25 protein-coding genes (2 of these 25 running past the window's edge) are annotated in these 57,671 nt (G+C 71.1%); 10 read left to right on the forward strand and 15 right to left on the reverse strand.

The genetic code is table 11. The features are described 5' to 3' along the window. The 4 genes from GNT64_RS06140 to GNT64_RS06155 form a co-directional block, all read right to left on the reverse strand. Positions 1-920, reverse strand: partial view of a peptide ABC transporter substrate-binding protein gene (locus GNT64_RS06140; protein ID WP_231639321.1) — the 5' portion only. It extends 748 nt beyond the left edge of the window; the window shows 920 of its 1,668 coding nt (coding positions 1-920); it begins with the start codon at positions 918-920; the stop codon falls past the left edge of the window. Between the two features lie 385 nt (positions 921-1,305). After that, the gene (locus GNT64_RS06145) at positions 1,306-2,679 is read right to left on the reverse strand and encodes a class II 3-deoxy-7-phosphoheptulonate synthase (protein ID WP_156678703.1); all 1,374 of its coding nucleotides are present in this window, start codon (positions 2,677-2,679) and stop codon (positions 1,306-1,308) included. Then, positions 2,679-3,866 carry a non-hydrolyzing UDP-N-acetylglucosamine 2-epimerase gene (gene wecB, locus GNT64_RS06150; RefSeq protein ID WP_156678704.1) on the reverse strand — a complete coding sequence of 396 codons (1,188 nt, stop codon included), beginning with the start codon at positions 3,864-3,866 and terminating at the stop codon, positions 2,679-2,681. The genes GNT64_RS06145 and wecB overlap by 1 nt, the downstream gene beginning before the upstream one ends. A 9-nt stretch (positions 3,867-3,875) precedes the next feature. Then, positions 3,876-4,799, reverse strand: a complete 924-nt coding sequence (locus GNT64_RS06155; protein WP_231639323.1) for a tetratricopeptide repeat protein — start codon at positions 4,797-4,799, stop codon at positions 3,876-3,878. 206 nt (positions 4,800-5,005) lie between these two features. Here GNT64_RS06155 and GNT64_RS06160 point away from each other — a divergent pair, with 206 nt between their 5' ends. The 9 genes from GNT64_RS06160 to GNT64_RS06200 all read left to right on the forward strand — a co-directional run bounded on the left by GNT64_RS06160 (position 5,006) and on the right by GNT64_RS06200 (position 15,772). After that, on the forward strand, positions 5,006-5,929 hold the full coding sequence (locus GNT64_RS06160; RefSeq protein WP_231639324.1) for a CPBP family intramembrane glutamic endopeptidase: 924 nt from the start codon (positions 5,006-5,008) through the stop codon (positions 5,927-5,929). Then, the gene (locus GNT64_RS06165; protein ID WP_156678706.1) at positions 5,926-7,125 is read left to right on the forward strand and encodes a toll/interleukin-1 receptor domain-containing protein; all 1,200 of its coding nucleotides are present in this window, start codon (positions 5,926-5,928) and stop codon (positions 7,123-7,125) included. Before GNT64_RS06160 ends, GNT64_RS06165 begins: the two co-directional genes overlap by 4 nt. 164 nt (positions 7,126-7,289) lie before the next feature. Continuing rightward, positions 7,290-7,958: an OmpA family protein gene (locus GNT64_RS06170; RefSeq protein ID WP_156678707.1), complete on the forward strand. Its 669-nt coding sequence runs from the start codon at positions 7,290-7,292 to the stop codon at positions 7,956-7,958. Positions 7,959-8,254: 296 nt separating this feature from the next. Further along, positions 8,255-10,774, forward strand: coding sequence for a cyclic nucleotide-binding domain-containing protein (locus tag GNT64_RS06175; protein ID WP_156678708.1), 2,520 nt, complete (start codon positions 8,255-8,257; stop codon positions 10,772-10,774). 1 nt (position 10,775) lies between these two features. Continuing rightward, complete coding sequence (locus GNT64_RS06180; protein ID WP_156678709.1) at positions 10,776-11,651, forward strand: hypothetical protein; 876 nt, start codon at positions 10,776-10,778, stop codon at positions 11,649-11,651. Between the two features lie 7 nt (positions 11,652-11,658). Beyond that, a complete protein-coding gene (locus GNT64_RS06185) occupies positions 11,659-13,482 on the forward strand; it encodes a cytochrome c3 family protein (RefSeq protein ID WP_156678710.1) in 1,824 nt (607 codons plus the stop codon). A 163-nt stretch (positions 13,483-13,645) separates the two neighbouring features. Continuing rightward, positions 13,646-14,500: a phosphodiesterase gene (locus GNT64_RS06190; protein ID WP_156678711.1), complete on the forward strand. Its 855-nt coding sequence runs from the start codon at positions 13,646-13,648 to the stop codon at positions 14,498-14,500. 45 nt (positions 14,501-14,545) lie between these two features. After that, a complete protein-coding gene (locus GNT64_RS06195; RefSeq protein WP_156678712.1) occupies positions 14,546-15,292 on the forward strand; it encodes an isoprenoid biosynthesis enzyme family protein in 747 nt (248 codons plus the stop codon). A 15-nt stretch (positions 15,293-15,307) separates the two neighbouring features. Next, a complete protein-coding gene (locus GNT64_RS06200; protein WP_156678713.1) occupies positions 15,308-15,772 on the forward strand; it encodes an EF-hand domain-containing protein in 465 nt (154 codons plus the stop codon). A gap of 341 nt (positions 15,773-16,113) precedes the next feature. On the opposite strand, the gene GNT64_RS06205 is transcribed toward GNT64_RS06200, so the two are convergent. The 4 genes from GNT64_RS06205 to GNT64_RS06220 all read right to left on the reverse strand — a co-directional run bounded on the left by GNT64_RS06205 (position 16,114) and on the right by GNT64_RS06220 (position 25,990). Further along, positions 16,114-20,448: a multiheme c-type cytochrome gene (locus tag GNT64_RS06205; RefSeq protein WP_422396623.1), complete on the reverse strand. Its 4,335-nt coding sequence runs from the start codon at positions 20,446-20,448 to the stop codon at positions 16,114-16,116. Then, on the reverse strand, positions 20,448-22,355 hold the full coding sequence (locus GNT64_RS06210; RefSeq protein ID WP_422396632.1) for a hypothetical protein: 1,908 nt from the start codon (positions 22,353-22,355) through the stop codon (positions 20,448-20,450). The genes GNT64_RS06205 and GNT64_RS06210 overlap by 1 nt, the downstream gene beginning before the upstream one ends. Before the next feature lie 243 nt (positions 22,356-22,598). After that, entirely contained in the window at positions 22,599-24,578 is a 1,980-nt protein-coding gene (locus GNT64_RS06215; RefSeq protein ID WP_156678714.1) for a heme-binding protein, read from the reverse strand. Continuing rightward, the gene (locus tag GNT64_RS06220) at positions 24,578-25,990 is read right to left on the reverse strand and encodes a multiheme c-type cytochrome (protein WP_156678715.1); all 1,413 of its coding nucleotides are present in this window, start codon (positions 25,988-25,990) and stop codon (positions 24,578-24,580) included. Before GNT64_RS06220 ends, GNT64_RS06215 begins: the two co-directional genes overlap by 1 nt. 204 nt (positions 25,991-26,194) lie before the next feature. Here GNT64_RS06220 and GNT64_RS06225 point away from each other — a divergent pair, with 204 nt between their 5' ends. Continuing rightward, positions 26,195-27,931, forward strand: a complete 1,737-nt coding sequence (locus GNT64_RS06225; RefSeq protein WP_156678716.1) for an adenylate/guanylate cyclase domain-containing protein — start codon at positions 26,195-26,197, stop codon at positions 27,929-27,931. A gap of 138 nt (positions 27,932-28,069) precedes the next feature. Here GNT64_RS06225 and GNT64_RS06230 read toward each other — a convergent pair whose 3' ends face one another. The 7 genes from GNT64_RS06230 to GNT64_RS06260 all read right to left on the reverse strand — a co-directional run. Further along, positions 28,070-29,530 carry an aldehyde dehydrogenase family protein gene (locus tag GNT64_RS06230; RefSeq protein WP_156678717.1) on the reverse strand — a complete coding sequence of 487 codons (1,461 nt, stop codon included), beginning with the start codon at positions 29,528-29,530 and terminating at the stop codon, positions 28,070-28,072. 158 nt (positions 29,531-29,688) lie between these two features. Continuing rightward, on the reverse strand, positions 29,689-31,338 hold the full coding sequence (locus GNT64_RS06235; RefSeq protein WP_156678718.1) for an acetolactate synthase large subunit: 1,650 nt from the start codon (positions 31,336-31,338) through the stop codon (positions 29,689-29,691). A 174-nt stretch (positions 31,339-31,512) separates the two neighbouring features. Then, positions 31,513-33,072 (reverse strand): cysteine--tRNA ligase, encoded by a 1,560-nt coding sequence (cysS, locus tag GNT64_RS06240; RefSeq protein WP_156678719.1) that lies wholly within the window; start codon positions 33,070-33,072, stop codon positions 31,513-31,515. A 133-nt stretch (positions 33,073-33,205) separates the two neighbouring features. Further along, complete coding sequence (locus GNT64_RS06245; protein ID WP_156678720.1) at positions 33,206-54,007, reverse strand: nidogen-like domain-containing protein; 20,802 nt, start codon at positions 54,005-54,007, stop codon at positions 33,206-33,208. 70 nt (positions 54,008-54,077) lie between these two features. Next, the gene (locus GNT64_RS06250; protein WP_231639328.1) at positions 54,078-55,910 is read right to left on the reverse strand and encodes a ShlB/FhaC/HecB family hemolysin secretion/activation protein; all 1,833 of its coding nucleotides are present in this window, start codon (positions 55,908-55,910) and stop codon (positions 54,078-54,080) included. A 284-nt stretch (positions 55,911-56,194) separates the two neighbouring features. Beyond that, positions 56,195-56,911: a hypothetical protein gene (locus GNT64_RS06255; RefSeq protein WP_156678721.1), complete on the reverse strand. Its 717-nt coding sequence runs from the start codon at positions 56,909-56,911 to the stop codon at positions 56,195-56,197. A 25-nt stretch (positions 56,912-56,936) separates the two neighbouring features. After that, positions 56,937-57,671: the end of a CHASE2 domain-containing protein gene (locus tag GNT64_RS06260; protein ID WP_156678722.1), read on the reverse strand. It continues 1,329 nt past the right edge of the window; only the last 735 of its 2,064 coding nucleotides appear in the window; the start codon falls outside the window, past its right edge; it ends in the stop codon at positions 56,937-56,939.

Here is a 57,671-nt window from a genome sequence, read left to right on the forward strand (position 1 = left end):
GCGAGGTGCGCCGCCCCCGGCCGATGCGCGCGCAGCCACGGCAGGCGGGTGGCGGGCAGGTCGCTCGTCACGTCGGCGGCGCCGGCGGCGAACTGGCGCAGCATCGTCAGCCTGTCCTCCACCGGCCGCCACTCGACCGCTGCGATCTTCGCCTCGGCCGGGCGGCGCGGGTTCCGCTCCAGCCGGATGCTGTCGTGCAGCGCCCAGCGGACGAGGCGGTAGGGGCCGGAAGCGACGATCGGCCGGTCGCGCGTCCAGCCGCCGCCGCCGACGGCGGCGATGCGGTGCAGCGGCAGCGCGGCGATGGCCGGGTGGGCGAGCAGTTCCGGCAGGGCCGGGAAGGGGTGGCGCAGGGTGACGCGCACTGCCTCACCCTCCGCCGCCATCTCCGCCACCGGCGCGAACAGCGGCGCGTGCGGCGAGGCGGTGGCGGGATCGCGCAGCCGGCGGAAGGTGCCGGCGAAGGTGGCTGGCGTGATCGGCACACCGTCCGAGAAAGCGAGGCCGGGCCGGAGCGGAAAGCGCCAGACGAGGCCGTCCGCCGACACGCTCCAGCCGGTCGCCAGGCCGGGTTCGGCGGTGCCCTGCGCGGTGAAGCGGGTGAGGCCCTCGAACTGGTCGGCGGCGACGCGGATGGAGGCGAGATCGGAGACGGTCTGCGGATCGAGGCCCTTCGCCTCGTCGTCCGTGAGGCGTACGAGGGTGGCGCCGTCCCGCGCCCGCTCCGCCTGCGGCGAGCAGGCGACGGCGAGCAGGGGCGCGAGGACGAGGAGGATTCGCCCGAGGGAGGAGCCGGGACCGTGAAGCCGCGTGCCGGCGGGCCTGCGGAACGGGACGCCCCCCACGCCGGCGACACCCTGACGAAGCGGGAGTCTCGAACCGAGTTCGCTGATATCCCATTCAAGCATGTCGTCCGTCATCCTGAACTCGTTTCAGGATCCATGCACGCGGCCAGTTGCTCGCGAGGCTGCACGATGCCGCCATGTCTCGCCTGGACTCTGAAGCACGTTCAGGTTGATGGCTCGGCTGGATCGACATTGAACGGATCAGGTCGATTCTACTCGCGCTTTATGCAAACCGTTCATCCTGAGGAGCCATTGAGCGTGTCGAAATGGCGTCTCGAAGGACATAAGAGGTCCTTCGGGACGGGTCTTCGCCTCCGCTCAGCCCCTCCTCAGGATGAGCGGACATGCCGAGAGCTGAACCTCGATCCGGCCGAGTGGTGCCGCCAGCGCCCGCTTGCCCGGCAGGCGTGGAACGGAGATGGCGGCGGAGGCGGGGAGGCCGGTCCGCCGTGCCACCCGGTCAGGCCGCCGCCTTCTCGCGCTCGCGCATCTCCTGATTAAGCATCTCGGCCAGGAGGAAGGCGAGTTCGATCGACTGGCCGGCGTTGAGGCGCGGATCGCAGTGGGTGTGATAGCGATCGGCCAGCCCCTGCTCGGTGATGTCGATCGCGCCGCCGGTGCATTCGGTGACGTTCTGGCCGGTCATCTCGGCGTGGATGCCGCCGCCGTGCGTGCCTTCGGCGCGGTGGACGGCGAAGAAGCCGCGCACCTCGGCCAGGATACGCTCGAACGGGCGCGTCTTGTAGCCGTTGGCGGCCTTCACCACGTTGCCGTGCATCGGATCGCACGACCAGACGACCGGCCGCCCCTCCCGCTTTACCGCGCGGACGAGGGCGGGCAGGTGCTTCTCGATCTTGTCGTGGCCGTAGCGGGTGATCAGCGTGATGCGGCCCGGCTGACGCGCCGGATCCAGCGTGTCGAGCATGCGCAGCAGCGCGTCCGGCTCAAGGCTGGGGCCGCACTTCAGGCCGATCGGGTTGCCGATGCCGCGCAGATACTCGACATGCGCCGATCCTTCGAAGCGGGTGCGATCGCCGATCCAGAGGAAGTGGGCGGACGTATCGTACCAGCCGCCGGTCAGCGAATCCTGGCGGGTCAGCGCCTGCTCGTAGGGCAGCAGCAGCGCCTCGTGGCTGGTGTAGAAGTGGGTGGCGTTCAGCTGCGGCACGGTTTCCGGGTTGATGCCGCAGGCGGCCATGAAATCCAGCGCGTCGCCGATCCGATCGGCGACGGCCTGATATTGCGCGGCCCACGGGCTGCGGCCCATGAAGTCGAGCGTCCACGCGTGGACCTGATGGAGGTTGGCATAGCCGCCTTGCGCGAAGGCGCGCAGCAGGTTCAGCGTGGCGGCGGACTGGTTGTAGGCGCGGATCATGCGCTGCGGATCGGGCACGCGGCCGGCGGCGGCGAAATCGATGTCGTTGATGATGTCGCCGCGGTAGCTGGGCAGGCTGACGCCATCTATCTCCTCGGTGTTGGCCGAGCGCGGCTTGGCGAACTGGCCGGCCATGCGCCCCACCTTCACGATCGGCAGCTTGGAGGCGTAGGTGAGCACCACCGCCATCTGCAGGATGACGCGGAAGGTGTCGCGGATGGTGTTGGGGTGGAACTCGGCGAAGCTCTCCGCGCAGTCGCCGCCCTGGAGGAGGAACGCCTTGCCGGCCGAGACCTGCGCCAGTTCCGCCCGCAGCGCCCGCGCCTCGCCGGCGAAGACCAGCGGCGGATAGTGGGCGAGTTCGGCGGTGGCGCGGTCCAGCGCCGCGCGATCGGCATAGTCGGGCAGCTGCCGGGCCTCATGTGCCATCCAGCTGTCGGGCGTCCAGTTGCTTGCCATCACTCTTGTCCTTTCGCCGCGCTCCCTTGGGCGAGGGGGCGGGCGATGGCAAGGGTTGAGGCGGGGGTGGCGACGGCGAGCGCTCCTGCCGACCGTGCGGCATGCCAGTCCTCGATCGCGTCGAGGATGCGCTCGGCGGCGTCGCCGCGACCATAGGGAAAGGCGGGCCGGGCCATGGCGGCATGGGCGGCGGGATCGTCCAGGATCGCCTCGGCCGCCGCCAGGATGCGCGCGGGATCTGTGCCGACGAGCCGCGCATTGCCGCTCTCCAGCACCTCCGGCCGCTCGCTATTCTCGCGCAGCACGAGCAGCGGCACGCCCAGCGCCGGCGCCTCCTCCTGCACGCCGCCCGAGTCGGACAGGATCAGGTGGGCGCGCGCCATCAGCCGCACCATCGCCGGATAATCGAGCGCGGGCGGCAAATCGATCCGCGCGCAGCCGGACAGGGCGGCCAGGATCTGCGCCTGCACCGCCGGGTTCGGGTGGACCGGCAGCACGATATCGACATCCGGCCGGCGCGCGAGCGCGCGAAGGGCGGCGCAGATGCCGGCGATGCCTGCGCCGATATTCTCGCGGCGGTGGGTCGTCGCCAGGATCAGGCGGCGCGCGCCGGGGCGGATGGCGGGCGCGGGCGGGCGGGCGTGGATCGCCAGCAGCGCATCGATGCCGGTGTTGCCGGTGACGGCGACCTCACCGGCGATGCCGGGCTCCCCCGCCAGGTTCGCCGCCGCGCCATGGGTCGGCGCGAACAGAAGGGTCGCGAGCGCATCGATCTCGACGCGGTTGCGCTCCTCCGGCCAGGGCGATGCCATGTCGCCGGAGCGCAGGCCCGCCTCGATATGGCCGACCGGCACGCCGAGCGCGTAAGCGGCGCGGGCGGCCGCCCACGCGCTGGTGGTGTCGCCCTGCACCAGCAGCACGTGCGGGCGCACATCGGCAATGGCCCGCGCGACGCCTTCGCCGACCAGCGCGGCCAGCGCCTCGATCGACTGGCCCTGCACCAGCAGCCGCATGTCCGCATCGGCCGCGACGTGAAACGCGGCCAGCGCATCGTGGAACAGCGCGCCGTGCTGGCCGGTCGCGACGAGCCGGTGATCGATCCCCGGCCGGGCGGCGGCGGCGAGCGCCAAGGGCGCGAGCTTGATCGCTTCCGGCCGGGTGCCGGCGATCGTCAGCAGGCGCAGCATCGCGGGCGGTCAGGCCCCCGGTACGCCGAGCGCGCGTGCGCCTTCGGCAAGCTTCGCCTGTGCCGCCTTGTCGGCGGGGAAGGCGGCGGTGCCGTCACGCAGCGCCTGGGTGGCGGCGGCGCGATCGCCCAGCACCATGCGGGCGCGCATCAGCCGCAGCCAGCCGTCCGCGTCCGCCGGGTTCGCCTTCAGCTTGGCCGCGAGCGAGTCGACCATGCCGCGCACCATCGCATCCTGCTGGCCGGGCGGCAGCGCGGAGGCGGCGGACATCTGCTCCCGCGTGGGGCCTGGGATCGCGTCGGTCGCGGCGTTCGGCCCGGCCGCCGGCGGGGCCGCGGCGCCGGCCGGCATGCGGCCGGCGATGTCGATAGCGTTTTTGGCGGCGACCTGGGTGATCGTCTGGCGGACATTCTCCTCCCACGGGGCGCCGGGCGGCGTATCCTTGAGCAGCGCCAGCCAATCGTCCACGGCGCCCTTGTGATCGCCGGAGAGATCCTTCCTCACGGCGAGGAAGTAGCGCGCCCGCGGATCGGCCGGATCGATCGCCAGCGCCTTGCGGAACGCGCCCTCCGCCTCCGCCGGCACATCGCCCTTGCCGGCAAGCGAGATCGCCTCGCCGAGCGCGGACCAGCCCTCCGCGTTCTTCGGATCGGCCAGGGTGGCGCGGCGATACGCGTTCACCGCGTCGGCAAACCGTTCCGTGCGGTAGTAGGACCAGCCGAGCATCCGCCAGCCGGCGGCATCGCCGGGATTGGCCTTCATCTTCGCTTCCAGCTGGGCGATCATCGTGGTGACGTCGGCCTGCGGCGAGGCGGCCGGCGGCATCTGGGCGGCGACCGGCGGATCGCTGCGGGTGCCGCGCCACACCGCCACCGCCACGGCCACAAGCGCGATCAGCGCCGCGAGCAGCAGGGCGATGCGCGCGACCGGCAACCCCGATCCGCCCAACCCGGATCGATGACGCGAGACCGTTTCAACGCGATTGTCCGCACCCGTCATAGAATATCAACCCCCCGGCCGGCAGTAACAAGCAGTCTAGCGGCGCCTGCGCAAGATGATAGAGTGCGCGAAAAGGGGTCGCACCTGGACGATATTGCCCGCGGTAGCGCGCATGTTCGCGCGTCTATCGTGGCAGGGGGGTGAGACTGGTGCCAGACGTCCATCGCGAGCCGGCGGCCTATCGCCCGGAGCTGGTCGTGCCGCGCGGCGGACGATCGGATCTGCGCGCGCTGATCGTGCTGGTCTACGTCGTCGCCGGCGCCTCGCTGATCGTGACCTCGGTGGAGCCGATGACGCTCACCCTGATCGGCCTGATCGTGGGGCCGGAACCCTCCGACCTGGCCTTCGAGATCGTGGCGCGGCTGGGCGTGGGCCTTTCCGTGATCGGGCTGGCGCTGATCGGCCTGCTCGTCTCGGGCGAGGTGCCGCCGCTGCGCACCGGGCCGGCCGCCATCACCGGCAGCGCCTTTCCGGCCGGTGCCGGCGCACTGGCGCTGGTGCTGGCGAGCGCGTGGATCGGCGGCGTGGCGGTGGGCCGGCCGCACCCCGCCGCCGAGGACGCGGCGCTGTTCGCGATCGGCAGCCTGCTCACCTTCCTGGGCGTGTTCGGCGAGGAACTGCTGGTGCGCGGCCTGCTGCAGCCGGCGCTGGTGCGCGCATGGGGGCCGACGGCGGGCATCCTGGTCGCCTCGCTCGCCTTCATGGTGATTCACATGGTGGGCGGCTGGGGGCATCCGGTAAGCCTGCTGAACATCCTGCTGGCGGGCATCTGGTTCGGCCTGCTGGCGTGGCGCACGGGCGGGCTGATCGCACCGATGCTCGCCCATTTCGGCTATAACTGGGCGGAGGAGATGGTGTTTGGCGCGTCGCCGAATCCGGGTATCGGCGCATTCGGCTCGATCATGGACGTCGATCTCGTCGGGCCGACGATCTGGGGGGGATCCGTGGAAGGACTGAATGCGAGCCTCGCCGTCAGCATCGTGCTGGTGGCGCTCATCATCCCGCTGGCGCTAGGTGGCGGGCGGCGGACACAATCTGGCGGCAAGGCACCGACGAACCTATGAGCGACATCTTCGTATCTCACGCGCAGGCGGACGGCGCGCGCGCCGGCGCCATCGTCGCGGCGCTGCGCGGCGCCGGCTACGACGTGACGGCCGGCGGGCGCGAGCCGGCCGACGCCCTCGCGGCACCGGCGAAGCTCTCGCTGATCCTGTGGTCCAGGGCCTCGGTGGAGGCGGCCGACGGTGGCGCGGTGCTTGATCAGGCCGAGGCGGCGAACGGGCGCGGCGGCTATCTGGGCGTGCTGCTGGACGAGGTGGCGCTGCCGTTCGGCTTCGGCGGATCGAGCCCGGTCGACGTCGCGCCGTTCCGCGAGGGCAATGACGCGCAGACCCGCCAGATCGTCGATGCCGCGCGCAACTTCATGGCGACCGGGCAGGCACCCGTGGCTGCGCTGCCGCCGCCGCCGCCGCCGCCGGTGGACCGCAGCGGCGCGAAGAAGCTCGCCGCGCTGGCGGCGGTGGCGATCGCCATCGTCGGCGCGATCGTCTGGTTCGTCGTCCGCAGCAGCGCGCCGACGACCGGCGAACTCATCGAGGCGCAGCTTGGCAAGACGCCGTGCGCGTGGCTCCGCGTCGATCCGGTGCAGGACGGCAGCAACGGCAGGCTGGGGCTGACCGGCGTGGCCGGCAACCCGGCGCAGGCCGGCGCGGCCGTGCTGGCGATCGCGCAGGCCGGCAAGATGGCGGTGACGCAGGTCTCCACCGACAAGGTGGCGCAGATCGACCCGCGCGAGTGCGCCGCAATCGACGAGCCGCGCCGCCTGCGGCGGAGCCCCGGCGGGCGCCTGCTGGTGACGGGCGAGCCGTTCGTGCTGGATTATGCGATCAAGCCGAAGCCGCAGGCGCTGGCGCGCGTGCAGATCGCGCTGGAGAAGGCGGATTCGTCGATGGCGCTGTTCGGCGTGGAGCCGAACGGCCAGGTGACGTGGATCCTACCTGACAAGGCCGCGCTGGACGCCCTGAAAGATGCCGACGTGGGGCTGACCAGCGCCGCGCCCGGCAAATACGAATTCTCCGTCTACCCCGATCACCTCGGCTGGACCGGCCTGTTCCTGGTGGTCGGCGAGCAGCCGCTGGCCGCGACCAAGCCGCAGGGCACGGTGCAGTCCGCCGGCGAATTCGCGCCGACGCTGCGGCAGGCGACCGGGCAGGGCAAGTGGGACGCGGACATGGTGTGGTTCCGCATCGATCCGAAATGAGCGCCGCGCCTAGAGAAAAAATCGCGAAACAATGTGGCAGTGATACGCGTCACTGGGCGAATCACGCTATAGGCATAGAGAGGATGCAGGCGCCGAGGTGATGCCGGTGGCGCCGCTGGGTTCATCGTGGGTTCGATCCCACAGGCTGTTGGAAGGATAGTGCCATGAAGCTGCATGTCGGCTTGAGTGTTCGGGGCCTGGCCCTCCTGGGATGTGCGATGGCGATGGCGGCGCCGGCCTGGGCCGCGCCCGATGCCGAGGAGGCGCAGTTCACCTGCGACCTGACCGGCGACTGCGACACGGCGGCCGAGCCGGCGGCGGCAGCGCCCGGCGGCGCGCCCGCCACTGCCACGCCGGGCAAGCCGGCGCCGCGCGGATCGGCGACGCGGGGCTTCAGCTTCCGCCGCGGCCAGGCGGACGGAGCGCCGACGCAGACGGCATCGGTCGCAGCGCCGGCGCCCGCCGCCGCCCCGCCCAAGCCGGTAAAGCCGATGCGCGTCGGCAGCGCCGACCTGGGCCTCACCTTCGAGCCGGCGTCCGCCGTGCTGACCGAGGCATCGAAGGCGCGGCTGGCGAAATACGCCAACGCTCTGGCCACGCCGAAGCTGGCCACTCGCCGCCTGCGGATCGAGGGGCATACCGATGCCAGCGGATCGCCGGTGGTGAACCGCAACCTCTCCCAGCGCCGCGCGCAGGCGGTGGCGGACTATCTGGTGCAGGCCGGGGTGGATCGCCAGCGGCTGGACGTGGCGGGCTTCGGCTCCAGCCGGCCGCTGCCGGGCGTGGCGCCGCAGGCCGCCGCCAACCGGCGCGTGATGGCGGTGCTGCTCTGAGCAGCGCCGGGACGATCGGGCAGGGAGAGGGTCGCCGCGGCGGCCCTTTCTCTTGGCCGCTCTCCTGCGATTTCCTGCGAATGCTTCGCAATTAGTCTGGACCAGCGGCCGGGAGCTTGGCGACGGCGCGATTTTTTGTTCCGGGCACGGATTTCGACGAACAACGTGTCTGGCGGATGCTGCACAAGCTGATAGAGTGAGAGCGGGGTCGCACCTGACGATGAAGGCTCGCTGAACGGGCCGCGCACAAGTGAAGTCCGCCGGGGGCGGGCTGTTCGGGTGATTGAGGGGGACCAGTGGCAGACGCCTTTCGCATCGCCATCGTCGGCTCCGGGCCGGCCGGGTTGAGTGCAGCCGGACGCGCGGCGCAGCTCGGGCTGTCGCACGTGCTGATCGAGAAGACGGATCATCTCTCCGATACGATCTTCAAATATCAGAAGGGCAAGCACGTGATGGCCACGCCGAGCCAGCTGGTGCTGCGCTCGGACATGGATTTCGAGGCAGGCAAGCGCGAGAAGGTGCTCGGCACCTGGGACGAGCAGGCCGCCGGCCAGAAGGTGAACGTGCGGCTGAACGCCGAGGTGACGGCAATCACCGGCACCCGCGGCGACTTCACGATCAAGCTCAAGGACAAGAGCGAGATCAAGGCCGAATATGTGATCCTCTCGATCGGCACGCAGGGCAACCCGAACCTGCTGCGCGTGCCCGGCGGCGATCTGCCGCACGTGCAGTATCAGCTCGACGATCCCGGCGAGTATGTCGACGAGCATATCCTGGTGATCGGCGCGGGCGATGCTGGCATCGAGAATGCCGTGGGCCTCGCCACCGATCCGGCGCAGCGCAACGTCGTCACCATCCTCAACCGCACGGCCGATTTCAGCCGCGCCAAGGATGCCAACGTCAAGGGCCTGTTCGCCATGCGCGACGCCGGCCGGCTGACCGTGATGGCGGAGACCGCGCCGAACAAGGTGGAGACGGGCTTCGTCACGCTCGACACGCGCGACGGCGAGGCGCGCATCCGTTGCGACCGCATCATCGCGCGCATGGGATCGGCCGCGCCGCGCGGCTTCGTCGAGGCGTGCGGCGCCGAGTTCGAGGATCAGGAGGTCAAGGGCCGCGACGGCACCGTATCGATCAAGAAGGGCGTGAAGAAGGGCACCGGCATCGAGTTTTCGAGCCCGGACCGGGAGGCCTACCCCAAGCTCTCGCCGCAGTTCGAGAGCACGGTGCCCGGCATCTTCGTGATCGGCGCGCTGGCCGGCTACCCGCTGATCAAGCACTGCATGAACCAGGGCTATGACGTCGTCGAGTTCATCAACGGCAATACCAGCCTGAAGCCGGCCGACGAACCGATCCTGGAGGATCGCTTCAAGAACATGCCGCGCAAGCGCTCGGTCGACGAGTGGCTGGCCTTCCTCAGCGGCAATGTGGAGATCCTGAACGGCCTGTCGCCGCTGCAGATGCGCGAGTTCATGCTCGATTCCGACGTGCGCGCCTATCGCATCGGCGAGACGGTGTTCGAGAAGGACGAGCCCGGCTCGTCACTGTTCGCGATCGCCTCCGGCTCGGTCGAGGTGAGCCTGCCGAACGGCGCCGGCATCCGCATCCCGCGCGGATCGATCTTCGGCGAGGTGGGCCTCATCTCCGGCCGCAGGCGCGGCGCCACCATCCGCGCGGCGGAGGATTCGATCCTGGTCGAGATCAGCCGCACCGCCGCCCTGAAGCTGATGGCGCAGGTGCCTTCCGCCAAGCGCGTGGTGAACCGCATCTCCACCGAGCGGCAGCTGCTTCAGATGTTCGGCTCCGGCCTGACGCCCGACGATCTGCGTGAGGTGACGGACACCGCCGAGATCATGACGGTGAAAGCGGGGCAGGCGATCATCAAGGAGAATGACGCCGACAACGACATCTACGTGATCCGCGTGGGATCGATGGTGGTGGAGAAGGCGATCGGCGGCAAGCCGGTGTTCCTCTCCTACCTGCCGGCCGGCTCCTACGTGGGCGAGATGGCGGTGATCGACGGCTCCAAGCGATCCGCCACCGTGCGCGCGGCGATCAAGAGCGAGGTCATCAAGCTCAACGGCGACGCGTTCAAGCGGCTGCTCGACGGCAAGCCGGACCTGTTCGAGAAGGCCAAAAAGGACATGGCCGGCCGGCAGGATCTCAACGCCTTCGTCGAGGCCAAGAAGGACAGCTTCTCGACCGTCGTCGACATGTACTCCTCCGTCGCCAACTTCCTCGTCGACAACGGCATCGGCGAGGCGACCGACGTGCTGCTGATCGACGAGAATCTCTGCGTCGGCTGCGACAATTGCGAGAAGGCCTGCGCCGACAGCCACGAGGGCCTCTCCCGCCTGGATCGCGAGGCGGGGCGCACCTACGCCCACCTGCACGTGCCGACATCGTGCCGCCACTGCGAGCATCCGCACTGCATGGCCGATTGCCCGCCCAACGCCATCCATCGCGGGCCGGACGGCGAGGTGTTCATCGACGATACCTGCATCGGCTGCGGCAACTGCCAGCGCAACTGCCCGTACGGCGTGATCCGCATGGACAAGGTGCCGCCGAAGAAGCCGGGCCTGCTCAGCTGGCTGTTCTTCGGCATGGGGCCGGGGCCGGGCGAGCCGGACAAGAAATGGTCGTACAAGCATGCCGATCCCGGCGTGGAGAAGCCGAAAAAGGCGATCAAGTGCGACATGTGCTCCGGGATCGAGGGCGGGCCGGCCTGCGTGCGCGCCTGCCCGACGGGGGCGGCGATCCGCGTGTCGCCGGAACGCTTCCTGACGGTCTCCAAGCTCGAGAAGGGGGACGCCTGACGTGGCTGCACGGGGGGTACAGCAACTCAAGCAGGTCACGTCGCAGCATGAGGGGTTCCTGCGGCACGCCGGCTTCCGCTGGCTGAAGATCGCGCTGACCGTATCGCTGATCGCGATCGTGATCTACGCGTTCGACGATGTGCAGCCGCGGCCGAACGGCGGCAGCGCCTACGGCTATTTCCTCGGCACGGTCGGCCTGCTGCTGATCCTGTGGCTGACGATGCTGGGCGTGCGCAAGCGGGCGATGACCACCGGGCGCTGGTCGCTGAAGGCGTGGACGTCGGCGCATGTCTATCTCGGCCTCGCGCTGATCGTGATCGCCACGCTGCACACCGGCTTCCAGTTCGGCTGGAACGTCCATACGCTGGCCTATGCGCTGATGATGCTGGTGATCCTCTCCGGCATCTACGGCATCACCGCTTATTCGGCGCTGCCGCGCGCGCTGAGCAACAATCGCGGCGAGACGACGCAGAGCCAGATGCTGGACAATCTGCGGATGATCGATCGCCAGCTGCACGACGCGGCCCAGCCGCTGGAGCACGCCCAGGCCGAGATCGTGCGGATGAGCCTGGACGACGATCCCTTCGGCGGCGGCGCCTGGGCGCGGCTGACCGGCAATTACCCGCGCTGCGGCACGCGCCGGGCGCAGGCCGCGATCCGCGCCTATACCGGCGGCGGCCCGAACCTGGGCGACAACCCGCTCGAGAAGATCGACGTGCTGCTCGAGCGCAAGGAGGCCAATCTCTCGCGGATGCGCCAGCATCTGCGGTTGAAGGCGCTGCTGGAGGTGTGGCTCTACATCCATGTGCCGCTGACGTTCGCGCTGATCGCCGCCTTGTTCGCGCACGTTTTCGCCGTCTTCTTCTACTGGGGGTGATGGGCGCATGACCTTCATCGTTCGCCAGATTTCGCGCACCGCCGACGGGCGTGAGATCATCCGCCCGCGCGAGTTCGCCCAGGCCGAACTCAGCATCGGCCGCAATACCGAGTGCGACATCCACCTGCCCGATCTGGCGGTGACGCTGCGCCACGCGGTGATCCGCCAGCTCGGCCCATCGCGCGCCGAGATCACGGCCAGCGCCGGCCTGCCGTTCGATGTCGACGGCCGCTCCACCGAGCGGGCGGAGATCGATGCGCAGCGCGGCGCCAACATCCGCATCGGCGCGCACGTGATCGCCGTATCGCGCGAGGCGGAGCGCGACGCGATCGTGCTCACGGTCGAGCGGGTCGGCGAGGTTTCCGATGCGTCCGAGGCGAAGGACGAGGCGCGCGCCTTCTCGCTCGCCGGATCGCTGCCGGGCAAGCGGACGATGGCGTGGAGCTTCATCGGCCTCGTCCTCGCCGTGTTCCTCGCCTGGCCGTTGTGGAGCTTCTACACCAACAGCCAGGCCGCCGACCGCGACCGGCCGATCGCCTTCCACGCCGACGAGATGTGGTCCTCCGGCAAGCTCTCGCTGGTGCACGCGCAGCTGGAGAATAATTGCAAGGCCTGCCACGCGCAGCCGGGCGTAGCCGTGCGCGACACCTCCTGCGTCGCCTGCCACGATGCGGTGCACGATCATGCCGATCCGCGCCGCCTCGCCGCCGCGATGGTGCAGCCGGGCGCCGGCAAGCAGGTGCAGCTGGCCTTCAAGAGCGCGTTCAACGTGCCGGAAGGACGCTGCGTAGACTGCCATACCGAGCATGAGGGCGCGACGGCGATGCCGGTGACGGCGCAGAAATTCTGCTCCGACTGCCACGCCCAGCTGAAGGAGCGGCTGACCGACACGACGATCCTCAACGCCTCCGACTTCGGCACCGATCATCCGCAGTTCCGCCCGGCGGTGCGCACCAGCGCGATGCCGCCGGTCGTCCAGCGGCTGTCGCTCGATGCCCGGCCGATCGAGGATAACGGGCTGAAATTCCCGCACAACGTCCACCTCTCGAAGACCAACGGCGTCGCCCGCATGGCGCAGACGATGCAGGTGGACTATGGCTTCGGCAAATCGCTGGCCTGCGCCGACTGCCACGTGCCCGATCCCTCCGGCACCCGCTTTCGCCCGATCACGATGGATCAGAACTGCCAGATGTGCCACTCGCTGGCGTTCGACAGGATCGACGGCACGGTGCGCACCCTGCGCCACGGCGACCCGAAGCAGGTGGTGGCGGATCTGCGCGCTTTCTACCGCTCGACCGGGCCGGTGCGGCCGATCAACCTGGGCGGCAACGCCCGCCGCCGGCCCGGCGATTTCGCGACGCAGGCCACCGCCGCGCGGTTCAGCTTCGCCTCGGCCACGCGCACCGGCCGCGCCGATCCGGCGATCCGCGCGACCTTCTCCGAAGGCGGCGTCTGCTTCGAATGCCACAAGGTGATCCAGCCGGCGCAGAGCGGCACCGGCACCTTCGGCATCGTGCCGGTGAAGCTGCCCGATCGCTATATGCGCAAGGGCTGGTTCGATCACGCGGCGCACCAGACGGAGACGTGCGAGAGCTGCCACGCGGCGCCGACCTCCGCCATCGCGGGCGACCTGCTGCTACCCAAGATCGAGAGCTGCCGCGCCTGCCATGGCGGCGAGACGGCGCACAAGGAGGTGAAATCCTCCTGCGCGATGTGCCACGACTTCCACCGCGACGATGCCGCCCCGCTGATGGTGCGCAACACCCGCGAGCGGGGGCGGCGCGTGGATCCCAGCAACGAGCTGAAGGCGATCCGCCGCGACGAGGGCTGACGCCCGCATCGGGCCAGCAGGGCGATAATCTCGCGGCGCCTGTGACTTTGATCACAAGCGGTTAAGCGATTTGTGGCATATCGAACCACCGGACTTGACGGCGGGCGGCGCATGCCCGCATCCACGGTCGGGGGATGTTCTGAACGGGGGTGTCGGCAGCCACATGCTGATCGCGCAGATTACCGACATGCATCTCGGCTTCGATCCGGACAACCCCGCCGAATTCAACCGCAAGCGGCTGGACAAGGTGCTGGCCACGCTCAACGAGCTGGACCGGGTGCCCGACCTGCTGTTCGCGACCGGCGACCTCGTCGAATATGGCGACGTCGATTCGTACCGGCGGCTCGATCGCGCGCTGGCGGCGTGCAACTTCCCCGTCCACATGGCGCTGGGCAATCACGACATACGGGTGAACTTCTCGCACGTGTTCCCCGATGTCGCGACGATCGCCGGCGGTTTCGTGCAATATGCCCTCGATGCCGGCCCGCTGCGCTTCGTCGTGATCGACACGCTGGAGGAAGGGCGCCACGGCGGCGGCTTCTGCGAGGCGCGCGCGACATGGCTGCGCGATACGCTGGCCGAGGCGCCGGACCGGCCGACGGTGCTGGTGCTGCACCACCCCCCGATCGAGACCGGCATCGCGTGGATGACGACCGAGCCGACCGAGCCGTGGGTCGAGCGGCTGGACTGGGCGCTGCGCGACCACCGGCAGGTGACGGGCATGATCTGCGGCCACATCCACCGATCGATCGTGACCGGCTGGAAGGGCCGGCCGCTCGCCGTCTGCCCTTCGACCGCGCCGCAGGTGGCGCTGACCCTGGCACCACTCGACCCCGAGACGCCGGACGGTCGCCCGATGATCATCGCCGACGCCCCCGGCTATGCGCTGCATTACTGGAATGGCGACGCGCTGATCACGCACTTCGATACGGCTGACGAGCATGTCGCGCTCGCCCGCTTCGACGATTCGATGCAGGGGCTGGTCAGCATGCTGGTGGGCGAACGGCCGTCGCGCTGAGCGGCGCGGCTTTCGCCCGGCGCCGGGATGCGCCATGACCGCGCTATGATCGGGATCGCTCCGGACGGGCCGGAATGGCCGCTCGTCCTGGTTCACGTGCCGCCGCCTCTGCGACCGGCCTTCACCACCCTGTTCCGGCTCGACCGGCGGCTCGGCGCGATCGTGGGCGAGCCGAACCGGCCGATCGCGGCGATCAAGCTGGCATGGTGGCGCGAGACGCTCGACCGGCTCGACACCGCGCCGCCGCCGCCGGAGCCGTTGTTGCAGGCGATAGCGACGGAGCTGCTCCACCGCGCCGCCCCGAGAGAGCCCGCTGCCGAGCAGAAGCCGAGGAAGCGGCGGAGTGGCGGAGCTTCACGATCGGCCTTGAACGGGGGGATCGGCGGTGGGGATCTGGCCGCGATCGCCGCCGGCTGGGATGCGCTGATCGACGACGATGCCGGCCACCCGGACGCGCCGGACGAGGCGGCGATCACGCGGCACGCGGCGACACGCGGCGGCGGCCTGTTCGGCGTGGCCGCGCGCCTGCTGGGATGTGCCGACGCACCGGCGATTCGCGCGCAGGGCGCCATCTGGGCCTTTGCGACGGTGCCGGATTCGTGGACGGCGCCGGCGCGAACGGTCGCGCGCCGGGAGATCGCGGCGCTCGATCCCCTGCGCTGGCCGCGAAAGATGCGGGCGCTGGGCGTGCTCACGGCGCTGGCGCGGGACGGGCTGATGCGCGAGAACGTCCACGCGGGGTCGCCGCGCCGTGTCGCGCGCGCGCTGTGGTTGGGCCTGAGCGGCCGGTGAACGAGGGGGCGGGTGATGAGGCAGTTCGTGCTCGGGGCCGGATCGGCCCTGCTGCTGGCGGCGGGCGGGATCGTCTGGTGGAGCGGCGGCACGCGGCCGGCCAGCCTCATACCTCCGCAGCCGGCGGCAGCGGCGGCCGCACCGGACCCGACGACCGAGGCGTCGATGCCGCCACCCGCCGCGAGCGAGAAGACGCGCGAGGAGAAAAGATTCGCCCGCTATGACAAGGACAAGGACGGCGCGGTCGCCCGCGAGGAGTATCTCGCCGCCCGGCGCAAGGCCTTTGCCAAGCTCGACACCAATGGCGACGGCCGCCTGGCCTTCGAGGAATATGCGGTGAAGACGGTCGACAAGTTCGGCAAGGCCGATGCGGATCGGTCCGGCCGGCTGAGCCCCGCCGAGTTCGCCACTACCCGCGTTACTCGCAAGACGAAGCCGCGACCGGACTGCCCGCCACCAGCCTCACGCGACGAGGACTGACGCTTCTCGCCGACGCGCGATCTGCGCCGGCCCGCTCTTCCCGAGGATGAAGATCCGCCGAGACGCCAAGGTGCCGGCATTACCCTGCGTCGGCCGGCTTGCGTAGAGCATCACGCCCGCAAGGTCGGCCACAATGGCGCGACCCACCCTGGTATAGGCGACGCGATCTCTGCGGATCACAGAGCGGGCGTGCGGGAAGCGCGGCTCCGCGCCCGATCGGCGGCTCTCGGTACGATCGGGATAGTCTGTCCTTCTCGTCGATCCGTCCTGCCTTGTCGGACCGCACGCCGCCCGGCTCGAGCGGTATTTTACCGGGAATGGCCGGGTCGATCGTGGCCGGTTCAGTGCACCGCCATCGTGCGTGCCGGCACCCAATCGGCGAAGGAGGGCGTGTCGACGACCTTGTACGGCACGCCGCGGCTGTTGAGGAACATCCGCTCCATTTCCGGCCGGGTGAACGGACGGGAGCCGAGCCGGCCGAAGATGGCGATCTGCCCGCCCGTCTCGTCAACCGCGCGATCGCGATCGAGGCCCTTGGAAAGGGCCAGCGCAGGCGACGGCGTCTTCGCCCAGGCGATCAGCTCCGGCATGGGCGCGGGCGAGAAGCCGTAGAAGTTCGGCTGGCTCGCCGGGCTGGTCAGCTGGATCACCTTGAGCCCATTGCGGCCATCGGCGACATAGGCGAACAGCGAGGCGTTGGTGGTGCCGACGATCACGTCCTCGGCATCGTTCAGCTTACCGTCGAAGCCGACCTTGCGGTAGATCGTCGGCCGCTCCGGATTCTTCACGTCGACGATCACCAGCCCGTCCGTCTTGGCCGCGACATAGGCGTAGGTGCGGGCGAGATAGACGCGGCGCGCATCCGCCAGCGGCACGGTGGCCTCCGGGATCAGGCGCGGCGCGGACAGCTTCGTCACGTCCAGCAGTTGCAGCCCGTCCGCCGTCGTCACCCACAGATAGCGGAACTGCACCGCCGACGCGCGGGCATCGCGCAACGGCACCACGGAGGCGAGCACCGGCTTCAGCGGGTCGCTGAGATCCACCGTCGCCAGGCCCTGATCGGTGGTGATGTAGGCGAAATGACCGGCCAGGGTGATGTGGCGCGCGCCCTTCAGCACGTCGCCGGGGTTCCACACCGCGTCGCGCTTCAGGAAGTTGTTGCGCGGATCGCCGTCAGCCATCGTGTCCACGTTCACCACGATCAGCCCCTCCACCGCATCGGTGACGAAGGCATAGTGGTAGATGGCGTCGAACGGCTGCTCCTGGTTCATCTCGCGCATCGCCGGCGTGTTCCGCAGCGGCGCGATCGCCTGCATCGTCGGCAGCGCCATGCAGGTGGCGTTGACGCTGTTCACGTGCGTGTCCTGCCCCAGTTCGGAGACGGGGGCGGTGATGATCCGCTCGGAGAAGCCCTTGTTGGCGATCGACGCCACGTCATAGACGCGGAACCCGCCCTTGCCCTCGGCCACGAACATATATTCGCCGCGCAGCTGCAGGCAGCGGGCCGCGCCGGGCGTGGCCTGGTGGGTGTTGGCGAACTCCTCGATCGCGTTGGTCTCGCCGGAGAAGCGCTTGTCGAACGTCTTGCCGCGACGCCACTCGATCAGCTCGCGGCCGTGATCCTGATGCGCCTTCCAATAATCGGGATAGGCATATTTGTGGAGGTAGGAGCCGATCACCGCCTGCGGCTCCTCCCACTCGGTCACGCGGGTCGCCTGGAAGCCGTGCTCCAGGCCCGTCCACGCGTTGAAGCCGACGAAGTTGACGAAGTTGGTGCCGAGCAGCAGCAGCTGCGACATGATCGCATTATTGTCGTTCGCGGCCGAGAGGTGGCAGTCCGAGCAGGTCTTCGTCTCCGTCTTGCGCACGGTGTGCGGGAAGTGCGGCGCGAATGCCTGGCTGGAGAAGCCCGGCGCGGAGATCGGCGGCTGCTGGATGTAGATACGCTCGCGGTTGATGTTGGTCGAGCTCAGCACCAGCGCCGAGGTGGAGCGGATCGGGGCGATCTGGTTGCCCTTGGTGGTCTGGTGGCGGCCCAGCTGGAACATCTCGTCGCGCGCCACCTGCGGATTGTAGGTGGCGAAGTTGCGCGTCTCGATGCCGTCATATTTATGGCTGCTCGTCTTCCAGTTCGCCTCGATCGGCAGGTGGCAGCCGCCGCACGACGTGGTCCAGGACAGATGGCAGGTGAAGCATGCCATGTCCGGGTCCTTGTGCGCGCGGTCCTCGCTCGCGACACCCGGCCCCCAGGCATAGCGGCCGGTCTCGGCGGCGGACTTCGCCATCGTCTTGGCGCGGGCGGCCAGCGGGTTGAAGTGGGCGCTGCCGCGATCCACCGATTCCTTGACGAGGCTCACCTTCCATTCGAGCTTAGGATCGACGAGCGAGCGCTGGATCAGCACGCGTTCGCCGTTCGCATCGGTGCTCCACTCGAACCGGCGCTGGCCGTCCGGATTGCGCAGCAGTTCCAGATTGGTGCCCTCCGGCCGCGCGGCCGGGCCGGACGTGCGCAGGGTGGGGAAGGCGTCGGCGGTGCCGTGGCAGTCCTTGCAGCCGATCTCCACCGCATTGGCGACTTCGCCATAGATCAGGCCGTTGCCGTGGCTGTCCTGCGCGAAGTGGCAGTCGGCGCACTGCATGCCCTTCTCGGCGTGGATGTCCATCAGGTGCACGGCCTTGCCGGCCTGCTCGCCGACATCGGGAAACAGCTTCTTGGCCTTGGTGTCGAGCTCCGGATCGGTGGGGTCGACCACGGCGCCATGCTCGTCGATGAACTGCCCCTGCGCGTTGCGGCGATAGAGGCGGAACTTCTCCGGATCCTTGGCATCGACGATCTTGCCGGACGCATCCAGCAGATTGCCGGCGCGATCGCGCTTGAAGATCGCGCGGAAGTTCCAGCCATGGCCGTGATAGTCGGCGAACTGGGTGTCGGTCGCCTTCGGGTTCACGTCGTCATAGACGCGGCGGACGAAGTCGACGTCGCTCCACAGGCCGCGCGCGGAGGCGGCCTCCGGATTGCGCTCCAGCACCGCGTGCACCTCGGCGGCGGTCGGGTACATCTGCTTCTTGTAGGCGTCGGCCGGCTTGCCCGCCGGCGGCTTCAGCCGGTTCTCCGGATTGGGCCACATCAGCGGCGCGTCGGACTCATAGTCCCACATCGTGTAGCCGAGGTAGCTGTTCAGGAAGATGTTCGGCTGGTGCATGTGGCAGTTCATGCACTGCGCCGTGGGGATGGCGCGGGTGAAGGCGTGGCTGATCGGGTGGCCCTTCTCGCGCTCCCCCTTCAGGCCCACCGGGTGCGGCACGCTGGCGGAGCCGCCGCCGGCATGGTTGCCGGCCTCGGGCGTCGCCGGGCCATGTTCCGGCTCGGCATGAGTGGCGGGTTCCTCGTGTCCGGCGGCCGTGTCGTGCCCGCCCGCCTTGCCGTGGCCCTTGCCGTGCCCGCCGCCGTGCCCGCCATGCTCGTCCTCGCGCTCGACGAGGTTGGCGATCGTCGGGTCCACCGTCGCGGTCTGCCCGTCGCGGCCATATTTGGCGTAGACCAGGCTGTGGGTCGGCTCGCGATCGTTGGCGTAGATCACGTGGCAGCCGGCGCAGCCCGAATTGCGATAGTCGCCCGGCTGATCGTTGGTGCCCATGAACCACATGAACGGATCGTTGAGCCGCGTCTTGTGGATGTTGAGCACGGGGATCGCGACGCGCAGGCCCGTGGCGGGGCCACGATTGGACTGGCGGAGATCCGGCCTACCGGGCTCCTCCAGCCGCTGGATCAGGCCCAGGCTGTTCGGCAGGCCGATTTCCGGGAACTGCGTGTTGATGTTGCGGCCGCCGCGCTCGAACACGCGGAAGATGTCGCCCGGCGGGATAACGTGCCAGGTCGGCAGCGGATACATCTTGGCCAGCGCGCCGCGCGCCGTCTGCGCCGGCGTGAGGTTCGGCGTCAGGCCGCAGGGCTCGTCCTTGCCGTTCTTCATCTTGGCGGCCGGCGAGAAGCTGTCCGCCGCGGAGATGATGCAGCCCGGCTCGCCATGCTTGGTATAGGATTCGCCGAACGCGTAATTCTTGAACGGCGCGATGCCGTTATTGTAGCTGGCGCCGCCCCACAGCATCGCGCCCGTCGTCATCAGCGATCGCTCCGCCGCCTCGATCACCTCCATGTGGCAGGCGCCGCAGCTCTCCCGCGCGACGCGATAGTCGGACGGGTTAACGAAGCGGATATACTCCGACGATTCCTTGTTCAGCAGGGTGTAGCTACGCTTGGGATTGGCCGAGACCGGCCAGCGCCACGTTTCCGGATAGCGCGGCAGCACGTGCGCCCTGTTGCGTGCGGCGACGTAGGCGGGCGCATCGTGCGGCAGCTTCGCGTCTCCCGCCACCTTCGCGTCGCCGCCGTGGCAATCGACGCAGCCGAGCACGACCGCCGGCGAATCGTGCATCGTCTTGCGGTCGCTGGCGGTGTGGCAGCTGACGCAGCCGGCGCTCTTGGCGTCCGCCTCGTCCCAGCCCTGGTTCTGCGGGGCGGGCGGGGTGAAGGCATATTTGATGTCGCGCGGCTTCTCGCCCTCGGATGCGAGCAACTGGGCCGAGCCGAGCAGGCCGATCGCCGCCGCCGCGACGAGCATCGCCCTGACGGGACGGGAGAGGCGCAGCTTCAGGAGAGATGGCCCGATACGCATCAGAAGGACAGGATCCCATTGAACAGGACGGAGTAGTAGCGCTTGGTGCCGCGGCCGGTATCGAACAGATCGCGGAAACCGCGCCCCGGCTCCATCACCGCGCCGGAGAGGCGGAACACGACGTTCTGGATCGCCGACGGCCGGTAGATGGTGGCGATCGAATAGTCCCAGCCGAAATCCTTGGGGATCGAGCCTTCGGTGCGCAGCACCTGCAGCACCTGGGTATGGGCGAACCACAGATGATTGAGGTTGCCGGAGATGCGGAACTCCGGCGTCAGGTCCGCGTCCACGCCCGCGCCCAGCAGCACCGTGCCCGGATTGTTGAAGTTCGACTGGCCCTGTTCCTTGGAGGAACGCAGCGAGTTGAGGATGCCGTTGCGCCCGGTCAGCGAGATCACGCGGCCGCCGCCGGCGAACGGGATGGACTGGCGGATCGTGTAGCTGGTGTCAGCGCCGGCGAAGACGGGGTTCTCGAAGATCGCGTCGAAGCCCGTCTCGACATTGTCGAACGGCTTCTTGTCGCCGCTGGCATAGAGGCCGGAGACGCGGAAGCGCAGGAAGTTGACGTCGTAGCTCGCCTCCGCCGCGCCGAAGAAGGCGCGGATCTTGGCGTCCCGGCCGGTGAAGAAGTTCTTCCGGTCCGTTCCGAGCGCGCCGTAGATCGAGGCGGTGAGATTCATCCGGCCGATGCGGCCATCCGCATTGTAGCCCAGATAGGCGACGTCGTAATGCCGCCCGTCCAGCCGGCCGAGCAGCGCGGGGCGCACCGGAAAGCCGTTGTCGTCGACCTTGACCTCGTCCTCGCGGTTCACGTTCACCACCGCCGTCAGCTGGCTGGTGATGCCGGGGATCGGCAGATCCTGGCGGTACACGTTGGCGACGAACAGATAATCCTGGCGCAACTTCTGCGTCGGATCGTTCAGGCCCGAATTGGTATCCTTCTCCATCCGCCAGAAGGCGGCGAGATTATACTGGAAGCGATTATTGTCGCGATTGCCGAAGAAGCGGATGCCGAGCTGGTTGTCGTTGAACAGGAACCCGCGGAAATCCGCCTGGAACGGCTGGATGCCCACACGCACCGAATCGAAGTCGAAGCGATCGGAGGTGTTGCGGATGTGATAGTCGACGAACGCTTCCTGCAGGCCGAGGAAGTCGTCGAAGCGATGGCTCTTGCGCGTCGGCCGCACGTTCAGCACGCGCCGCTCGTTCACGTCCACGTAGCTCATGTTGTAGGCCAGGATCAGGCGATACTCGATGATGGGCGGCATATAGGCCGTCGATCCCTTGATCAGCGAGCCGCCGACGATGAAGGTCTGCGCCGCGACGACGCTGCTGCCCTTGCCGAACACGTCCACGTCGCCGCTGTTGGCGTTCAGCTGGCGGTTCACCGGCGTGGGGAAGGAGCGCGGCTCGACGATCGTGTCGGAGATGCCGGTCAGCGCCAGGAACCAGTCGTCACCCTTGATCGGCAGCCATTTCGGCTTGGTGGCGAGATCGATCGGGCGATCGCCCTTCAGGAAGTTCTGGTGATAGGGGTCGAACGGCGAGTGGCACACCGCCTCCACGTTCGGGAACACCGAGTTCCGGAGCGGGCACAGCGTCTTGATGAGGCGCCAGCGGTCCGGCACCGGGATCTGGTCGGTCGGGAAGGCTTCCGGCGGGGGCGCGCGGAGGGCGCCCTCATTGTCCTGCGTCACGCGGTCGGGCAGCGCCTTCACCTCGCCGGGGCGGCGGCGGCCGTCGATCAGCGCCTGATCCGCACCGATCTCGCCCGCGCCGATCTCGGCGGCGGACGGCGGCGGGGCGCCGGGGCCGGCGGCGGTGACGGCGGGGGAGGGCGCGGCCATCGTCGCGCCGGCGGCAGGCGCCGATGACGCGGGCGCGGTCGGCGCAGGCGCGGCGGCCATCGGCGCGGTCGTCATCGGCGAAGCGGCGGGCGCCTCCGCCGGCTGATCCGCCGGCGCTCCGCTCTCCAGCCGCGTCGGCGCGGCCGAGGGCGTGGCGGGCGGCGCGGCCGCCTGGGTCAGCAGCAGCTCGGGTTCCGGCGCGGGGGCGGGCAGCACCGTCTCGGCCGGGGGCACCGGCTGCGACGCGGAGCCGGCCATGATCGCGGCCAGCTGGAGCATCTGGGAGGAGAGGATGGCCACCGGCTATTTCCCCTCGCACACATTCTGTTCGGGGGTGTCGAGGAACGGCGCGATCGGGCACTGCACGTAGGGCAGGAAGCCGTTGTTCGCCTGGCGGAACGGGATCGCGCTGATCCGCATGTCGCGCGCCGCGTGGCCGACAGTGCCCACGCGCACGCCGCCGTTGAACACGCCCAGGAACGAGACCATGTCGTCCTGATCGATGCCGTCGCCGGAGACGCCGATCGCGCCGACCAGGGTGGTGCCACGATAGATCGGCTCGCCGCCTGGGAAGATCTGGAGGCCGTTTTGCAGGCGGTTGATGCCGCTCGCGTCGATCGCCGGCAAGGTGGTGCAGCGCGACGGCACCGCCGGCCCGGTGCCGAGCGCCTCGCCCACCACCTGCACCAGATTGCCGGCGATCAGCGCCGATTGCAGGCCGGTGGAGAAGGGGCTGAAGCTGGCGATCGGGCGGGAGAGCGGGCCGTTGGCCGTGCCCACCTGGCCATCGGGGAAGTAGGGGCGGGCGAGCAGGCCGATCGGCCGCTCGGCATAGGCCACGCCGCCGGTGAGGGCGGACTGGTTGCCGACGAAGTCGCGCAGCTTCTGCACGAAGCCGGCGACATCCGCATTGCCGCTGCCGAGCAGATCGGACGCGGCCTTCGGATTGGAGAGGAATGCCGCGCTGCGCGCCTTCTGCAGCGACACGTCCGTGCCGAATACCGGCGCATCCGGTGCCCGCTGGATCGCCAGCACCTGCCCGCGCGTGTCGACGATCGAGATCGTCGCCTGCATGCGGCTGTCGAGCGGCTGGCGGATCGCGCCGCGCGCCCGGCTCATGATCTTGAACGCCTCCTCGGCGATCGCCTTCACCTCGGCCGCGGTGAGCGGCTGGGCGACCTCCGCATTGTCCGTGCCGGCGCGAATCGGGAAGCGGTTGTTGCCCGCCGCGTCGACGAGCAGCAGCGCATCCGGATTGTCGATCGCGGTGCCGGCGCTACGCTCCGCCGCGGTGACGAGGCGGTAGCCGGAGGCGGGGGTGGCGTAGGGGGTGCCGGCGATCGGCCCCGGGCCGGGGTAGAAGCCGCCGATCGGCGTGTAGACGCCGGCGCCGCTCAGCGCCGGCGTGGCGCCGTTGCCGCGCAGCTGCGATGCCTTGGCGTCGATGAAGCTCAGCAAGGTGCCGTCGATCGAGACGCGGTCGGCCTGGATCGCCACCGGCGCCTCGAAACCGCGCGATCCGGCGAGGGCGATATATTCCTCGGGATCGTTGTCGTCGTCGTTGGCGGCGTTGTTATCCACGCCGTAGACGCCGTCGCCCATCACGCCGATGCCGCCGACGACGACGCCGTTCTTGTAGAGCGGCACCGATCCGGGATCGCCGGCCAGCCCCAGCGGCGCGCGCTTCGGCCCGATCGTGCCGTCCGTCAGGCGGCGGTTGAGATCGGAGCAGGGGAGCGAGCTGAACTGCACGCCGAACAGCGGCCCGCTCTCCAGCCCGATCGTGTTCGGCGCGAGCGGGAAATGCTCCTGCACGATATCGCTGGCGGTGCGCGTGGTGAAGGCGTTGCCGGAGCTTGAGAGATAGGCGGCGGTGATCGCCTTGGAGATCGCGCCGGCGGCCGCCGGCAGCCCGGTGAGGCCCTGCGCGTCGAAGCTCGGCCCGCCGCCCGGCGGCGGCGGGATGCGGAACGTCGCCGGCGCGCCGGTCATCTGGTAGACGGCCAGCACGTTGCCGACGCGATCGACGACCGAGATGACCGAGGGCAGGTTGCGCGCCTGCGCCTCGCCCACCGCCTGCGACAGGATCGTCGCTACCTCCGCCGCCGTCAGCGCCTCCGGCGCGGGCACGGCGTAGAGGCTGGTGGGAGTTTGCGTGGGCGTCGTCGGCGTTGTGGGCGTTCCCGGCGCAGGCGTGCCGGCGGGATTGCCGCCGCCGCCGCCGCACGCCGCCAGCACGAACGCCGCCGTCGTCAGCAGGGTGATCGTCGCCTTGCCCAGCATCAGCGCAGCGCCCTGATCGCACCCGCCGCGCGGCCCAGCGATGCGCGGAAGTCGCCCGGCCGGTAGGCGTTCGGATCGCGCACCGCGGCGTAGGCGCGGTTGATGTCGCCGCGGATCGCGCGGGCCGAGCCGCTGCCGACCTGGCCGGCATTCACCAGCGCGTTCAGCAGCGTGTCCGTCGCCATCACCGCCTGCACGCTGCCCTCATAATCGGTGTAGCGCGCCGCGATCGCGTTGCTTGCCACCGCATCGATGATCGCGAAGGTCTGCGCCCGATCGAAGCTGGCGCGCGAGAAGGTGGCGGCCAGTGCGGCGGCGGTCGCCTTCAGCTTGCCCGCCGCCTGCACCGCCGAGGCGCGATCGCGGGCGAGCGCGGCGTGGAAGGCGCGGCTGTCGCTGTCCAGCCGGCCGGCGAGATCCGGCGCGGTGGTGCGCGCGGCGGCGGCCAGCATGATCATGTTCTCGTCGTTGAAGGCCGGCATGCCGGACGGGATCGGCCGCGCCGGGTTGGCGACCGCGGTGGCGCGGAAATCCGCCTCGTCGGAGATGCGCCGGTGGCAGGTGTGGCAATCGAAGAAGTAGAATTCGGGGAAGATCCCTTCCTGCCCGAGCTTCGCCGTCGAGTAGAGCGACAGCGCCCGATCGAGCGCGGTGGCCTGGCCGACGGCCCACATCTTCACGTTGCTGGTCCTGCCCTTGCGGCGGGCATAATCGGCATCCTCGTCATGATGCTGCTGCAGCGTCGAGAACAGGTCCAGCTCGAACGACACGCGCGGGTGGCCGGCGGCCATGATGCGGTGATCGACGAACTGGCCCGGCCGATCGCTGCCGAAGTGGCAGTCGAGGCAGTTGTTGGCGCGCACGGCGGCGTTCGGCAGGTCCGTCATCCCCCTGGCGACGTTGCCGGCGTGGGTGGCGCCCACCGCATAGTGGCTGGAGAGCCAGTTGGAGGCGCCGCCGTGGCACGCCTCGCACCCGACGCCGTCATTCAGCTGGAAGCGGCCGCCGCGCGAGGAGGCCGGATCGGCGTGGCAGCCCAGGCACATCGGCGCGGAACTCGCCGGGCCGATGCCCAGGCGCTGGGCGATCGCCTGGCTGCGCGGATTGGAGAGGATCGCGTAGGCGCGGCTGTGCGCGCCGGTGGGGCTGGAAGGCTCCTGCCAGCGCATCAGCTCGTCCTGGCGGACGACCTTGCCGTCGCCTTCCTGACGGCCGTGGCAGGTGGAGCCGGCGCAGGAGGCCACGCCGACATGCACGCCGCTGGCCGACGTGCCGGACGTGGCGGCGACGGCGGGCGCGCCCGCCGTCATCCCGCCCAAGCCGAACAGGCAGAAGATCGCGAAGGCCAGAAGCGCGCACCCCAGCACGCTAGCAACCAACGGAACCCTGCCCGCCAATGTTCCCCCTGACATGGCGCTCCCTCGCCCGGCTGCGAAAGCCGGATCGCTCTAATACCCCACTGGTGCGACCCATGATTTGTCGCTTTTATGTTCGCTCTCGTGCCGTGAGGCAACCCGCATTTGCCCCGCCTACGCGCTTATTGTTGCGGATGCGCTCCGATGGCAAGGTTTGTCGCGGGGCGGGGCGACGGCAGCCGCAGGGAAGGATGCTATCGATTGTCAGTACCAGATGCCGACGCGCGGGCGCGCGCCGCCACCGCGCGGGGCGACTTCGCCGCCGCCTACGACATCACCGTATCGGCCATCGCCGAGGGTGACGAATCGGAGGGGGTGCGCCACCAGCAGGTGCTGGCGCTGGCGCGGATGGGCGATATCGAGCTCGCCTCCGCCCTGTTCGCCGTCTACGGCCTCGATCGTTCGGAAGAGCCGGACGAGCTGGCGGTGGGCGCGCGGCTGCTGAAGGATCGCGCTTTCCAGACGCGCGGGCGGGCGCGCGGCGCGGCGATGGCGGCTGCGGCCGAGGCCTATCGCCGCGTGTTCGATCTCAGCGGCGCGCTACGTCCCGGCGTCAATGCGGCCAGCCTCTCGCTGCTCGCCGGCGATGCCGATCGGGCGCGGGACATGGCCCGGCGGCTGCTGATGCACCCCGACATCCCCGACGCGGGAGACCGGCGCGGCGTGACCAGGCAGGCGGAACTGCTGCTGGTGCTGGGCCGCGTGGAGCAGGTGGAGGCGGTGCTGGCGGCGACGGGCGGGCGGCCGGTGGCGGCGGCGGCCGATCGCGCCTCCACGAGCCGCCAGCTGGGCGCGATCGCGCAGGCTATCGGGCTTGATCCGGTGCGCGCCGCGAGCCTGCTCGCGCATGTGCGGCCGCCGGCGACGATCCACTTCACCGGCCCGGCCTTCGTGCCCGATCCGGCCGTGGAGGCGAATATCTTGGCGCGGATCGCCGGGGTGCTGGCGCGGCGCGACGTGGGCTTCGGCTACGGCACGCTGGCGGCGGGCGCCGAGCTGCTGATCGCGGAGGCGCTGCTGGCGCGCGGCGGCGAGCTGCACGTGGTGCGCCCGTTCGACGAGGCGGACTTCATCGATCATGCGGTGCGGCCGGCGGGCGCCGCGTGGGTCGATCGCTACCACGCGGCGCTGGCGCGGGCGACCAGCCACACGCCGGCCAGCGAGATGAACTATGTCGGCGATCCGGCGCAGTTCGACTATGCCGATCGCGTGGCGATGGGGCTGGCGCGGGTGAAGGCGCGACAGCTGGACGCGGAGGCGTTCCAGCTGAACCTGGAGGGCGAGGGGGTGGACATGCCCGCCGTCGCCACCTGGCGGACGTGCGGTGGCGCGAGCGTAACGGTGCCGGCGCCGGGGATCGATCGCGGCTTCCCGCGGCCGCCGCTACCCCGCGGCAGCGGCGAGGAGCGGACGATGGCGGCGATCATCTTCACCGACTTCCCCGGTTTCTCGAAGCTCGGCGAGGCGGCGCTGCCGGCCTTCTGGAACGGCGTGATGCGGCGCGTGGCCGACGTGCTGGACCGGCATGGCGACGCCGTGGAGTGCCGCAACGCGTGGGGCGACGCGCTCTACGCCGTCACCCGCAGCGCCGCCGTCTCGGCCGAGATCGCGCTATCGCTGCAGACCGCGCTGGCGGCGTTCGACTATGCCTCGCTGGGGCTGAAGGCCGGATTGGGCATGCGCATCGGCGCGCATTACGGCACCGCCTATCGCGCGATCGACCATATCACCGGCCGCATCAGCTTCTACGGCAGCGAGGTCTCCCGCGCGGCGCGCATCGAGCCGGTGACGCCGCCGGGCGCGGTGTTCGTCACCGAGCCCTTCGCCGCGATGCTGATGCTGGAGGCGCCGGACCGCTTCGTCACCCGCTACGTCGGCCGCATCGAGCTGGCGAAGGGCGCCGGCAGCGCGCCGATGTACCGGCTGAGCCGGGCCTGAAGATCCTCCCCGGTACGGGGAGGGGGAACCATCCGCAGGATGGTGGAGGGGGACTGCGGCAGGACAGGGGCCGGCGTCTGCCGCGTTCCCCTCTCCACTACGCTGCGCGCGGTCCCCCCTTCCGCGTGAGGGGACGATCTACTCCGGCTGCGGGGGCGGCGACACGCCGGGGCGGCGGCGGATGACGAGGTTGCGGATTTCGGTCATGTCCTCCATCGCGAAGCGCACGCCCTCGCGGCCGAGGCCGCTGTCCTTCACGCCGCCATAGGGCATGTTGTCCACCCGATAGCTCGGCACGTCGTTGATCACCACGCCGCCGACGTCCAGATGGTCCCACGCGTCCAGCACCTTGAAGATGTCGCGCGTGAAGATGCCGGCCTGGAGGCCGAACTTGGAATCGTTGACGATCGCCAGCGCCTCGTTGAAGTCGCGGAACTTCATCAGAAAGGCGACCGGGCCGAACGCTTCCTCGATGTTGAGGTTCGTATCGCGCGCCACATTCTCCAGCAGGGTCGCCTCCAGCATCGCGCCCTCGCGCGCGCCGCCGCACAGCAGGGTGGCGCCGCCGGCCGTCGCCTCCCGCACCCAATTGTCGAGGCGGGTGGCCTCTTTCACGTCGATCATCGGGCCGACGAAGGTGGCCTCGTCATGCGGGTTGCCGGCGATCAGCGTTCTGGTCTTCGCCACCAGCCTGTCGCGGAACGTATCGTAGATCTTCTCGTGCACGATGATCCGCTGCACGCCGATGCAGCTCTGGCCGCTCTGGTAGAAGGCGCCGAACACCGTGCGATCGACCGCGTCGTCGATGTCGGCATCCTCGTCGATGATGACGGCGGCATTGCCGCCAAGCTCCAGCACCACCTTCTTCTTGCCGGCACGCGCCTTCAGATCCCAGCCCACGTCCGGCGATCCGGTAAAGCTGAGCAGTTTCAGGCGATCGTCGGTGGTGAACAGGTCGGCCCCGTCGCGGCTGGCCGGCAGGATCGAGAAGGCGCCCTTCGGCAGGTCCGTCTCGGCCAGCACCTCGCCCATGATGATCGCGCCCAGCGGGGTGCGGCTGGCCGGCTTCATCACGAACGGGCAGCCCACGGCGAGCGCCGGCGCCACCTTGTGCGCGGCCAGGTTCAGCGGGAAGTTGAACGGCGAGATGAACGAGCAGGGGCCGATCGGCACCCGCTTCCAGATGCCCTGATACCCCCTGGCACGCGCCGAGATATCGAGCGGCTGCACCTCGCCGGTCATCCGCACGCTCTCCTCGGCGGCGATGCGGAAGGTGTCGATCAGCCGGCCCACCTCGCCGCGCGAGTCGCGGATCGGCTTGCCGGCCTCGATGCATAGCGCATAAGCCAGTTCCTCCGCCCGTTCCGTGAAGCGATTGACGCAGTGCTGCAGCACGGCCTGCCGCTCATAGGCGGCCATCCGCGCCATCGGCTCGGCCGCCTCGGCCGCCGCTGCGATGCCGGCGTCGATCGTGGCCGCATCGGCCAGCGCCACCCGCGTCGCCACCTCGCCGGTGAACTTGTCCGTCACGGCGAGGTCGGTGTTCGGCTGCTGCGCCTCGTTGGCGAGGTAGAGGGGGTAGGTGGATTGCAGTTTCACGTTGGCTTCCTTCTCACCCCTCCCGGGCGGGGAGGGGAAGGGGTGGGTGAGCGTCGTCGGAGGCGCGATGCCTCTGGCGACGCTGCCGCGGCGTTGCCGCAAGCCCGCGTGCCGCCCGCACCCGCCCCCGTCCCCTCCCCCGATAGGGAGGGTGAGGTTCAGAGCGCCGCGCTGAGCGTCTTGATATCCTTGTTCAGGATCTGATCGTTGTCCGAATAGTCGACCGGGCAGTCGATCAGATGCACGCCCGGCGTATCCAGGCAGTGCTTCAGCAGCGCCGGCAGCGCCTCGGCGCTCTCCACCCGGTGGCCGGTCGCGCCATAGGCTTCGGCATATTTGACGAAGTCGGGATTGCCGTAGGTGAGGCCCCAATCCTTGAAGCCCATATTGGCCTGCTTCCAGCGGATCATGCCGTAGCTGTTGTCGTTGAGGATCAGCACCGTGATGTTGAGGCCGAGGCGGACGGCCGTCTCCATTTCCTGGCTGTTCATCATGAAGCCGCCGTCGCCGCAGATCGCCATTACCTTGCGATCCGGATAGACCATCGCCGACGCCATGGCGGAGGGCAGGCCCGCGCCCATGGTGGCCAGCGCATTGTCCAGCAGCACCGTGTTCGCCTTGCGCGCCGTGTAGTTGCGCGCGAACCAGATCTTGTAGACGCCGTTGTCCAGGCAGATGATCCCGTCCGCCGGCATCGCCTCGCGGATCTTGCGGACGAGGTAGGGCGGGTAGATCGGGTGCCGCGCATCGTCCGAGATACTGTCGGTATGCGCCACCTCGGCGGCGCGGGCCGCCAGCATGCGATCGAAGTTCCAGGCGGGGGAGGGAACGATATCCTCCTTCAGCTGCCAGATGGCATTGGCGATATCGCCGACCACCTCGATCTGCGGGAAGTAGACCGGGTCCACCTCTGCCGAGCGGACGGAGACGTGGATCACCTCCGTGCCGCCCTGCTTCATGAAGAAGGGCGGCTTCTCGATCACGTCGTGGCCGATGTTGACGATCAGGTCCGCGCTCTCGATCGCCTTGTGGACGAAATCGCCGGCGGAGAGCGCGGCGCAGCCGAGGAACTTCGGATGCGTCTCGTCGATCACGCCCTTGCCCAGCTGGGTGGTGACGAAGGGGATGCCGGTCTTCTCGATGAACTGCAGCAGCATGCGGCTCGTCATCGTGCGGTTGGCGCCGGCGCCGATCACCAGCACGGGCGACTTCGCCGCCTCCAGCTTCTTGGCGGCGGTGCGGATCGACTTGTCGTCGGCGTGCGGCCGGCGGACGTGGCTGCGCGGCAGCGGCACGCTGTCGGTATGCTCGTCGGCGATATCCTCGGGAAATTCGATGTGGGTGGCGCCGGGCTTCTCCTCTTCGGCCAGGCGGAACGCCTCGCGCACGCGGGAGGGGATGTTGTCGGAACTGGCGAGCTGGTGGGTGAACTTGGTGATCGGCCGCATCATGTCGACCACGTCGAGGATCTGGAAGCGGCCCTGCTTGCTCTTCTTGATCGGCTTCTGCCCCGTGACCATCAGGATCGGCATGCCGCCCAGATAGGCGTAGGCGGCGGCGGTGACGAAGTTGGTCGCGCCCGGACCCAGCGTCGCCAGGCACACGCCGGTCTTGCCGGTGTGGCGGCCGTAGGTGGCGGCCATGAAGCCGGCGCCCTGCTCGTGCCGGGTCAGGATCAGCTTGATCTTCTCCGATCGCGAGAGGCTGTCCAGAAAGTCGAGATTCTCCTCGCCGGGCACGCCGAAGACATATTCGCAGCCCTCCGCCTCAAGGCACTGGATGAACAGATCGGAAGCCTTCGTCGCCATGCCATATCCCCCGCACGCGCCCCGGCTTGTCGCCGGCGACGCGGATGTTGCCCGATGCTCGCGACCATTATTTTGTCGGCGGATTGCTACGGTATTTCGGTCGCGCGGCATAGGAGGATTTGCGCGGCGCGACGCTTCCCGCCGCCCATGCGCCGGACGCCTGGCACATGGCGGCTACGGCGCGACCTTCCACTCCCAGCCGAGCGGATCGCCGTCCATGATCTCCACCCCCTGCGCGGCAAGGTCGTCGCGGATCGCGTCGGAGGCGGCGAAGTCGCGCGCGGCCCGCGCCGCGCGGCGATCGTCCAGCCGCGCCATCACGTCGGCCTCGGTGAGGGCGGCGTCGGCGGGGCGGATGCGCAGGTCGGCCGGGGCGAGCGCCCTGCTGCCGACCAGCCCGAGGCCGAGCACGAGATCCATGCTGGCGAGCGCGCGCAGCTTGTGCGCGGCGTCTAGCCGCTTGTCGGCGAGGAGCTCGTCCATCACGGTGAGGGCGACCGGCGTGTTGAGATCGTCGGCCAGCGCGGCGTCGAACGCCGCCAGCCGTGCGGCCGCCGGCGCGGGCAGCCCGGCTTCCAGCCTCTCGCGCTGAAAGGCGAGCGATGCCCCGCGCGTGTAGCCGGCATCGTCGAGCAGGCCGTCCACCCCGGCGTCGCCGCGCAGGCCCTGCTTATCGATGGCGAGCAGCAGCCGGCGCAGCCGCGTGCGCGCGGCGAGCAGGGTTTCGGCCGAGAATTCCAGCTCGCTGCGATAGTGGGAGGAGAGGCACAGCAGCCGATAGGCCAGCGGGTGCACGCCGCGATCGACCAGCGAGCGCAAGGTCGCGAACCCGCCCTGCGACTTCGACATCTTGCCGCCGCGCCCCTCCTTGTCTCGCATGATCAGGAAGTTGTTGTGCATCCAGATGTTGGCGCCGGTGCCGTTGCCGATGCCGCCGCCGGTGAACGCCTGGTTCTGCGCGATCTCGTTGCAGTGGTGGATCTCGCGATGATCGATCCCGCCGGTGTGGATGTCGAACTGGGCGCCGAGATATTTGAGGCTCATCACCGAGCATTCGAGGTGCCAGCCCGGCGCGCCGACACCCCACGGCGAGGCCCATTCCATCTGCCGCGTGCTGCCGGCGGGCGACGAGCGCCAGATCGCGAAATCGGCCGGGTTGCGCTTGCCCTCGACGCTGTCGATGCGGCCGATCGCCTCGTCCGGCCGGGTGCCGGCGAGGCGGCCGTAATCGGGCACGGTGGCGGTGTCGAAGTAGAGGCCGGAGGGCAGCCGGTAGGTCGCGCCCGCCGCCTCGATGTCGCGGGCGAAGGCGATCATGTCCTGGATATGGTCGGTCGCCACGCTCCACAGGGTCGGCGGGTGGACGTTCAGCCGATCGAGATCGCCCTTGAACGCATCGGTGTAGAAGGCCGCGATCTCCCAGATCGTCCGCGCTGCGGCCTTTGCCGCCAGCTCCATCTTGTCGTCGCCCTCGTCGGCGTCGGATGTCAGGTGGCCGACGTCGGTGATGTTGATGACGTGGTTGGTCGCATAGCCCTTCCAGTTCAGCACCCGCCGCAGCGTATCGGTGAACACGTAGGCGCGCAGATTGCCGAGATGGGCGAAATTATAGACGGTCGGCCCGCAGCTGTAGAGCCGCACCATCGCCGGATCGATCGGGGCGAACGTCTCGGCCGCGCGCGTCAGGCTGTTGAACAGCGTCAGCGGCTGTCCGGCGGGGGCGGCGTGGGGCATGCGGATCACCTGAAGCGGGCGTCATGCCCGGAGCGCGGCGACTAGCCGAAGCGGGCGGGCGCCGACAAGAGCGCCCGCGCGGGCCATCGCAGGGGTGGCGCGGGGCGGCGGGCCGGCCGCCGCCCCGCGCCGGTCACTTGCAGTCCGGGTCCGTGTTGCGGCGCTGCGGGTTGCACTGGCCGTCCGGCTCCTCCTTCGTCACCTGGTCCACTCCGGTGCCCGTCACCTGCTCGTCGGTGGTGGTCAGGTCGGTGCCCGTGCCCGTCACCTGCTCGTCGATCGTGGTGGAGGTGGTGGAGAAGGCGTCGTCGCCGATGAAGGAGGTGTAGTAATCGTCGTTGCCGGCGCCCGTCACCGGCTCGTCGATGATCCCGGCGAGGCGGAACGGCGTGAAGTCGATCAGCTCGATCAGCGGCGAGTTCAGCTGCTGCACCACGCTGCTGATCGCGCCCGTGATGTCGTCCTCGCCGCGCAGCAGCTGGTTGATCACGTCCTGGATCGGCTGGGTGGGTGCCACGCCGTCGAAGCGGCAGCTGCGGCCGACGATCAGGCAGCCGTTCACCGTGGAGCGCGGATCGAAGCTCGCCATCGTCGCCTGGCCGGTGCCGGAGAGGGTCAGGCGGTCGATCAGGGTGCGGCCGGTGGTGAAGGTGCCGTCGCCATTGGCCTGGCGGCCGTTGATCGCGATCTCGGCCGGGCCGGTGCCGGTGGTGACGATCGTCAGACCGCCGGCGCCCACGGTGAAGCCGCGCCGCGCATCGGAGACGCGGGTGGCGCCGCTGTTCTGGATGTAGAGCGCGTTGCCGACCTGGAACTCGATCGCGTTCGCCTGGAGGAAGCCGACGTCGCTGGCCACACCGTCATTGTCGGCGAGCCGCTCGTCCCGCGCGTCCAGCGTGGTGAGGCCGTCCAGCGCGGTGAGCGCCGTCTGACCGGCCGCCACGATGCGCGGCGCGGCGAGCCGGATGCGCCCACCGAGCGCGCCGCCCGCGCCGTTCAGCGCGATCGAGCCGCTGGGCGTCAGCACCGTGATGCGGTTGCCGGCGGTGACGGCGAACAGATCGGTCTGCGCGGCCGAGCTGATCGTCGCCGCGCCCTCGACGCTGACGGCGCCCGGCGACGTGATCTCGAACGAGGCGTTGCTGCCGATCAGGTTGCCGTCGGTCGCCGCCGATCCGGTGAGGCCCAGGGTCTGCACCGTCACGTCGGCCGGGGCGACCACGCGGATCGCCTGGGCGCGGGTGCGGCCGAGCGACGCGTTGGACAGCGCGTAGCTCGCCGCGTCGCCCGCGCCGCCCACGATCGTGCGGCCCGTGCCGGTGTTGGTGAACACCGCCGCCGTCGTCGCGGCGCTGCCCACCCGGCCGGTGGCACCGATATCGACCGCCTCGGAGTTGAAGGCGATGCGCAGCCCGTCAACGCTGCCGTTCATCACGATGCCGGACAGGCCGTTCGCCGCGGCGTTGGCGGTGGTGCCGCGCAGCGATCCGGCGCTCAGCGTCACCAGATCGGACGGGCCGCCGGCGCGGTCGCCGCTCTGACCGCCGCCGAGGCTGCGGGTGATCTGGCCGAGGCCGATCACGCCGCCGCTCTCGACCATGATGTCGTCGCCCGAGGCGATCAGGATCGTGCCGTCGGACCGGACGCGGCCGGCGGCGTTCACCAGCACGTCGCCGCCGCCCTGGATCGTCACCGTGCCGGCGCTCACGGTGCCGCCGATCGTGGTGTTGCCGGTGAGCAGGAACGGCGCGCCGGTGGCGGTGGCCGCGAAGGGGAAGCCGCCCGCCAGCAGCAGGTTGCCGTTGGTGGCGTTCACCACCGCATCGCGCACGAAGAGGTTGCCGAGCGCGCGGACGGTGAGGCTGTTGGCCGCCAGCAGGTCGGCCGCCGTCACGCTGCCGCCGGTCGAGTCGATCGCGATGCGGTCGCCGGCCGTGACGTTCGCGAGGCTGACCGCGCCGCCCGCCGTCGCCAGCGCGTTGGTGCCGGCGCGCGCCGCGCCCGTCACCGTCAGCCCGCGGGCGGCGGTGAGGGTCAGCGCGCCGCGGGTCGCGGTGCCGCTGCCCAAGGTGAGCGCGCCGCCGGAGGTCAGCGTCAGGTCGGTCGCCGCCGTGAGGCTGCCGACGGTGAGGTCGAGGCCCGTCGTCGCGGAGATCGACGTGCCGGCGCTGATCGTGCCGGTATCGATCGGCGAGAGCGCGCCGACCGCCGCCAGCGTGACGCCGCCGCCGGCATCGGCCGAGCGGAAGCTCAGGTCCGCGCCGGACCGCGCATTGATGTTGCGCCCCGCCGCCAGCCTGCCGGTGGTGAGCGCCCCGCCCGAACGCAGGGTGAGATCGTTCACCGCCGTGAGGTTGCCGATCGCCAGCGCCCGCCCGGTCGTGACCGAGATGGAGTCGCCCGCGTCGATCGTGCCGTCGCTGATCGTCGATACGCCGCCGCCGGCCGCCAGGGTGACGCTGCCGTCGGCATCCGCGCTGGTGAAGCGCAGGTCGCCGTCGGTGGTGGCGACGATATCGCCGCCCGCCGCCAGCGTGGCCGTGGCGAGATTGCCGCCGCTGTCGATGCGGATCGCGCGGGTCGCGTCGATCGGCCCCAGCGTGGTGGCGCCGCCGGCGGCCGCGATCAGATTGCCGGTCGTGACTGGACCCGCGATCGTGAGCGCGCCGCCGGTGCGGACCGGGGTAAGCGCAGCGAGCGACGCCGGATCGAACGCGGTGCTGCCCAGCAGCGTATCGAAGGCGAAGCCCGCCGGCGCCGCATTGCCGGCCAGCAGCGAGGGATCGGAGACGAACAGGCTGTCGCCGGCGCCGGTGCCGGTCGTCACGGCGCCCAGCTGCACCGCGCCGTCCACCAGCACCACGGCGCTGCCCGCGGTGGTGACGTTGCCGCCGAGCAGATCGCCCTGGCGGGCGCCGAGCGCGACGAGGCCGCGGCTCATGATGGTGCCGGTGGTGAGGTTCGCGCCCGCGTCCAGCACCGTGGCATAGGCCTGGCCGGCGGTGGCGATGCCGCTGCCGCGATCGCCGACATCCACGTTGCCGACCGTGACGGAGCCCGATCCGTGCACCTCCGCCGCCTCGGCCGAGAGGTTGCCCAGGCGGATGTCGGCCGGGGTGGCGGCGGCCGCGTTCGTCACGTGCACGGTCGGCCGCTCGGCCTGGCCGCCGGTGACGACCTGGCCGTTGCGCACCATGAAGACGAGCTGGCCGGGCGTGCCGTTGTTGGTGGTGGTGACGAGCGGCGCTGGGCCGCCGTTCAGGAAGCTGCCGGGCACGCGCGATCCGGCGAGCTCGAAGAAGGTGCCCGGCTGGCCACCGGTGCCGGCATTGAAGCCCACCGCCGCCGAGACGCCGCCGAAGCCGTTGGCGCCGCCGCTGGCGCTGCCCGTCTCCCAGCTGATGTTGGTGTAGTTGTAGTAGATGTCGAAATTGCCCGCGCCGGTATCCGCGCGGTTGGTCAGCACGATCTGGAAGCTGTTGAGCTTGTCCGCCTGATTGGAGAAGTAGCCGACATTCTGGTAGGTCGCGCCGAAGGCGTCGCGGCCGGCATAGGTGCCCGGACCGTAGGTGGTCTGCGCCGAACCCAGGTTGCGCGTGTCCACATCGGCGAAGAAGGCCGCGATGATCGGCTGACCGCGATAGTTGGCGCCGAGACCCGTGGGGGTGAAGGTGCCCTGGCCGGTGTTGAACGTCAGGTAGCCGTTGTTGCTGACATAGGTGGAATCGTAGGTGTTGCCGAAATAGTTGACGAGGAAGGGCAGGCCCACCTCGCTGGTGAAGCAGTCGTCGCAGCGCACGATCGCGCTGTCGTCGAAGCCCGGGGCGATGCCGGCCGGCGCCGCGTCCGTGCCGCCGCCGGTGGTTCCGCCGATGCCGGTGCCGGTGGTGGCGCCCTCGCCGGGCAGGATCGGGCCGGTGCCGGCGGTGAGATCGCCGGCGGTGATCGCGGCGCCGCCGGTGAGGAAGATCGATCCCGCCGCGCGGACGTTGCCGATCGTCATCGCGCCGCCCGCGTTCGAGCGGACGGTGCCGCCGACGCTCTCCACGTCGCCCAGGCGCACGATGCCGCCGCCGTTGGCGGCGATGCTGTTGGTGGCGCGCAGGCCGCCTGCCGTCAGCGCGCCGCCGGCGTTCAGCATGATCGCGCGGCCCGCGCTCAGCAGCCGCGCGGCGATCGCGATCTCGTCCGTCGCGGTGGCCGAGAAGCTGCCGGCGGCACTGGCGGCGGTGACGAACACGTCGTCGCCGGTGAGGGCGATGGCGCCGCGCGTCGTGGCGCCGTCCGCCAGCGTGAGCGCGCCGGTCGCGTTCAGGGTCAGATCGTCGCCGGCGCGCAGCACGCCCGCCGTCAGGCTGCCCGCCGTCGCGCGGCCGGTGATCGTGGTGCCGGCCGTCACGTTGGCCAGCGTCACCGTGCCGCCGGTGAAGGCGGCCGCGTTGCCGGCCGTGCCGGTGCCGGTGAGAGTCAGCGCGTTGCCCGCCGTCAGGGTCAGCACGCCCGCATTGGCCGCGGCATCGACGATGCTCAGCGATCCGCCGGCCCTGAGGGTGAGGTTGTTCACCGCGCTGAGCGCGCGCAGCGCCAGGCTCTGCCCGGTCGTCGCCGTGATCGAATCGCCGGCCGTGATCGAGCCGTCGTCGATCGGATCGAGCGCACCGCCCGCGGCGAGCAGCACGCTGCCATCGGCGGACACGCTGCCGAAGGCGAGGTTGCCGCGCGCGCTGGCCGATACGTCGCCGCCGGTGGACGTGGCGGTGGTGAACGACAAGTCGCCGGCCGAGAGGTTGATGTCGTCGCCGGCGACGAGGGTGCCGGCCGACAGGTTCGATCCGGACGAGCTGGCGGTGAGCAGCCCTGCCGCCATGACATCGCGGAGCCCGATCGCGCCTGTGCTGTCGGCGGTGAAGTTGCGGCCGCTGCGGATCGTGCCGCCGCTGATCGGACCGCCGGCGAACAGGGTGACGTCGAAGCCGGCGCTGCCCGAGTTCAGCGTCACCGCGTCGGCGCCGCTGAGCTGGAGGTTCCCGCCGGCCGTCGCCTCGCCGACCGTGATCGCGCCGAGCGCCGTGACCGATATGCCGGTGCCGGCGGAGAGGCTGTTGGCGGTGACGAAGCGGGTGCTGTCCGCCACGCCGCCCACGCCCCCGCCGCTGGCGAGCAGCACGGCATCCGTCGCGGTCGCGCGATCCACCGTGATGCCGCCGCCGCTGCTGGCGAGCGCCACGCTGCCGTTCGTGGCGGTGAGCGTGCCGAGGTTGAGGTTCTCGAGCGCGTTCAGCGCGATGTCCGCACCGGTCACGCTGATCGCGCCGGCCGAGGACGATCCGGTCCGTATGTCGGTGTTGATCCGCACCGCCCCGGCAGCCGCTAGGGCGATGCTGCGCGTGGCGAAGAGCGTGTTGCCGATGATCGAGCTGATGCCCGAGCGCAGGTCGGCGCTGTCCAGCGCGAGGATACTCTCGAACGTCAGCGGGCCACCGGCGGAGACGAGCACGGAATTGCCGCTGAGCGAGCCGGTGATGTTGACGAAACCGCCGGTCGGCGTCGGTGTCGCCGCCGCGAGCCGGGTGCGGTCGAAGTCGCCGATCGACGGCAGCACCGAGGCGTTGGCGATATAGACCTGGCCGACCGAGCTGGCGCTGCCGAGCGTAAGATTGGTGCCCGGCAGCAGGATCAGCGTGACCGGCGCGTTCAGCTGCCCGGCGGTAATCGCGCCGGCGGCGGCGATGCCGATATCGACCGCGGATTCGCCGGTGCCGAGCGTGGCGTCGCCACCCGCGCGGATGTGGATGCTGCGCCCGTCCGGCGCGCCGATCGGGCCGCCCACGCCTGAGGCGGCCGTGCCGACCACGATGTCGCCGGTGCTGGTCGTCAGATCGACGCCCTGGCCGGCCGAGACGGTGTCGGCGGAGAGCCGGTCCGCAGCGGAGAGGTCGATCGCGCCGCGCGTGGCGGTGACCGTGCCCAGCGTCGCCGTGCCGCCGCTGTCGAGCGTGATGCCGTCGCCGGCCGTCGCCGTGGTCACGCGCACCGGCCCGCCGGCCGAGATGGCGAGATCGTTGGCGGCCGTGGCCGTGCCAAAGGTGACGCCGCCGCCCGCGTCTGCCGTAAGGCTGGCGCCGGCGCTGACCGTGTCGCTCGATACGTTCTGATCCGCCGTCAGCGAGACGTTGCCGCCCGCGTCGACGGTGGCGATCGCCGCCGTGCCGGCCGCATCAACCGTCACCATGTCGGATGCCGCGAGGGTGGCGAGGGTGACGTCCGTGCCGGCCGTCAGCGTGGCGCTGGCCGGGGTCGCGGTGCCGGCGGTGAAGCCGGTGCCGCCGATCGCGCCCAGCAGTGAGATCATGTCCAGCGCGCCGCCGGCGGTCGCGGTGTCGATCGCGATGTCGTCGCGCGCCCGCACGTCGACATAGCCGCCGGCCGCGATCCGGCTCGCGCTGATGCCGCCGGCGTCGGTGAACAGGGTGATCGAGCGGCCGGCATCGGCCGTGCCGAGCGCCACGTCGCTGCCGCGCGAGCGTGCGTCGATGAGGCCGCCGGCCGTGAGGCTGGCGGAGTCGACGCGGCCGGCGGCCGTGGAGAGGGTGATGCTGCCCACCGCGTTGCCGGTCGTCAGGCGCGCATCGCCGAAGGTGGAGAGGCGGATGTTCGCCCCGTCGATGACGCCGACCTCCGCCGGCACCTGCAGCATCGGCTGCACGACCGGCGGCTCCGGATCGACCGGGTCAACCGGGTCGACGGGGTCCACCGGATCGACCGGGTCCACGGGATCGACCGGGTCCACGGGATCGACCGGATCGGGGTCGGTCGCGACCGGGGCGGCGTTCGGCAAGGCGGGCAGATCGCCATTGCCCAGCGTATCCGTGCCGAGGCCGGTGGTGCTGGCGAACGTGATGTTGGCCGATCCGGCGCCGATCTCGATATCGTCGCCGGCCTGGATGCGATCGGCGGTGACGGCATCGAACGAGCGGATCAGCACATCCCCGGCGGAGACGATCGTGCCGTAGGTCTGCGCGCCATAGCCGTCGGCGGCGAAGCGGCCGCCGGCATCGGCGGTGGCCAGCGTGATCCTGTCCTGCGTGGCGAGCAGCACGTCGCCGCCGGCGGTGATCGCGTCGCCCGCGATCGCGCCGCCGAGCGCGCCGAGATAGGTGGTGCCGGTCGTCGTGATCGTGCCGAAATTTACGCCCTGCGCCGCCGCGACGGTGACGCTGCCAGCGGTGACGCTGCCGTTCAGCGTCGCCGCGCCGTCGATGGCGAACGGCGTGACGCCGTCCAGCGCGGCGGCGTCGCCCGAGTAGAAGGCGTCCGCCGTAGCCGGGTGGGCGACGTAGAAACGCTGCGCCGCCCGCACGGTGCCGACGCCGACAGCGTTGGAGGCGAACAGCAGCGCGTTGGCCTGCGTGCTGGTGACGTCGCCGATCGCGATGTCGCCATTGCGGGCGAAGACCCGCACGTCGCCGATCGCGCTGGCCGAGGCCACCGTCGCGAACGTGCCGGCATCCACGCCGATGCGGCCCTCGAAGCCCTCGCCGTCGTCGCCCTGCGGGAAGGTGCCGGCGGTGAGCGCGCCGCTGGTCACGCCGCCGGTCCGCGCCGTGAGCAGGATCGTGTCGCCGGCGGCTGCCGTGCCCAGGGTCAGCGTGTCGCCGGCGGTCAGCTCCACATTGCCGCGATCGGCCTGTGCCGCGCCGATGTCGATCGTCGTGCCGGCAGTCACGCCGATGCGGCGGAAGGCGGCGGACGGGCTGTCGATGGCCGAGCGCAGGCTGTCGGCGGAGACCGCGCCGCCCGCGTCGATCGCGATATTGTCGGTCGCCTCCACGGTGCCGAAGCGGATGTCGCCCGGCGCGGTGGCGGTCACGTCGCCGGCGCGCGCGGTGGCGTCGCCGCCCGCGATGCGGCTGCCGGCCGCGAGCGAGATCGTCGGCGCGGCCAGGCTGGCGAAGCGGATGCCGCCGTTCGCGGCCGCGATATCCAGCGACGTGCCGGCATCGACGGTGCCGAGCTCCACCGCCAGCGTACCGTCCGGCGTGCCATCGGCTGGCGCCAGATCGCTGCCGTCGGCGGTGAAGCTGATCGTGCCGGGGGAGGTGGCGCTGTCCACGCGCAGCAGCGTGGCGGCGCGCGCATCGATGCTGTCGCGCGCGGTGAGGGTGCCGGCCGTCACGCTGTTGCCGGCGAGCCTCAGATTGCCGCCGGCCGTGTCCGCATCCTCGTCGGCGCCGTCGCGGCCGTTCGCGCCGGCCGCGTCGAGCGTGAGGTCGCCGGCCGCCGTGACGAATATGTCGTCGCTCGCCCGTAGGGTGCCGAGCGCCGCGTTGCCGCCAGCGCTGATCGCGATGTCGGCATCCTCCGCACCCGGCTGCGCGGGATCGTAATCGGCGATGGCGGTGGCGACGCGCACGTCGCGCCCGGCCTCGATCGTCAGATCGCCCATCGCGCTAGCGGTGTCGATCGCCACGTCGCGACCGGCCGAGACGAACAGCGCGCTGCCGTCGCCGGCATAGCGGGTGAGGGCGGTTCCGATCGTCACGTCGGTGCCCGCCCGGATCGCGCTGTCGCCGCTGCTGTCGGTGGCGGCGAGGGTGATCGATCCGGCACGGGCGGAGGCGCTCAGGCCGCCGCGCGACACCAGCCGCGCCGCCGCGCCGCCGATGTCGGTGCCCGCGCCGATCGTCAGCCCGTTCGCGTCGCCGGCCGCGCCGCCGGTGAGGGTCAGCGCGCCGAGCAGGTTCACCGCCCCCGCCGCCGCATCGAGCGAGACGGCGCCCGCCGCCGTCTGGGTGATCGGCGCGGTCGCCGCCGCGTTGCCCAGCGTGATGCTGTCCAGCGCGCGGATCGCGATCGAGCCGACGTCGACATCGCCCGCGACGCGCACGTTGGTGGCGCGGCTGGCATCGCCCGCCTGGCCGATCGCCAGCGCACCGGGCACCTGCACGGTGCCGGCGGTGTAGCCGGTGAGGGTCACGGCGCCCAGGCACACGTCGCCCTGCAGGCAGCCCAGGCGCAGCTGGCCGCCGTCGTTCGACTGGGCGGCACCCGCCGCCGGCGCGCTGCCGATGTTGATCGCGAGCGCGCCGGCATTCAGCGCGCTGCCGTCCGCCTGGATGGCGCCGGCGGTAAGCTGCACGGGCCGCGCGGCCGCGTTCAGCGTGCCGTCGACGATCAGCGAGGCGACGTTGCCGGCGGTCGCGGCATAGCCGAGCGGCACGGTGCCGGCGTTGAGCACCAAAGCGGCCGGCGACACGATCGTCGTGCCGCCGCTGGGCGAGGTGACGGCGGTGGCCGGCAGCGGCGCCAGCGCCGCGCTCACGTTCGCGCCGGAGCGGACGAGGATGTCGTCGCCGGCGTTCAGCGTGACGCGATTGTCGGAGCGGACCTGCGCGGACGAGCCGACGACGATGTCGCGCCCGGCCGTCGCCAGCACGTGGCCGGCCGCGCGCACGGTGCCGTTCAGCAGGATATCGGATGCGGCATAGGTGCCGGTCGTCCCGCTGCGTCCGGCGCTGATCGTCACCAGGCCGCTCACCGGCACCGGATCCAGCGGGCTGCTGCCCAGCACGACCGGGCCGTTCGCGGTGACGTTGCCGAGGGTGACGGTGCCGAGCGCGGCCAGCGCGACGTTGCGCCCGGCGGTCAGCGCCGGCGCGTCCAGCGTGCCGCCGGTGCTGGTGAGCGCGAGATTGCGCCCGGCCGTGCCGCTCGACACGTTCACCGCGCCGCCCGCCGTGCCGGCGATGTCGCGCCCCGCCACCAGGCTGCTGGCGGCGATCGTGCCGGTCGCCGCCGTCGCCCGCAGCGTCAGATCCCGCGCGGCGTTCGCGCTGGAGACGAGGATGGCGGGCAGGGTGGCGGCGCCGGCACCGGTGGCGGTCAGCACGATGTTGCTGCCGTCCGGCGTCGCGCCATAACCCGCCTCGGCGGAGGTGCCGCGGCTGACCACGGAGGTGAGCGACAGGCCGGTGCCCGAGACGATCGCGTCGTCGCCGGCGGTCAGCGCGTTCGCCGTCACCCGGCCGCCGCTGCTGGTGATCGTCAGGTCGTCGAACGCGTTGGCCGTGCCAGCGATGCCGATCGCCCCCGTGGCGCCGACCCGGATGTTGCTGCCGTCCGCGCCGTAGCCGGTCTCGACGAAGGCGCCGGTGGTGGTGGCCGATCCGATCGCCACCGTCGCGCCGTTGACGGCGATGTCGTCGCCCGCCGTGCCCGAGGTGAGGTTGGCCGCCGTACCCGCGCCTACCGTGAGATCCCGCCCGGCGACGAGGGTGCCGCCGGTCGCGCTGCCGGCGCTGCTGGCGAGGCGCAGGTCGCGCTGCGCGTTGCCGTCCGTCAGGCTCACCGCGCCGAGGCCGGTCTCGCTGATGTCGCGGCCGGCCCGCGCCGTGCCCGCCACGATCGTGCCGCCGGCGTTGGTGGCGCGGATCGTCAGATCCTGCGCCGCCGTGGCGCTGCTGACGCGCAGCGCCGCGATGCCGCCGGCATCCGCGCCGGTGGCGGTCAGGCGGATGTTGCTGCCGTCGGCCGTCGCGCCATAACCGGCCTCTGGCGAGGTGCCGCGGCTGGTGACGGAGGTGAGCGACAGCGTGTCGCCCGAGACGACCGCGTCGTCGCCCGCCGTCAGCGTCGCGGCGGTCACGCGGCCGCCGCTGCTGGTCACGGTGAGATCGCCGAACGCATCGGCCGTACCGGTGATGTCGATCGCGCCGCCCGCCGAGACGGTGATGTTGCTGCCGTCGGCGCCGTAGCCGCTCTCGGCGAAGGCGCCCGTGCTGACGGCCGAGCCGATCAAGACGGAGCCGCCGCTCACCGCGATATCGTCCCCGGCGGTGCCGGAGCCGAGGCTGGCGAGCGTGCCCGCCGACAGCGTGAGCTCGCGCGCCGCCGAAACGGTGCCGGCCGAGACCGCGCCGTCGCTGCTGACGAGGCTGAAATCCTGCCCCGCATTGCCGCTGTCCGCCGTGATCGCGCCGGTGGCGGTGGCCGATATGTCGCGCCCGGCGGTCAGCGAGCCCGCGTCGATCGATCCGCCCGCATCCGTGGCGGCCAAGGTGAGGTCGTCCGCCGCATCGGCCGTCGTCACGGACAGGGCGGGCACGCCGGCCAAGTCGGCGCCGCTCGCGGTGAGCGTGATGTTGCTGCCGTCCGGCGTCGCGCCATAGCCCGCCTCGGCGGAGGTGCCGCGGCTGGTGACGGACGTTAGGGACAGCGTATCGCCGGAGACGACCACGTCGTCGCCCGCCGTCAAGGTCGCGGCCGTCACCGGGCCGGAGGTGCTGGCGAGGGTGAGGTCGCCGAACGCATCCGCCGTGCCGGTCACGTCGATCGCGCCGGTGGCGTTGACCGCGATGTTGCTGCCGTCGCCCTCGCTGTCGCTGCCGCCGGTGCTGGTGATCGAGCCGATCGATACCGTGCCGCCATCGATCGCGATATCGTCGCCGGCGGTGCCGGAAGCCACGCTGGCGAGCGCGCCCGCCGAGAGGGTGAGGTCGCGCCCGGCCTGCAGCGTGTCGCCGGAAAGCGAGCTGCTGGCACCCGTCGCGCGGGCGGTCAGGTCGTTGGCGGCATTGGCGGTGGTGACGAGGAGGGCCGGCCCGTCCGCGTCCGCCCCGCTCGCGGTCAGCGTGATGTTGCTGCCGTCGGGCGTCGCGCCGTAGCCGGTCTCCAGCGACGTGCCGCGGCTGGTGACGGACGCGAGCGACAGCGTGTCGCCCGAGACGACCACGTCGTCGCCCGCCGTCAGCGTCGCGGCCGTGACCCGGCCCTCGCTGCTGGCGACGGTCAGGTCGTCGAACGCATCCGCCGTGCCGGTCACGTCGATCGCGCCGGTGGCGTTGACCGTGATGTTGCTGCCGTCGGCGCCGTAGCCGGTCTCGACGAAGGCGCCCGTGCTGACGGCCGAGCCGATCCGGACGGAACCGCCGCTGACCGCGATGTCGTCCCCAGCCGTGCCGGAGTCGAGGCTGGCGAGCGTGCCGGCCGACAGCGTCAGGTCGCGCGTGGCGGAAACGGTGCCGGCCGCGACCGGCCCGTCGCTGCTGACTAGGCTGAAATCCTGCCCGGCATCGCCGCTGTCGGCGGAGATGGCGCCCGTCGCCGTCGCCGTCACGTTGCGGCCGGCGGTGAGCGAGCCCGCGTCGATCGATCCGGCCGCGTCCGTGGCGGCGAGGGTGAGGTCGGTCGCCGCGTTCGCCGTCGTCACAGACAGCGCCGGCACGCCCGGGGCGTCGGCGCGGCTGGCGGTCAGCGAGATGTTGCTGCCGTCGGCCGTCGCGCCATAGCCAGCCTCGAAGCCGCTGTCGTTGCGGCTCGTGACGGAGGCGAGCGACAGCGTGCCGCCCGAGACGAAGACGTCGTCGCCCGCCGTCAGCGTGGCGGCGGTGACGGTGCCGCTGCCCGCGTCCAGCGTCAGATCGCCGGCGGCGTTGGCCGTGCCGGTGACGAGGATCGCGTCGCTGGCGGTGAGGGTGATGTTGCTGCCATCCTCCTCTTGGTCCTGGCCCAGGCCGGTGGAGGTGAGGGAGCCGATCAGCAGCCCCGTGCCGGAGATGTCGATGTCGTCGCCCGCGGTGGCGAGATCGATGGTGCCGCCGGCGGCCGACGTCACGCTGATGTCGCGTCCCGCCGTGCCGTCGGCCAGGTTCGTCGCGCCGCCGTTCATGGCGATGTCGCGCCCGGCCGACAGGATGTTGGCGTCGATCGTGCCCGTGGTCGCGGACGTCCGCACGTCCTGCGCCGCATTGGCATTGTCGATGACGAGCGCGAGCGTGTCGCCGATGTCCCCGCCGGTCGCGGTCAGCACGATGTTGCTGCCGTCGACCGTCGCGCCGTAGCCGGCCTCGCTCGGCGCGGAGCCGCGGCTGGTGAGGCTGCCGAGCGCGAGGGTGCGGCCGGTGATGATCACGTCGTCGCCGGCCGAGGCCTGGTCGATCGTGACCGTGCCGTTGGTGCTGACGATGTCGATATCGCCGGCGGCGTTCAGCGACCTGTCAGGCAGGGGGTTGTTGTTGGTGACGTCGCCGTCGGCGCGGATCACGATGTTGCTGCCGTCGCCGCCGAACGGATCGACATACTCACCCGTGGTCGTCGCGCGGGTGACGTTGACGCTCGATCCGGTGAGCATGATGTCGTCGCCGGCGACGTTGTTGTCGGCATTGACGGAGCCGGCCGCCGTGGCGGCGATGTCCCGCGTGGCGCGGGTGTTGAACAGCGTGACGTTGCCGCTCAGCGCGTTCAGGGCGACGTCAAGCGCGCCCGGGTTCGTGCCGAACAGCGACACGTCGCCGCCGGAATCGCCGTTGGAGGCCAGGAACACGCTGCGCCCGTCCGCCACCTGCGCGACGTTGACGAAGACGCTGTCAGCGGCCGAGACGTTGATGTCGCTGCCGGTCAGCGCCAGCGTGTCGTTGATGCGGACGGAGCCGGCGACGGCTAGGCTGCCCTCGGCGGCCACCGTCGCGTCGGCGTTCAGCTGGTTCAGCGAGGCGGCGCTCAGGGTGCTGAGCTCCAGCGAGCCGGTGCCGGTGTAGAGGCCGGCGACGCCGTCGCTCCGGATCGTCGCGGATGGACCGTAGATGCCGGTCTGTCCGAGGATCTGGAGGAGGCTGCCGTCGTTGTCGCCGCCCGTCAGGGTCGTGGCGCCGAGCAGGTTGATCGCGCCGGTGGTGGACTGGATGCGGAGCAGATCGGTGCCGCCGAACAGGCTCGCGCCCTCGTCCGTGCCGAGCGTGATGTCGCCCTGCGCATAGATGGCGGTGCGCGGCACGACGGTGCCGTTGGCGATGCGCACGCGGGTGGGCAGCACATCGCTGCCGTCGAGCCCGCCGACGGTGAGCGCGTCGGTGAGGTCGACCGGGCCGAGGCAGGCGTCGCCGCGCAGGCAGCCGTTGGTCAGGCTGCCGAAATCGTCGTCGAAATTGGTGCCGGGCGCGGGTGCGCCGTTGATCTGCACGGTCAGGCTGCGGCCCGCGATCGTGCCGCTCGTCGTCTGCACCGCCTGGCCCGAGATCAGGATGCCGCGGCGATCGGCCGAGCTGGCCGAGAGCGCGCCGTCGACGAACCGGCCCGAGGTGACGGTGCCGGCGATGTTGACGAGCGCCACCTCACCCGGCACGAGGCCGGTCGTCTGTTGCAGGCCGGCGGTGATGAAAAGGCCGGCCGGCGTATCGAGATCGAGCGGCCCGGTGCCGCCCGCCGGATCGGCCAGCGGCGAGAGGCCGGCACGCACGGCGGCGCCGCTCTCGATCGCCACATTGTCGCCCACGTCGATGCGCAGCAAATTGTCGGAGAGCACCTGCGCGCCGGTATCGCCGCGTACCGTCACGTCGCCGCCGGCGGTCAGCGTCACGGTGTTGCTGGCCGAAACCGTGCCGGTGATCACCAGATTGGCGTCGGCCAACGTGTTGTTCGGCACCAGGCTGGGCACGGAAACGTCGCCGACCGTGACGTTGATCGTGCCGCCGCCGGCCTCCGCCAGGCTGGTCGCATCCGGATTGACGAGCGCCGTGGTGCGCACGTTGCCGAGCACCGCCGTCGGGAAATTATGATCGCCGACGGTGCCGGCGGTGATCGAGATGCTGTTCGTGGCGGTCAGGTCGTCCGCTTGCAGGTAGGTGGGGCTGCGGAAGCTGATCGTGCCCGCGGCATCGCCGTTGCGCGTGGCGACGATGGCGGCATCGGCGATGATGCTGCCGCTGCGGAAGCCGAACAGCGAATTGTCGAGCGCGGTGAAGTTGACGGAGTTCGCCGCGATCAGGTTCGGCGTCTCCTCGCCGTTGAACGTGCGGCGGGCCGTGATGGTCTGGCCCAGTACGTTCAGCGCGCCGCCGACGCGGATCTGGCCGCCATTCTCCACCCGCAGGCTGGCGTAGCGCGTGACTTCGAGCGACGCATCGCCGGCGATGCTGATGCGGCCGCCGCGGGCGAGCACGTCCACCTGCGCGAACGCCGGATCCGATGCGTTGGCGTCGGTGGAATAGGCGCCGTTGGGCGAATCGTCGCGGCCGGCGACCGTCAGCGCGCCGAGCGCGATCGATCCGGTCGGCTCGACGCCGGGCTGCTCCTCCGAGAGGAAGCGGCCTTCGGCGGAGATGAAGGTGCGCCCGGCGCTGCCCTGCTGGATCACCGCGCCGTTGCCGGCGCTGCCGCCGGTGCCGGTCGTATCCACCGCCAGCGCGCCGCCGATGACGCGGCCGAACGCCGTGCTGCCGTCGTCCAGAGCCACGTCGCTGGTGGCGATCGTCACGCCGCCGCCGGTCGCCTGGCCGGGCGAGCCGTAGAAACCGACGAACGGCGTCTGGCTCTGGTCGCCGCCGCCGGCGAAGCCTGCCAGCCCGGAACTGGACCCTTCGGCCTTGGTGGAGAGGGTGAGGTCGCTGAACTGCAGCGTGCCGCCCGCGGCGTTGAGCGCGATCGATCCGCCCACGGTCGCGCCGCCGTCGCCGGCGTCGCCCCCGGCGCCGGCGAAGCCGGTCGGCCCCGCAGCGCCGTCATTGCCCGCCGGCAGCGTGACCGGCGGACCCTCGCCGCTGAACGTCTCCTCCGGTGCGCCCGTGCCGCCGGCCCCGCCGGCGCCGCCGCTGCCGCCGTCCGCGCCGTTGCCACCACTGCCGCCGCGTGCGCCGAGATCGATCGCGAGGCTGCCCTCGCCGCTGCCGAGGGTGATCGTGCCCTGCGCCGCCGTCACGGTCATCTGCGTGCCGGTGGCGGCGCCGCCCGCGCCACCCTTGCCACCGGCCTGGCCGGCGCCGCCGCGCTCGCCGTCCGTGCCGTCGATACCCTGCGCGCTGCCGCGCTCGCCGTTTATGCCATCCGCGCCCGGGCCGCCGTCCGCGCCGCTGGTACCGTTGCCGCCGGCGCCGCCGGTGACGGTGCCGGCGATGTCGGTCAGCCTGATCGCGCCCGCGCCGCGCGCCGTGAGGGTGATCTGCCCGCCGGTCGCGATGCCGCCCGCGCCGCCGGCGGCGCCGTAGCCCGCCTCGATCGCGTCGCCCCCGCGACCCGCCGCCGCCGTAGCGACGATCGACAGGCCGTCGATCGTACCGCCGGCGAGATCGATCGCGACGTTGCCCGCGGTGGCGCTGCCGCCCGCGCCGCCGGCCGTGCCGTAATGGCCGGACACGCCGTCCACGCCGGCCGCGCTGACGTCGATCCGCATGTCGTCGTTGAAGGTGCCGGCCTGGTCGCCGAGGTTGCTGACGTTCAGCGATAAGGATCCGCCTGTCGCCGCGCCGCCGCCCTGGCCGCCGGTCGCGTGTAGATCGATGCTGACGGAGGCGGGGGCGCCCTGCTCCTCGTCCGGCAGGTCGGTCGCCTCGATCAGGCCGCCTTCGGAGAGGATGAAGGCGTTGCCGCCGATCGCCGAGCCGCCGGCCACCTCCGGCGCGCCGTAGCCGCCGGCCGCCGTCGCGTCGAAACCGAGATTGCCGACGCGGACGCTGCCGCCGCCGGAGCTGGTGAGCGACAGCGTGCCGCCGCGTGCCGCGCCGCCGGCGCCGCCCACCGGATCCGCCTGGGTGCCGCTATAGTCGCCGCCGCCGCCATAGCCGCCGCTCGCCTGCGCGCGGAGCGAGGTGGTGATCGTGCCGGACGTATCGGGCACCACGCCGATCGCGCCGCCGTCGATGGCGGTGATCGAGACCGCGCCACCCGTCGCCGCGCCGCCGGCGGCGCCGCTCTCCCCGTCGAAGCCGGTGCCGCCGTCGCCGGCGAAGGCGCTGGCGGAGAGGGCGAGGTTGCCGCTGAGGCGGATCGCGCCGGCGGAGCCGCTGACGCGGACGCTTGCGCCGGCGCCGCCGGTAGCGGGCGTGCCGTCCGGGTTCGTCGCGCCGCCGGCCGTCGCGTCGCCGCCGGCGGCGCTCGCCTGGAAGCTGCCGCCGCCGCCCCTGCCGCCGGTCGCATCGGCCGAGATGCCGACGCCCTGTGCGTTGAAGATGCCGTTGTCCACCCGCACGGCGGCCGTGCCGCCGATGCCCGCGCCGCCGGCGCCGGCATTGGCGCCGGTCGCGTCGCCCTCGGTCGAGCCGCGCGTGCCGGTGCCATCCGCCACGATGCGGGTGAAGTCGCCGTTCGTCAGCGTGCCGCCGAAGATGTCGAGCGAGGCGGAGCCGCCGATGCCCGCGCCGCCGGCGCCGCCGGGCGAGCCGTAGCCGGACGCGTGGATCCCGCCCGTGCCCTCCGCCGACAGATCGATCGAGGCGGTATTGAGCGTGCCGCCCGGCGCATCGGCCGAGCCGACGGCGATGCCGGCCACGCCGCCGCGCCCCGTGCCGCTCGCCCCGCCGGCGCTGGAATCGCCGCCGGTGCCGATGGCGGAGAGCGTGAGGGCGCCGAGCGAGGCGGTGCCCGCGCCGACATTCACGAACGCGCCGTTGCCGGGCGTGCCGAAGCCGCCGCCGCTGCCCGTGCCGCCGGCACCGCCGGTGGGACTGCCGCCGGTGCTCGCGCTGCCGCCGGTGCCGCTCGCGTCGAGCGTGGTGAAGCTCTCGACCACCAGCGTCGCCGCAGGGCTGCTGGTGGCGACCGTCGCACGACCGCCAAGGCCGTTGCCGGCGACGAGGCCGCCGATGTCCGACACCAGCGCCCCGCCGATGCCGGGCGCGTTCACCTGGATGGAGGGTGTCGCGACCGTCGCATCGGCCACGCTGACGCCGCCGCTGCCGCCGGTGCCCGCGCCGCCGCTGCCGTTGCCGCCCGCGCCGCCGGTGCCTATCACGTTGAGCGTGATGCCGCCGTTGAGCGAGACCCTGGCGCCGCCGTCGATCGCCAGCTGCGCGCTGCCGCCGGTGCCCTGGCCGCCGGTGATGCCGAGGCTGGTGTCGGTCGATCCGTAGCCGCTGCCGTTGGCGTTGAGCGCGAGCGTCTGGCCGAGGGTGAAGGACGTCTCGTCGTCGCCCACGCCGCTGAGGGTGACGCTGACCGCGCCGCCGGTCGCGCTGCCGCCCACGCCGGCCTGCGCGCCGGTGGAGGTGGCATTCGCGCCGATCTCCAGCGTCGGGCTCGGGGTGCCGGAGTTGGTCGCGATCGTCGCGCCGTTGCTGAAGGCCAGCGTGGTCGCGCCGCCACGGGTGTTCGCCCGCGCCGTCGCGCCGGAATCGACGACGAGCCGGTCGAGCGTGATGTCGGCCGTGGAGAAGGTCGCGCGGGCGCCGCCGCTCGTGTCGCCGACCGGGTCGACGCGGAAGTCGCCGCCGCCACCGCCTACGCCGCTGCCGCCGAAATCGAGGAAGCCGTAGCCGCTGCTGCCGCCGATGCCGCGCGCCGCCACCGTAACGTCGCCGGTCGAGCCCAGCGACGCGCGGCCGCTGGCGCCCGCCACGCTGAGTTCGGCGGTGCCGCCATAGCCGTCGCCGGCCAGCCCCAGGGTCAGGCCGCGCCCGCTCGCGCCGCCGGTGCCGGTCGCCAGCACCGAGAGGCCGCTGGTCGTCAGCCGGGATGTGCCGGTGACGGACATGTAGGCGCCGGCCGGCAGCGGGTTGGCGGTCGTGCCGAGATTGCGGCTGGAGCGGCCGGCGGTGGCGCTGCCGCCTATCCCGCCGTTGGTGGTGCCGGAACCGCCGCCCGCGCCGCCGCGCGCCGAGGCGTCGACGGTGATGCCGTCGGTCGCGTCGAGGGTCAGGCTGTTCGTCGCCAGCACCGCGCGGCCGCCGACGGCGTCGCCGCCGGCCCCGCCCGCGATCAGGCCGTAGCCGCTGCCGGACACCTGCGAACTGCCGCCCGCGCCGCCGATGCCGGCGGCCGACACGGCGATGCCGGAGACGCCGAGGCCGGCCGTGTTGGTGGTGATGGTGGCGCTGCCGCCGGTGCCGCCGCCGCCCGCGCCCGGCGCGGCGGAGAAGCTGGAGGTGCCGTTGCCGCCGGTGCCGTCCGCGTTGACGCTGAGCGGCTGGGCGAACGGCGTGCTGCCGTCGAAGCTGACGGCTGCGAGCGAGCTGGCGCTGTCGACGGTCAGGCTGGCCGTGCCGCCGGTGCCGGCGCCGCCGCCGTTGATGAAGGATCGGTTCGAGCCGCCGGTGCCAGCCGCCGTGATCGTTACGGCGGCGCCGCTGGTCAGGCTGGAGCCGCGCAGCGTTTGCGACGTGGTCAGCACCGGATTGAGCGCGATCGAGGCGGCGCCGCCCGTGCCGGCCCCGCCGGTGCCGCCATCGGCGTTCGCCGTGCCGCCGGTACCCGTCGCCGTCACGGTCGTCGCGCCGCCGACCTCGATCGTGATGTCGCGCGTGGTCTGGCGGCCGTTCGCCGTGATCGCGGCGACGTTGCCGATACCGGCACCCGCCACGCTGCCGGTGCCGCCGAGGCCGTTCGACGAGACGAGCAGCGCGTCCGTGCCCGTCCGGTCCGCGCCGAAGCCGACCGAGAGGAAGCCGTTCGTCGCCGTGACCGTCGCCGATCCGCCGCGGCCGGTGCCGCCGTTCGCGCCGGTGCCGTCCGCCAACACGCTGAGGGCGCCGCCGATCCGCATCGTCTCGCCGATCGTCGATACGCTCGCGGTGCCGCCGGTGCCGTTGGCCGCAGCGGTCGCGCCGCGCAGCGTCTGGGCGATGCCGCTGGCATCGACCACCGCATTGCCGGCGATCGAGACGAAGCCGCTGTTCGACGCGTAGAGCGACGCGGTGCCGCCGGTGCGGGCGCCGTTCGTCGCCTGGGCGTAGCTCGTCAGGTTCAGATTGCCGCCGGTGCCGCCGCTAAGTTTGGCGATGCCGGCCGCGGTGAACGCGCCGCTCGCGCCGAACGAGGCGCTCTTGCCGGCGTACAGGGTCGCGTCGCCGGTGATGGTGAAGCTGTTCTGGGTCGTGATCGTGCCGGTGGTGGCCGCGCGGATCGATCGGAACGCGCTGCTCGTGCTGGTATTCGGGCCGATCACGATGTTCGCGTCGATCTGCTGGCCCTGCGCGTTCGTCACCACGGCGGTGGAGGGGTTCAGGCCGGCGGTGGAATAGCCGGTGGAGAGCACCACCACGCCGTCGTCCACCTCCACCACCGAGGCGCCGCTCAGGCTGCGCACGTTGCCGCCGAGCAGCAATGTGATGGCGTCGTTCTTCGGCACCGCGACCATGTAGGCGCGCTGGTTCGCGTCCGTGCCGTTCAGCTGCGTCGTGCCGGTATGGCTGATCGCGTCCGCCACCACCGTGCCGCGTCCGGGCGTGATCGTGATGTTGAACAGGCCGGCGGCGATGTTCAGGTCGATCTGGCCCGCCTCGGCCGCGACATAGGCCGCCTGCTTGGCGTTGACCGTGCCGGCCATCGCGATGCGCGGCGCGACGAGCGCGACATAGCTGCCGTTCGGGTTGTTGCTGGCGGAGAGCACCGCGCCGGATCGCACCTCGATCGCCGAGGTCGAGCCCGCCGTGCCGTTGAACACGGCGCCGGACGGGATGCCGTAGCCGCCCTCCGTCAGCAGCAGGGTGAGCTGGTTGGTGGAGAGCAGCAGGCTGCCGACATCGAAGCTGGAGGTGCTGCCGGCGATAATGCCGCCCGGGCTGTAGAACCAGATCTGGCCGCCGCGCGTCACGCCGTCGCCCAGCAGCGATCGGGTCGCGCCGTTAAAGGTGATGCTGCGGCTCTGGTCGGTCGGGATGACGCGGTTGAGGACGGCATAGTCCCCGCCGCTGCGCGGGCCGATGAAGGTGGTGGTGCTGACGGAACCGTTCGCGTTCGTCGCATCCTGGAAGTTGATCGATCCGGTGCCGGACTGATTGGTCGGCGTCCAGTTGAGGACGGTGTTCGTCTGGGTGAGATTGATCGTCGCGAGATTGGCGTTGGTCGGCCCGCTATAGTTGGTGCCGCCCGTGATCGTGGCGTTGTAGCCGTCCGCCGCCGCGGGCGCCGCATGGCCCATCACCGCCAGCGCGGAGGCCACCGCGCAGCTCGACAGCAGCGTTCGCCGCGCCCGGACGGGCGAGGGGAGGGGTGCGGAGCCGATGGCGGACATACTCTACCTCACAAGCCAGAACGTGCGGCCTAATCGTATCAGTCTTCACCCGTGGCGCGCCGGCCTTGCGTCACCACGGCAGCAGTCTCGTCGTCAGCGACACCAGGAGGCGGCCGTCGTTGCGCCTCTTCTGGAACGGCGTCCGCTCCAGCGCCTTGGCGAAGGTCACGTCGATGCGCGCGCGATCGCCATAGGCGGCGCGCAGGCCGACGCCGGCGGACGACAGATCCTGCGGGTTGGCGGGCAGGACGACGCCCTGCACCATCGGCCGGTTGCGGTTCCACACCCAGGCCTTGTCGTAGAAGACATAGGGCTGGAAGGCGAAGGCGTCGCGCGCCTGCGGCGTGATCCGGCCCAGCCGCACCTCGGCCTGCACGCCCACGCCGCTGTCGCCGATGATCGCGCCCGGATCGTAGCCGCGGCCGACCGTATAGTTGCCGCCGGAGAACTCCTCGTAGCTGAGCAGCGCCCGGCCGGAATATTGGAAACGCGGCGACAGGGAGAAGGTGAGCGTCGGCGATGGGCGATATTCCGCCACGCCGCTCAACCGCACCAAAGCCGCCGTGGGTCGGCCTTCCTGGCGGCTGGGCACCACGTTCTGCCCCTGGCACAGGCCCGCGCCGCACGCGTCGGTCGCGTCGAAGATGTCGAGGCCCTTGCGTCCCTCCACCGAACCCGCGATCCGCCAGCGCGGCTCGCTGGCCGAATAGCCGGTCACGCTGTTCACGCTCTCGCGGTCGATCGCGTCGAAGTCGCCGCGCAGATAGAGCACGCGGATGTGATCCTGGTTGCGGAAGTCGAAGTCGCCGAAGCGGACGTTCTGGTTGATATAGTCGAAGCCCACCGCGCCGCGCAGGTTGACCGCCTGCGTGCGGATGAACGGATAGCTCGCTTCCAGCGAGGCGACGAGCGTGCGGGAGCGGACGTCGACGGCGTCCGCCGCCACGTCCGGCTTGGTCCAGGCGTAGGTGAAGCGGCCGGAGAGCAGCAGCCCCTCGCTGCCCACCCGCCGATCGTAGCCGAGCTGGAGCACCTGCTGCTCCTTGAACTCGGCGGTGGAGAAGATGCCGGCGGTGAAGCGATCGCCCGAGCCGAAGATGTCGTACACCTCGCCGCGCAGCAGGCCGCCGAACCGGCCCACGTCCTTCGAGCCGTAATTCTGGATGTTCGCGTCGATCGAGAAACGCTGGCGCACGACGCTCACCTCGCCGATCACCTCTCCCGGCGTGGTGCCGGCCGGGCGCAGGGTGAGGCGCACGTCGTAGCCGGGCAGGTCGCGGGCGAGCAGCAGGTAGCGCTCGGCCTCCCGCTCGTTGAACACCTCCTGCTGCTTGATGCGGTCGAGATAGCCGGCGATCAGCCGCTCGGCCTTGCCGGCGTCGCCGCGCACCTGCACCGCGACCAGCTTGGCCATCAGCACGTCGAACGTGACGACGCCGTTCTCGATGCGCTGCGCCGGCACCTGCACCGCGGCGAGATAGCCCTGCCGGCGCAGGATGGTGGCGGCGGCATCGCGGATCTCGCACACCACGGCGATCGGCTGCGGCTTGCCGAGGAAGGATTCGTAGGCCGGCCGCAGCGCATCCGGCGACACCACCCGCAGATTGTTGAACTGCGCGGAGGTGATGGTGACGGTCACGTCCTTGAAGCGCGGATCGGCCAGTGGGCAGGGCGCCCGCTCGACGCCGCCGTCCACCGTGAGGCGGGAGGGGCCGCGCGTATCCGGCCCGATCGGCGCGCGCTGGATCTCCTCGCGCGTGGCCGGCGGCGCGGTGGGCGTGGCCACCTGCGCGCGTGCCGGCGCGCCTGCCGCCGCCAGCGTGATCGCCAGCGCGATCATGCCCGCCCCGGTCCTGCCGCCGAACGTCCCCACCGATTCCATCCGCGCCCCCAATATCCTCATCGCCGGATCGAGCGTGCGGGAGCGGTCGACTGGCCGCCCCGCCTCTCTCGGAGACGGAGCCATCCGGCTAACACGTGCCACGGCACGATCCACCACGCCGGTTGCGACTGGCACCGGCGCAGACACATTCCGGCGACCAACGGAATGTCAGGGGAGGCGGCTTTTCGCCTGATTTCCCCCGGTCTCCTGCGCTACCAGCGCCGCCCGGCTGTTTCAAGCCGCAATGACCGCGCCTGCGGCCAACCGATGCCGCCTCGGCCGGCCGCGGCCTGCTCCGCTCCGTCTCAGCCCGCCGTCGCCGCCGCGTCCGGAATGGCCACCGTCTCGATCAGCAGGTCTAGCTGGGCGTCGCAGCCATTCTTGATCAGGGCCGATGCCATGCCTTCCAGCCCGGTCGGGTTAGGGCCGAGCACCGCAAACTTCAGGGTCGTGGGCTCCGGCGCGCCCGCCCAGCTCAGGCGATACTCTGCGCCCTGGGAGACGGGCAGGGTGGCCGGCCACGCCTGCTGCGACTCGCCGGTCGCCCACTTCACCGTCGCCGTCGCGCCGTTCGCGCCGCTCACCGTCACCGTCGCGTCGGCGCTGCGGTCCGGCCGCCACAAAGTCACCCGCGTCGGGTCGGTGACGCACGCGGTGGAGCTGCGGCCGATGTCGACGAACCAGATGTTCGGGCTGCGCGCCGCGCTCGTCACCGCCGGGGTGACGCCGCGCACGGCCCCGGGCCGCGCCCGCCTGCCGGAAACGTCGGCGAAGGTGGCGCGCAGATCCGTCGGCTGGCTGCGCGAGATCACCGGGCTGAACGATCCCGGCCCCTTCAGCGTGCGGGTACCGCGACTGTCCAGGATCACCACCTGATCGTTCGGCTTCAGCACGATCATGCTGCTGTCGGCCAGCGCCTTGCCCGGGGGATACGCCTTCATCGACGGCCCGCTCGACCGGACGACGATCGTCTCGGCCGCGGCGGCGGCCGCCAGACCGGCGCCGGCAATGGTCAGCGCCACGACGGCCGCCGACGTTCTGACGAAGCTATTCCAAGACAAAGCTACCTCCTGGTCCCACCTGACGGAGACGATATACCAGATTGGCGATGGCCGCATCATCCGGATGGTCTCGACTGTATCGCTCGATTTCTTTGAGCGCTGCCACATCTCCTTCGTCGAATCGAGCGACGAGTGCTGTGAGAAGCGTCACATCCTGGGACGGAAGGTGCGGCTTCGGCTCGAATATGGCGATCGGGGTGGATCGCCCGCGCACCGCCACCCGCCCCATCGGGCGAAAGCTGGAGAGGGTGGAGGCGTTCGCCGCCGTCTCGCTGACGAGCACCGTCGTCTTCAGCTGCTTGCTCGCACCCTCCAGCCGGGCCGCCAGGTTCATGCTGTCGCCGAGTGCGGTATACTGGATGCGCCCCTCGCCGCCGAAATTGCCGACGATCGCCTCGCCGCGATGCAGGCCCACGCGGGTGCAGCCGATCGGCGGCACGCCCTCCGGCGCGGCGCGGCGGAAATCCTCGCCGGCCTCGTACATCGCGATCGCGGCCTGCACGGCGCGATCGGCATCGTCCTCGCGCGCGATCGGCGCGCCCCAGAAGGCCACCACCGCATCGCCGACGAACTTGTCGATCGTGCCGCCATGCTTCAGCACCACCGAGCTCAGCGTGTCGAGATAGCGGTTCAGCAGTTGCGCCACCATCTCCGGCTCGATCGCGTGGCTCAGCTTGGTGAAGCCCTCCAGATCGGTGAACAGCGCATAGATCACCCGCTT

This window comes from Sphingomonas profundi (assembly GCF_009739515.1).
Classification (GTDB): Bacteria; Pseudomonadota; Alphaproteobacteria; order Sphingomonadales; family Sphingomonadaceae; genus Alterirhizorhabdus; species Alterirhizorhabdus profundi.

Bases quoted from the DNA above. Each gene is read 5' to 3' on its own strand.
- GNT64_RS06145 (WP_156678703.1), bottom strand. From the start codon at position 2,679: ATGGCAAGCAACTGGACGCCCGACAGCTGGATGGCACATGAGGCCCGG.
- wecB (WP_156678704.1), bottom strand. From the start codon at position 3,866: ATGCTGCGCCTGCTGACGATCGCCGGCACCCGGCCGGAAGCGATCAAG.
- GNT64_RS06165 (WP_156678706.1), top strand. From the start codon at position 5,926: ATGAGCGACATCTTCGTATCTCACGCGCAGGCGGACGGCGCGCGCGCC.
- GNT64_RS06170 (WP_156678707.1), top strand. From the start codon at position 7,290: ATGAAGCTGCATGTCGGCTTGAGTGTTCGGGGCCTGGCCCTCCTGGGA.
- GNT64_RS06185 (WP_156678710.1), top strand. From the start codon at position 11,659: ATGACCTTCATCGTTCGCCAGATTTCGCGCACCGCCGACGGGCGTGAG.
- GNT64_RS06190 (WP_156678711.1), top strand. From the start codon at position 13,646: ATGCTGATCGCGCAGATTACCGACATGCATCTCGGCTTCGATCCGGAC.
- GNT64_RS06195 (WP_156678712.1), top strand. From the start codon at position 14,546: ATGATCGGGATCGCTCCGGACGGGCCGGAATGGCCGCTCGTCCTGGTT.
- GNT64_RS06200 (WP_156678713.1), top strand. From the start codon at position 15,308: ATGAGGCAGTTCGTGCTCGGGGCCGGATCGGCCCTGCTGCTGGCGGCG.
- GNT64_RS06205 (WP_422396623.1), bottom strand. From the start codon at position 20,448: ATGCGTATCGGGCCATCTCTCCTGAAGCTGCGCCTCTCCCGTCCCGTC.
- GNT64_RS06210 (WP_422396632.1), bottom strand. From the start codon at position 22,355: ATGGCCGCCGCGCCTGCGCCGACCGCGCCCGCGTCATCGGCGCCTGCC.
- GNT64_RS06215 (WP_156678714.1), bottom strand. From the start codon at position 24,578: ATGCTGGGCAAGGCGACGATCACCCTGCTGACGACGGCGGCGTTCGTG.
- GNT64_RS06220 (WP_156678715.1), bottom strand. From the start codon at position 25,990: ATGTCAGGGGGAACATTGGCGGGCAGGGTTCCGTTGGTTGCTAGCGTG.
- GNT64_RS06235 (WP_156678718.1), bottom strand. From the start codon at position 31,338: ATGGCGACGAAGGCTTCCGATCTGTTCATCCAGTGCCTTGAGGCGGAG.
- cysS (WP_156678719.1), bottom strand. From the start codon at position 33,072: ATGCCCCACGCCGCCCCCGCCGGACAGCCGCTGACGCTGTTCAACAGC.
- GNT64_RS06245 (WP_156678720.1), bottom strand. From the start codon at position 54,007: ATGTCCGCCATCGGCTCCGCACCCCTCCCCTCGCCCGTCCGGGCGCGG.
- GNT64_RS06250 (WP_231639328.1), bottom strand. From the start codon at position 55,910: ATGAGGATATTGGGGGCGCGGATGGAATCGGTGGGGACGTTCGGCGGC.